General features: G+C 29.3%; 44 protein-coding genes, 2 tRNA genes and 1 pseudogene. 36 read left to right on the top strand and 11 right to left on the bottom strand.

Features of this window, described 5'->3' with window-relative positions; genetic code table 11:
• Positions 1-258: 258 nt before the first annotated feature.
• Both H2280_RS05365 and H2280_RS05360 read right to left on the bottom strand, forming a co-directional pair.
• Positions 259-1,008, bottom strand: a complete 750-nt coding sequence (locus H2280_RS05365) for an ADP-ribosyltransferase (protein ID WP_337215906.1) — start codon at positions 1,006-1,008, stop codon at positions 259-261.
• A 183-nt stretch (positions 1,009-1,191) separates the two neighbouring features.
• Positions 1,192-1,278 (bottom strand) — tRNA-Leu (locus tag H2280_RS05360).
• 172 nt (positions 1,279-1,450) lie between these two features.
• Here H2280_RS05360 and flgL point away from each other — a divergent pair.
• Positions 1,451-3,700: a flagellar hook-associated protein FlgL gene (flgL, locus tag H2280_RS05355; protein ID WP_337215905.1), complete on the top strand. Its 2,250-nt coding sequence runs from the start codon at positions 1,451-1,453 to the stop codon at positions 3,698-3,700.
• Positions 3,701-3,808: 108 nt separating this feature from the next.
• Complete coding sequence (locus H2280_RS05350) at positions 3,809-6,772, top strand: DNA translocase FtsK (protein WP_337215904.1); 2,964 nt, start codon at positions 3,809-3,811, stop codon at positions 6,770-6,772.
• A gap of 29 nt (positions 6,773-6,801) precedes the next feature.
• On the opposite strand, the gene rpsO is transcribed toward H2280_RS05350, so the two are convergent.
• Complete coding sequence (gene rpsO / locus H2280_RS05345) at positions 6,802-7,074, bottom strand: 30S ribosomal protein S15 (RefSeq protein WP_137623624.1); 273 nt, start codon at positions 7,072-7,074, stop codon at positions 6,802-6,804.
• A gap of 149 nt (positions 7,075-7,223) precedes the next feature.
• Here rpsO and H2280_RS05340 point away from each other — a divergent pair.
• The 5 genes and pseudogenes from H2280_RS05340 to H2280_RS05320 all read left to right on the top strand — a co-directional run bounded on the left by H2280_RS05340 (position 7,224) and on the right by H2280_RS05320 (position 11,704).
• A pseudogene (locus tag H2280_RS05340) lies at positions 7,224-7,639 on the top strand (Rrf2 family transcriptional regulator).
• Positions 7,623-9,797, top strand: coding sequence for a flagellar biosynthesis protein FlhA (flhA, locus tag H2280_RS05335; protein WP_137623626.1), 2,175 nt, complete (start codon positions 7,623-7,625; stop codon positions 9,795-9,797). Before H2280_RS05340 ends, flhA begins: the two are co-directional and overlap by 17 nt.
• An 8-nt stretch (positions 9,798-9,805) precedes the next feature.
• Complete coding sequence (locus tag H2280_RS05330) at positions 9,806-10,864, top strand: DHH family phosphoesterase (RefSeq protein ID WP_337215903.1); 1,059 nt, start codon at positions 9,806-9,808, stop codon at positions 10,862-10,864.
• A complete protein-coding gene (locus tag H2280_RS05325) occupies positions 10,839-11,075 on the top strand; it encodes a hypothetical protein (protein ID WP_137623628.1) in 237 nt (78 codons plus the stop codon). Before H2280_RS05330 ends, H2280_RS05325 begins: the two co-directional genes overlap by 26 nt.
• The gene (locus H2280_RS05320) at positions 11,072-11,704 is read left to right on the top strand and encodes a hypothetical protein (RefSeq protein WP_337215902.1); all 633 of its coding nucleotides are present in this window, start codon (positions 11,072-11,074) and stop codon (positions 11,702-11,704) included. Before H2280_RS05325 ends, H2280_RS05320 begins: the two co-directional genes overlap by 4 nt.
• Here the strand turns inward: H2280_RS05320 and H2280_RS05315 are convergent.
• Positions 11,692-11,832, bottom strand: coding sequence for a hypothetical protein (locus H2280_RS05315; RefSeq protein ID WP_337215901.1), 141 nt, complete (start codon positions 11,830-11,832; stop codon positions 11,692-11,694). The two genes, H2280_RS05320 and H2280_RS05315, sit on opposite strands and share 13 nt — an antisense overlap.
• A 169-nt stretch (positions 11,833-12,001) precedes the next feature.
• Here H2280_RS05315 and H2280_RS05310 point away from each other — a divergent pair, with 169 nt between their 5' ends.
• The 9 genes from H2280_RS05310 (at position 12,002) to H2280_RS05270 (ending at position 20,872) form a co-directional block, all read left to right on the top strand.
• Complete coding sequence (locus H2280_RS05310; RefSeq protein ID WP_337215900.1) at positions 12,002-12,991, top strand: c-type cytochrome; 990 nt, start codon at positions 12,002-12,004, stop codon at positions 12,989-12,991.
• A gap of 476 nt (positions 12,992-13,467) precedes the next feature.
• Positions 13,468-14,532, top strand: a complete 1,065-nt coding sequence (locus H2280_RS05305) for a tyrosine-type recombinase/integrase (protein ID WP_337195790.1) — start codon at positions 13,468-13,470, stop codon at positions 14,530-14,532.
• Entirely contained in the window at positions 14,522-16,297 is a 1,776-nt protein-coding gene (locus tag H2280_RS05300) for a bifunctional chorismate-binding protein/class IV aminotransferase (protein ID WP_337215899.1), read from the top strand. Before H2280_RS05305 ends, H2280_RS05300 begins: the two co-directional genes overlap by 11 nt.
• On the top strand, positions 16,294-16,863 hold the full coding sequence (locus H2280_RS05295; RefSeq protein ID WP_337215898.1) for an anthranilate synthase component II: 570 nt from the start codon (positions 16,294-16,296) through the stop codon (positions 16,861-16,863). Before H2280_RS05300 ends, H2280_RS05295 begins: the two co-directional genes overlap by 4 nt.
• Positions 16,864-16,929: 66 nt before the next feature.
• Entirely contained in the window at positions 16,930-17,325 is a 396-nt protein-coding gene (gene fspA, locus H2280_RS05290) for a flagellum-secreted nonflagellar protein FspA (protein ID WP_337215897.1), read from the top strand.
• Between the two features lie 56 nt (positions 17,326-17,381).
• Positions 17,382-18,638: a UDP-N-acetylglucosamine 1-carboxyvinyltransferase gene (gene murA, locus H2280_RS05285; RefSeq protein WP_337215896.1), complete on the top strand. Its 1,257-nt coding sequence runs from the start codon at positions 17,382-17,384 to the stop codon at positions 18,636-18,638.
• Positions 18,635-19,801, top strand: coding sequence for a molybdopterin molybdotransferase MoeA (locus H2280_RS05280; RefSeq protein ID WP_337215895.1), 1,167 nt, complete (start codon positions 18,635-18,637; stop codon positions 19,799-19,801). The genes murA and H2280_RS05280 overlap by 4 nt, the downstream gene beginning before the upstream one ends.
• Before the next feature lie 45 nt (positions 19,802-19,846).
• Positions 19,847-19,921: transfer RNA gene (locus H2280_RS05275), tRNA-Gly, on the top strand.
• A 735-nt stretch (positions 19,922-20,656) separates the two neighbouring features.
• Positions 20,657-20,872 (top strand): hypothetical protein, encoded by a 216-nt coding sequence (locus tag H2280_RS05270; RefSeq protein ID WP_337215894.1) that lies wholly within the window; start codon positions 20,657-20,659, stop codon positions 20,870-20,872.
• A 91-nt stretch (positions 20,873-20,963) separates the two neighbouring features.
• Here the strand turns inward: H2280_RS05270 and lepB are convergent, their stop codons facing one another.
• Together lepB and folD are read right to left on the bottom strand one after the other, a co-directional pair.
• Positions 20,964-21,815 carry a signal peptidase I gene (lepB, locus tag H2280_RS05265; protein WP_337215893.1) on the bottom strand — a complete coding sequence of 284 codons (852 nt, stop codon included), beginning with the start codon at positions 21,813-21,815 and terminating at the stop codon, positions 20,964-20,966.
• 8 nt (positions 21,816-21,823) lie between these two features.
• On the bottom strand, positions 21,824-22,672 hold the full coding sequence (folD, locus tag H2280_RS05260) for a bifunctional methylenetetrahydrofolate dehydrogenase/methenyltetrahydrofolate cyclohydrolase FolD (protein WP_337215892.1): 849 nt from the start codon (positions 22,670-22,672) through the stop codon (positions 21,824-21,826).
• Positions 22,673-22,751: 79 nt separating this feature from the next.
• Between folD and H2280_RS05255 the strand changes: the two genes are divergently transcribed.
• The 7 genes from H2280_RS05255 to H2280_RS05225 are packed head-to-tail and all read left to right on the top strand — an operon-like array spanning position 22,752 to position 28,682.
• Complete coding sequence (locus H2280_RS05255; protein WP_137623640.1) at positions 22,752-23,138, top strand: c-type cytochrome; 387 nt, start codon at positions 22,752-22,754, stop codon at positions 23,136-23,138.
• Positions 23,128-24,402, top strand: a complete 1,275-nt coding sequence (hemL, locus tag H2280_RS05250) for a glutamate-1-semialdehyde 2,1-aminomutase (protein WP_337215891.1) — start codon at positions 23,128-23,130, stop codon at positions 24,400-24,402. The genes H2280_RS05255 and hemL overlap by 11 nt, the downstream gene beginning before the upstream one ends.
• On the top strand, positions 24,399-24,680 hold the full coding sequence (locus H2280_RS05245) for an AtpZ/AtpI family protein (protein WP_337215890.1): 282 nt from the start codon (positions 24,399-24,401) through the stop codon (positions 24,678-24,680). The genes hemL and H2280_RS05245 overlap by 4 nt, the downstream gene beginning before the upstream one ends.
• Entirely contained in the window at positions 24,680-25,177 is a 498-nt protein-coding gene (locus H2280_RS05240; protein ID WP_337215889.1) for a hypothetical protein, read from the top strand. The genes H2280_RS05245 and H2280_RS05240 overlap by 1 nt, the downstream gene beginning before the upstream one ends.
• Complete coding sequence (locus tag H2280_RS05235; protein WP_337215888.1) at positions 25,155-26,342, top strand: MFS transporter; 1,188 nt, start codon at positions 25,155-25,157, stop codon at positions 26,340-26,342. Before H2280_RS05240 ends, H2280_RS05235 begins: the two co-directional genes overlap by 23 nt.
• Positions 26,335-28,404, top strand: a complete 2,070-nt coding sequence (locus tag H2280_RS05230; protein WP_337215887.1) for a flagellar hook-length control protein FliK — start codon at positions 26,335-26,337, stop codon at positions 28,402-28,404. The genes H2280_RS05235 and H2280_RS05230 overlap by 8 nt, the downstream gene beginning before the upstream one ends.
• Entirely contained in the window at positions 28,401-28,682 is a 282-nt protein-coding gene (locus H2280_RS05225) for a FlhB-like flagellar biosynthesis protein (RefSeq protein WP_038837253.1), read from the top strand. The genes H2280_RS05230 and H2280_RS05225 overlap by 4 nt, the downstream gene beginning before the upstream one ends.
• Here H2280_RS05225 and H2280_RS05220 read toward each other — a convergent pair.
• Both H2280_RS05220 and H2280_RS05215 read right to left on the bottom strand, forming a co-directional pair.
• The gene (locus tag H2280_RS05220) at positions 28,679-29,479 is read right to left on the bottom strand and encodes a phosphatidylserine decarboxylase (protein WP_337215886.1); all 801 of its coding nucleotides are present in this window, start codon (positions 29,477-29,479) and stop codon (positions 28,679-28,681) included. The genes H2280_RS05225 and H2280_RS05220 overlap by 4 nt on opposite strands.
• Complete coding sequence (locus H2280_RS05215; protein WP_137623646.1) at positions 29,479-30,603, bottom strand: metallophosphoesterase; 1,125 nt, start codon at positions 30,601-30,603, stop codon at positions 29,479-29,481. The genes H2280_RS05220 and H2280_RS05215 overlap by 1 nt, the downstream gene beginning before the upstream one ends.
• 91 nt (positions 30,604-30,694) lie before the next feature.
• On the opposite strand from H2280_RS05215, the gene gltX reads away from it, so the two are divergent.
• From gltX to H2280_RS05200, 3 genes are read left to right on the top strand one after another with little or no spacing between them, the layout of a single operon-like run.
• The gene (gene gltX, locus H2280_RS05210; protein WP_337215885.1) at positions 30,695-31,990 is read left to right on the top strand and encodes a glutamate--tRNA ligase; all 1,296 of its coding nucleotides are present in this window, start codon (positions 30,695-30,697) and stop codon (positions 31,988-31,990) included.
• Between the two features lie 3 nt (positions 31,991-31,993).
• Complete coding sequence (locus tag H2280_RS05205) at positions 31,994-32,275, top strand: YggT family protein (RefSeq protein WP_337215884.1); 282 nt, start codon at positions 31,994-31,996, stop codon at positions 32,273-32,275.
• Positions 32,272-33,900, top strand: a complete 1,629-nt coding sequence (locus tag H2280_RS05200) for a lytic transglycosylase domain-containing protein (protein WP_337215883.1) — start codon at positions 32,272-32,274, stop codon at positions 33,898-33,900. Before H2280_RS05205 ends, H2280_RS05200 begins: the two co-directional genes overlap by 4 nt.
• Here H2280_RS05200 and H2280_RS05195 read toward each other — a convergent pair.
• A complete protein-coding gene (locus H2280_RS05195; protein WP_137623650.1) occupies positions 33,797-34,282 on the bottom strand; it encodes a hypothetical protein in 486 nt (161 codons plus the stop codon). The two genes, H2280_RS05200 and H2280_RS05195, sit on opposite strands and share 104 nt — an antisense overlap.
• Positions 34,283-34,388: 106 nt before the next feature.
• Between H2280_RS05195 and mobB the strand changes: the two genes are divergently transcribed.
• From mobB to H2280_RS05170, 5 genes are read left to right on the top strand one after another with little or no spacing between them, the layout of a single operon-like run.
• Positions 34,389-34,868 (top strand): molybdopterin-guanine dinucleotide biosynthesis protein B, encoded by a 480-nt coding sequence (gene mobB, locus H2280_RS05190; protein ID WP_137623651.1) that lies wholly within the window; start codon positions 34,389-34,391, stop codon positions 34,866-34,868.
• Between the two features lie 14 nt (positions 34,869-34,882).
• Positions 34,883-35,725 (top strand): class 1 fructose-bisphosphatase, encoded by an 843-nt coding sequence (locus H2280_RS05185; protein ID WP_137623652.1) that lies wholly within the window; start codon positions 34,883-34,885, stop codon positions 35,723-35,725.
• The gene (locus H2280_RS05180) at positions 35,718-35,915 is read left to right on the top strand and encodes a hypothetical protein (protein ID WP_137622163.1); all 198 of its coding nucleotides are present in this window, start codon (positions 35,718-35,720) and stop codon (positions 35,913-35,915) included. Before H2280_RS05185 ends, H2280_RS05180 begins: the two co-directional genes overlap by 8 nt.
• Before the next feature lie 20 nt (positions 35,916-35,935).
• On the top strand, positions 35,936-37,801 hold the full coding sequence (gene metG, locus H2280_RS05175; protein ID WP_337215882.1) for a methionine--tRNA ligase: 1,866 nt from the start codon (positions 35,936-35,938) through the stop codon (positions 37,799-37,801).
• Positions 37,801-38,742, top strand: coding sequence for a hypothetical protein (locus H2280_RS05170; protein WP_337215907.1), 942 nt, complete (start codon positions 37,801-37,803; stop codon positions 38,740-38,742). Before metG ends, H2280_RS05170 begins: the two co-directional genes overlap by 1 nt.
• Here the strand turns inward: H2280_RS05170 and H2280_RS05165 are convergent.
• Positions 38,739-39,191 carry a methylated-DNA--[protein]-cysteine S-methyltransferase gene (locus H2280_RS05165; RefSeq protein WP_337195771.1) on the bottom strand — a complete coding sequence of 151 codons (453 nt, stop codon included), beginning with the start codon at positions 39,189-39,191 and terminating at the stop codon, positions 38,739-38,741. The genes H2280_RS05170 and H2280_RS05165 overlap by 4 nt on opposite strands.
• Before the next feature lie 93 nt (positions 39,192-39,284).
• Here H2280_RS05165 and H2280_RS05160 point away from each other — a divergent pair, with 93 nt between their 5' ends.
• Genes H2280_RS05160 through trmA form a run of 4 tightly spaced genes read left to right on the top strand, consistent with a single transcriptional unit; the run spans position 39,285 to position 44,060 of the window.
• The gene (locus H2280_RS05160) at positions 39,285-40,526 is read left to right on the top strand and encodes an ankyrin repeat domain-containing protein (RefSeq protein ID WP_337195770.1); all 1,242 of its coding nucleotides are present in this window, start codon (positions 39,285-39,287) and stop codon (positions 40,524-40,526) included.
• Positions 40,523-41,272 (top strand): SDR family NAD(P)-dependent oxidoreductase, encoded by a 750-nt coding sequence (locus H2280_RS05155; protein WP_337215881.1) that lies wholly within the window; start codon positions 40,523-40,525, stop codon positions 41,270-41,272. The genes H2280_RS05160 and H2280_RS05155 overlap by 4 nt, the downstream gene beginning before the upstream one ends.
• Entirely contained in the window at positions 41,269-42,990 is a 1,722-nt protein-coding gene (locus H2280_RS05150) for a Na+/H+ antiporter NhaC family protein (RefSeq protein WP_337215880.1), read from the top strand. The genes H2280_RS05155 and H2280_RS05150 overlap by 4 nt, the downstream gene beginning before the upstream one ends.
• Positions 42,987-44,060 carry a tRNA (uridine(54)-C5)-methyltransferase TrmA gene (trmA, locus tag H2280_RS05145; RefSeq protein WP_337215879.1) on the top strand — a complete coding sequence of 358 codons (1,074 nt, stop codon included), beginning with the start codon at positions 42,987-42,989 and terminating at the stop codon, positions 44,058-44,060. The genes H2280_RS05150 and trmA overlap by 4 nt, the downstream gene beginning before the upstream one ends.
• On the opposite strand, the gene H2280_RS05140 is transcribed toward trmA, so the two are convergent.
• Complete coding sequence (locus H2280_RS05140) at positions 44,047-44,457, bottom strand: copper resistance protein CopD (RefSeq protein ID WP_337195768.1); 411 nt, start codon at positions 44,455-44,457, stop codon at positions 44,047-44,049. The genes trmA and H2280_RS05140 overlap by 14 nt on opposite strands.
• A 102-nt stretch (positions 44,458-44,559) precedes the next feature.
• Between H2280_RS05140 and H2280_RS05135 the strand changes: the two genes are divergently transcribed.
• Positions 44,560-44,958 carry a CoA-binding protein gene (locus H2280_RS05135; RefSeq protein ID WP_337195767.1) on the top strand — a complete coding sequence of 133 codons (399 nt, stop codon included), beginning with the start codon at positions 44,560-44,562 and terminating at the stop codon, positions 44,956-44,958.
• Positions 44,959-45,048 lie beyond the last annotated feature (90 nt).

Below are 45,048 nucleotides of genomic sequence, written 5' to 3'. Positions count from 1 at the left end.
AAAAATTTTTATGGATATGATTGTATTTTATCTAAAAATATTTAAAGATATAAATTTGTAAAAATAATTTTAATCCAGCTAAGATAAAAAGTAATAATTTTAAAAAGAGGGCAATAAATAAACATAAATAATTGCTATTTGAAGATAAAGAATTTGCTTATTTTATATTAAATTAAGAGAAATAAAACAATATAAAAGCGATTCAAATTTTCAAAAAATCAGATATCATCAAGTTAAATGAGAATTTATCTCATTTAACTAAAATTCTGATGGTTGTTTTAAATTATCTACTTTTTCAATCTCACAAGGTTGATTTATATAACAAGGACCTGTCATTTTAACATAAATTGTCAGTCTTTTTTTATCCGGAGATATTTCATAACTTTCTATGGTTAAAACTCTATTTCTTGGAAAAAGTAATTCATATTGAGTTTCAAATGCAGCAAGTCCTTTTAAAGAGACAAAAAGTGTATCTGAAAATTTTGGAACTTTTATAACAAGTTCAACCGGCCTTGACTGAAATACACTATTTCTAATTGCTGTAGTAGACATAAAACCATAGTCTCTATATTTTTTATGACTGATTAACTCCAGATAAGTTTTGGCCCGATCTGTAAATTTTCCATTTTTATAAATTTTTGAAAAATAACCTTGATCTAAAAGTCTAAATATAAAACTTAAATTTTCATAGCGATAAACAATTAAATTTTCAAATATGATTGTTTTTCTTAAAGCTTTGTCAAGTTTTTTCACCATATCCTTTTGTTTTTCATTTAAAGAATAAAGTCCTTCTCCATTTCTTAATTTTTCATTGATCACTACAAAATCACCATAAGTATATTGATAAACTATATCTCTTTCTTCTTTGGATAAAATATTATTTCCATATAATTGTATCCACCAATTTACAGCTTCTCTACCAGTTTTAAATTTTTTATAGCTTTCTTCATCAGCCATTAAAGATAATTGAAAACCTAAAAATAAAAGTAAAAAAATAATATTTTTCATTAAATACTCCTTTTAATAAATATTTCCTTATAAATATCGGAAAATTATTCAATATTATAAAGCTCTTAATATGATAACTTTTATTTTTGAAATAGAAATGACTGATATCGAATCTAGATTAAACAAGATAGAAAATTTCATTTTTTATTATTGTAAGTATGAAATTAAGAAGTTATGATAGAATGGTGCCCGAGGTCGGACTCGAACCGACACAAGGTTGCCCTTACCAGATTTTGAGTCTGGCGCGTCTACCAGTTTCACCACTCGGGCTTAATTAAAACTATAATTATATTTCTTTTAGCTAAAAAACAATTTAAAATAAAGGTTTTGATAAAAAATATTTTAAAAAAATATAAGAATTGATTTTTTGGAACACTTATTGCTTATAAATTGTAGCAATATTGACAAAAGATTCTAGTTTATTAATTTTTTAAGGAAAAAAATGAGAATTACAAATAAATTAAATTTCACCAATTCTGTTAGCACTTCAATGGGTGGGCAAAGTGCCTTATATAAGATCTCTCAACAACTTGCTTCAGGATTGAAAATTCAAAATTCTTACGAAGATGCAAGCACCTATATAGACAATACTCGTTTAGAATATGAGTTAAAAACGCTAGAGCAGGTTAAGCAAGCAACGAGTTCTGCTAAAGAATTAACCGAAAATAGCATGAAAGCCTTGCAAGATATGGTTAAGCTTTTAGAAGATTTTAAAGTTAAAGTTACTCAAGCAGCTAGTGATAGTAATTCTCAAACATCAAGAGAAGCGATAGCAAAAGAATTGCAACGTATCAAAGAAAGCATTCTGCAACTTGCAAATACTAGCGTCAATGGTCAATATCTTTTTGCCGGTTCTCAAGTTGCGAACAAACCTTTTGATTCTAATGGTAATTATTATGGTGATAAAAATAATATCAACGTTGTAACTGGCTCAGGAACTGAAAGTCCTTACAATATCCCTGGTTGGGATCTCTTTTTCAAAGCCGATGGAGACTATAAAAAGCAAATTACCACCAATATCAGCTTTAAGGATAATCGTTACGCTGAAGCAGACAAACAAGAGTATTTAAATGGAGATTCTGCTTGGAAACAGCTTATCGGACAAAATTATGTAAAAGATGGAAAATTAGATCCATATGATGATTTTGAAGATAAAGATAAAAAGCTTGATTTTCCACCTTCGACACTTTATGTTCAAGGAACTAAACCAGATGGCACAAGCTTTAAAAGTGCAGTTTTGGTAAAACCAGATGATAAAATAGAAGATGTGCTAGAACAAATCGGCGCACTTTATGGCAACACTCCTAACAATAAAGTTGTAGAAGTAAGCATCAACAATAGCGGTCAAATTCAAATCACAGATTTAAAACAAGGCAATAATAAATTAGACTTTCATGCCGTAGCCTATACTCCGCAAATGGAAAAAACTGAAGATTTTAAAGGTATGCTGGAATTTGCCAAAGAAAATGATCTTAAAATGGAAGATATTACCAACGAAGTCATGAAGGCTGCTATACAAAATGGTGATATCACTAATCCAAAAACTCCAGTTGAAATTGAATTAACGAAAAAGGATGGAACTAAACAAAAATTTAGCTTTAGTCTAGCCCAAACCGATTTCATTAAAAGCAATATGACTGATTCAGATGGTAATAAAGCCAACGGTGCAGATTATGATAATGTTTATTTTGAAAAAGATGGCAACACTGTTTATGGCAATGTTTCTCAAGTTATCAAGGGAAGTAATGCCTATGCAACAGATTCAACCAAACTTAGCGAGGTGATGGCAGGAGATAGTCTAAATGGTACCACCTTAAATTTAAAAGTCAATTCCAAGGGTGGAAAAACTTATGATGTAACGATAGATTTGGGAAAATCCACCGTAAGCTATCCCGATCCTAATAATCCTGGACAAACTATAAGTTTTCCTATCATGCATACCGATCCTACGACAGGAAATAGCGGGGTAGTAACTCCTTCAGATGAAATAACTTATGGGCAAATTAATAATATCATCGGTATGTTTGCCTCTGATAAAGTGCCTACTCAAAGCATCACAGCTAACAATAACAAGGTTGATGCTACAGGTTATGACAATATCCAACAACTCATAAAAGATTCTCAAGCAACTGTAGATGTTAGTATGGATTATAAAGGACGTATTAGCGTTACAGATAAACTTTCTTCAGGAACGAACATAGGAATTTCTTTAAGCGATTCTCAAAGTGGTCATTTTCCAGTACCTCCTTATACTGAAACAGCACAAATTCAAAGTGGGCCAAATTTTAGCTTTAGTGCAAACAATGCTTTAACTATAGATGAACCAAATGTAGATCTTATAAAAGATCTTGATACTATGATCGATGCAGTTTTAAGTGGCAATATGAGAGCAGATGGAAATTCAGCCGATCCTAGAAATACAGGAATGCAAGGCGCTTTAGAAAGGCTTGATCACTTGGCTGATCATGTAAGCAAACTTAATACAACTATGGGTGCTTATCACAATATCATAGATGGGGTAAATACTCGAGTGAGTTTTTTAAGTGTGAATGTGCAAAGTATTAAAACAAATGTTATTGACGTTGATTATGGCGAAGCGATGATGAATTTAATGCAAACCCAACTTGCATACCAAGCTTCCCTTAAAGCAAGCACTACTATATCTCAACTTAGTTTATTAAATTATATGTAAAATTATGCTATAATGGCTTCTTTAAAAAATATTTTTTAAGGAAAAAACATCAAAAAAGAAGCCATTTTTACTATTTCTACTTTTGGTATTTTTTATTTATGTCTTTGTATGCTAACTCCTAGTATGGGGAGTTGGATTTATAAAATAAATTTATTTTTATTTGGGGAATTTGGATATTATTACCCTTTTTTCTTATTTATTTTAAATTATTTTTACTACAAAAGAAGCTATAAAATAGAAAATTTTTCACGTCAAGAACTTTTTGGTATAGGTTTTGCTTTCTTTTCATTACTTCTACTTTTTTCTGTGCTTTATAGAGGTTATGGCTATATTTTAGAATTCGTTTATACTGTTTTTTCCACTCTTTTAGGGCATGTTGGAAGTGGTATTTTTGCACTTTTACTTTTTGTTTTTTCTTTGATTTTACTCTTTCCAAAATTTGCAAAAGAACTTTTAAAAATAGAGTTAAATTTTACTATTTTACTTAAATTAGAACATGCTTTAAAAACACTTTTAATGAGAGTTTTCGGCGGAGATAGCGATAAGGATGATATAGGAAAATCAGAACCACAAGCTCCAATTATCGAGGTTAAGCAAAAACATCCAGTTAATACTTTAAGTGAAGTTGAAGAATTGGTAAAAATCAATAATATTAATGCAAGTAAAAATTCTATCACAACAGCTAAAGAAAATTTTGAAAAATTAAAAAATCAAATTTTAGATGAAAAAGTAGAAATTGATAAAGAAAGTTTAAAAGAGGCAAAAAGTTTTGTTTATGAAAATTCTCAACAGGTTAGAAATTTTGCACAAAAGGCTAGTAGAAGTAGTATAAGTCTTGATGAAGAATTTAATTTTATTTTAAAAGAAGAGGTAGATATGATCCCAGAACGTTTTTTAAAACCTAAAAAACTTGAAGAAATTAAGCAAATAGATACCACGGGTAGAAATTTGGATGAGCCAAGCTATAAAAGAAAAAATATAGAAATTTCACTACCAAAACAAGAAATAAAACCAAAAATTTTCACCAAAGAATTAGAACAAAGAGAAGATTTGATACAAAAAGCAAAATTAGAGCAAGAATACAAAGCTTATCAAAATGAAATACTTGAAAATAAAGTAAAAGAAGAAATTCAAGAATTAGAAAAAAATGATAAATTGGAACCAGATTTAAATAATATCATAGAAGGTAATAAATACAATTTTGAAGAAACAACTCAAGATCTTACAATAAAACAAGAAGTGATTAAGCCTAAAGAAATCTTTGAAGAGCCTGCAACAAAAGAAGAAATAATAGAAGCCGATCAACCAACTATGCAATATCATGCAAATTTTGAAGAACCTGAAATTTTAGATTTTAGTGAAGAGAACTTTAAACCTAAAGAAATAGAAAGCATGAATGAAAATACTGATGATTTTATGCCCGTAGTTGAAGAATTAGATCGTCCTTATATCGAGCCAATTCCTGTTATCAAACTCCAAGAAGAATCAAAAGAAGAAACTCAAAAAGCCTTTGAAGCAATTAGAGAACAAGATGACAATGAATTTAAAGAAGAAATTAAAAGTGAAAACAAAGAAGAGGAAATTATTAAACAAAGAGCTATTTTAGCAAAAGAAATTGAACTCAATAAAGCACTTTTAAAAGAAATAGAACAAGGAGAGATGGAAAAGCCAAAAGATTTTAAATTGCCACCGCTTGACTTTTTAGCTAATTTTTCGCAGCATAAATATGATGTTAATGAGCTTGAAATTGATAAAAAAATTTACAATTTACTTGAAAAATTACGCCGTTTTAAAATAGGGGGTGATGTTACTAGAACCTATGTTGGGCCTGTAGTAACTACCTTTGAATTTCGCCCAAGTGCTGATGTAAAAGTGAGTAGAATTTTAAATTTACAAGATGATTTAACCATGGCCTTAATGGCAAAATCTATACGCATCCAAGCTCCAATTCCTGGAAAAGATGTAGTGGGAATTGAAGTTCCAAATGAAGAAATTCAAACGATTTATTTGCGTGAAATTTTAGAAAGCGAAGTATTTAAAAACTCTAAAAGCCCTTTAACTATAGCTTTAGGAAAAGATATTGTAGGTAATGCTTTTGTGACTGATCTTAAAAAATTACCTCATTTGTTAATAGCAGGGACAACTGGAAGTGGAAAAAGCGTAGGGATTAATTCTATGCTTTTAAGCCTTTTATATCGCAATTCTCCAAAAACTTTACGTTTAATGATGATCGATCCAAAAATGCTTGAATTTAGTATTTACAATGACATCCCACATCTTTTAACCCCTGTCATTACAGATCCTAAAAAAGCAGTTAATGCTCTTTCTAATATGGTTGCGGAAATGGAAAGACGCTATAGATTAATGGCGGATGCAAAAACTAAAAATATAGAAAATTACAATGAAAAAATGAAAGAAATAGGCGGCGAGGAATTACCTTTTATCGTTGTTATTATCGATGAATTGGCTGATTTGATGATGACTGCAGGTAAAGATGTAGAATTTTACATAGGGCGTCTTGCACAAATGGCAAGAGCAAGCGGAATTCATCTAATTGTTGCTACTCAACGCCCTTCTGTAGATGTGGTAACTGGTCTTATCAAAGCAAATTTACCAAGTAGAATTTCTTATAAAGTAGGGCAGAAAATAGACTCTAAAGTTATTTTAGATGCTATGGGAGCTGAAAGCTTGCTAGGAAGAGGGGATTGTTTATTTACCCCTCCTGGAACAAGTTCTATTGTGAGATTACACGCCCCATTTGCAAGTGAATTTGAAATAGAAAAAATTGTAGATTTCTTAAAAGATCAAGAAGAAGTTTGCTATGATGAAAATTTCTTGCAAGATTCTAAAAATTCATCTTTAGTAAATGATACTTTTTCAGATGATAATGAAGTAGATGAGCTTTATGAAGATGCAAAAAGAATCATTCTAGAAGATCAAAAAACAAGTATTTCTTATATACAAAGAAGATTAAATATAGGCTATAATCGTTCTGCAAACATAATAGAAAGATTAACAAAAGAGGGATTTTTAAGTGAGCCTGATTCTAAAGGCAAAAGACAGATTTTATAATATCCTTTAAATAAAGGATATTATAAAAATTATTTATCTCTAAGATTTAATTCATTGATTAATTTAGAATAAGAATTATAATCTTTTCTTTTAAGATAACTTAAAAGCCTTTTTCTTTGTCCAACTAGTTTTAAAAGTCCTAATCTTGAAGAAAAATCTTTTTTGTAGATTTTTAAATGTTCTGTAAGCTCTGCAATTCTTGCAGTTAAAAGAGCTACTTGAACTTCTGTTGAGCCAGTATCACCTGGTTTTCTAGCGAATTTCGCAACAATTTCTGCTTTTTTAGCCGAATCTAAAGCCATATTGACCTCCTGATTGGTATAATTTAAAAACCGTGATTTTATCAAATAAAAACCAAAAATAAACTGAAATAACTTTTATTTAATTTTTTAAGCCATTTTCTAAGAAAATTTTATTATAATTAAAAACTATATATTCTAAGGAGAAATTTGTGCTATTTACCAAAGCAAGCGAATATGCTTTACTTTCTTTAATTTACATTGCTCAAAAAGAAAAACCTCAAGATGTAGATTTCCTATCCACTGAGCTTAATATTCCAAAAAGTTTTTTAGCTAAAATTTTGCAAACCTTAGCTAGGGATAATTTGCTTAATTCTTTCAAAGGTACAAAAGGGGGCTTTACTTTAGCAAAAGATCCTAAGGAATATAACATCAAAGAAATTATAAATAGCGTAGAAAAAAAAGAAGTCAATGTTTTTGAATGTAGTGGTGGGGTATGTCCTGACAATAAAGAGAAAAATTGCACTCTTATGCCCATGCTTATAGAACTACAAGATAGAATAGATGGATTTTTAAGCTCTATAACCTTAGCGGATATTATGAAAAAATAAATGGCAAAAAAAAATAAAATATTTGATCTTGTTTTTCCTTTTTTAGGACCTTTAATAGGACCGGTTTTAAAGGCTAAAAGTCTCACTATAGTTGGTTTTATAGTTTGTATTTTAGCTATTATTATCGTTCCTTTGCCAAGTCCTATTTTGGACTTTTTTTTAGCTTTGAGTATTGCCTTATCGGTTTTGATTATCCTTATTTCTATTTATATTCCAAAACCAACCGATTTAACCACCTTTCCGACTTTAATCTTAATCATAACGCTTTTTAGACTTTCATTAAATATCGCCACAACGCGTATGATCTTGAGCGAGGGACAAAATGGACCTGAAGTTGTAAGTGAGATCATCGCTTCTTTTGGTGAATTTGTGGTTGGTGGAAATATGGTTATTGGGGTAATCGTATTTTGCATCCTTGTTTTGATTAACTTTATGGTTGTAACCAAAGGTAGTACTAGGGTTTCTGAAGTGCAAGCAAGATTTACACTTGATGCGATGCCTGGTAAGCAAATGGCTATAGATGCAGATTTAAATGCCGGTCTTATTGATGAACAAACAGCACGTGCAAGACGTCAAGAAATAATCGCTGAAGCGAATTTTTATGGCGCGATGGATGGTTCGAGTAAATTTATCAAAGGTGATGCAGTTGCTGGTATTATTATCACAATTATCAATATTATCGGAGGCTTTTTAATCGGCTCTTTTCAACACGATATGCCATTATCCACAGCTGCTTCAACCTATACTATACTTACCATAGGTGATGGACTTGTATCTCAAATTCCTGGCCTCATAACTTCTACAGCTACGGCTATTATTATTACTCGCGCAAGTAAAGATGAGGATAATTTTGCAGAAGGAACTTTAAATCAGCTTTTAAGTGAATACAGAACCTTATTGATCGTAGGTTTTGTTTTGTTTATTTTTGCTTTAGTACCAGGTTTGCCTCACTTATCTTTAGGATTTATGTCTTTAGTCTTTTTAGGTTTAGGATTTTTAACCAAACAAGTAAAAGAGGGTAAAATTGAAATCATGGCAGCTAAAAAGACTAAGCCGAGTGCTGCAGCTAGCGGTGGAGCAGCTGCGCCAAATGCTGCAGTTCCTGCTAAGAAAAGCGAAGAAGAAATTTTAAAAGAAGAAGAGCATAAAATTAATGATATTCTTAAGGTTGAAATTTTAGAACTTGAACTTGGATATGGACTTATAAAATTAGCTGAAAGCGAATTGACTGAAAGAATTAGATCCATGAGAAGAAGTATCGCAGAAAGCTTAGGATTTTTAATGCCAAAAATAAGAATTCGTGACAATTTAAGACTTAAGCCTAATGAATACAGCTTTAAATTAAAAGGAGTTTCCATAGCGAGTGCTGAAATTTATCCGGATAAATATTTGGCTATGGATAGTGGATTTATCACCGAAGAAATTGAGGGTATAGCCACCAAAGAACCTGCTTTTAATTCCGATGCACTTTGGATTGATGCGAATTTAAAAGATGAAGCAACTCTTAATGGTTATATAGTGATCGATCCTGCTAGTGTGATTTCAACTCACATGAGTGAACTTATTAAATCACATGCAAGCGAGCTTTTAACACGTCAAGAAGTGCAAAACCTTTTAGATAAGGTTAAAAACGATTATCCTATTATAGTTGAAGGTGCTTTAAGTGTGGCACCTGTAAGTCTTATTCAAAAGATTTTAAAAGATTTACTCAAGTATCATATTCCAATTAAAGATATGCTTACTATTTTAGAGTCAGTTAGCGATATTGCCGAAGTGAGTAAAAGTTTTGACATGATTATAGAGCATGTAAGAGCGTCGTTGGCAAGAATGATTACAAATATGTATTTAGATGATAAAGGAAATTTAGATATTTTTATTTTAGATTCTGCTAGTTCGGCGATTTTAATGGAAAATGTCCAATTTAGAGACGGTAGTTATCATTTACCTTTAAGCGTAGCACAAACCGGCGTTTTAGTCGATACTTTAAGAGCCGAAGTGGCTGCGGTTTCTAATGGTCGTATCAAACCTTTCATACTTTGTGTTGAGCCGCAACTTAGAAAATTTATTGCCGATATTTGTTATAACTTTAATATTAACATTGTTGTGCTAAGCTTTGCTGAAATTGCTGAAAATACCAATTTCAATACAGAAGGTATTATTAAGATAGAACTTTAAGGAAAATAATGAAAATTTATCATCTTTCACATACAGATCTTGATGGTTATGCTTGTCAATTTATCACTCATTTTTATTTTAAGAATGTGAAATTTTACAATTCAAACTATGGAAAAGAAATCAATGATAATTTTAATGCTATTTTAAGCGATATTGAAAAAGATGAAAATTTTGAAAAAGCAATTATTTTAATCACGGATTTAAATTTAAGCCTTTCACAATGCGAAGAATTTGACAAAATATGTCAAGAAAAAAAGATTAAGATTTTTTTACTTGATCACCATCAAAGTGGGGAAGAGTGTGCAAAAAAATATCCTTGGTATTTGTTGGACTCAAAAAGATCAGCTACTAAAATCACTTATGATTTTTTCTCTAAAATTTGCCATACAAATTTAGAACTTTCACATTTTGTTGATGTAGTTAATGCTGTAGATATTTGGTTAAACGCGGATGAAAATTTTGAGCTTGGAAAAGTTTTTTTAGGCTTAGTTGCTAATGCTAAAGAAATCAATCGAGTGATGTTTAAAGAAATACAGGTTTATTATATATTTTTTCTTTTTGAAAGAGCTATTAAATTTATAGGAAAAGAAAATTCTCATATTTTGCTTGAAAATGCTATACACTTTATAAAAAAAGATTTTTTTATGAGAAATTATGATGATACACTTGCTAATTTAATTTCTAGTTTTGTTGTTGAAAAACTAGGGGAGTTAAAAGATGAATTTAGCATAGAATATGAAGGATATAAAGGAATTTTAACTGTTAATATAGGAAATACTTCCATCATTGGCAATGATTTTTTAATCAAAAATCCAGACTATGATTTTTTTATTGATGTAAGTTCAAGAAAAACGCTAAGTTTTAGAGCAAATGGTAAAATCGACGTTAGTCTAATGGCTAAAAAATTAGTTGGTGGAGGAGGGCATAAAAATGCAAGCGGTGGCTTATTTTCAGCTTATAAAGATAGCTCGAATTACCCTTATATCAAAGCTCAAATTCTTGATCTTATCAAAAGCAAAGAATTAAAAAAGGAAAACAAAGATGTCGAAACAAAAGAACTTAAATGAAGAGTTAGAAGATTTGCAATATGAATTAAGCATTGTTTTAGAGGCTATGCTTTTATATGCTGGAGTTAAAAGAGAGAAATTAGAATCAGCCATTGAGGCGTATATAGACAATATAGATTTAGTATTAAAAGATTCTCAAAAAGAGGGCGTTGATGAAATTTTAGAAGTTGTGGAATTTTTAAAAAATAAACATAAGGATTTATTTCTATGAAAAAAATAGCTACGATAGTTTTAAGCTTATATTCTTTAAGCTATGCCAATATTTATGAAAATTTGAGTGATTTTGCTTATAAAAAAACTTCTGATAAAAATGTTAAAGTTGAAAATGCAAAAATAGTCCATTTTTATAAAAACAATAAAGAATGTTTAGATCTTTTAATCAAATCTAATCAAGTGCAAATTTTAAAAACTTACAATTCTTGCAAAAATTTAGACAAAGATTCTAATTTTAATGATTTTTTAAATCACGATTTTCTAACTTTATATAAAAATGATGGGCAAATAATCCAACAAATAACATGGGATTTAAAAAATGCTATGCAAGATATTATGATTTATTATAAATTGCATTATAGTTTTAGTCAAAATAAAGATGACATGAGTAAAAATCCAAATTTGGATATTTTAAATATGGATCCAAAAGAGGGCGGAACCTTACTTTATAAAGTCAATAACCAAGCGTGTGTTGGTATAGAACTTTTAAAACATAATTCTAAAATGGCCATGAAAGTCTATGGTATAGAAAATTTAGATAAAAAATGTAAATTCTTTATAGAATCTCCAGATTTTAAAGATATTTCCTATACAGCAAAAGATTTTAATTGGTATTATTTAGAATAAAAAAATAGTTTAATTTTTAAAAATATTTTTTTAAAAAAACCGATTTTATCGGAAAAATTATTTTGTCCTAGAGTTTGAAAAACACAAGTATCTAAATCTCTTTTTTCTTGAATGCTTAAATTTTTCATTTGAAAATTAAACCTTATATAAAATATTGCAAATATGTATTTTATTTTAAATTACTTTAGTTTTTTATTAAAAATTTAACGATTAATCCTTTTTTAATTTTCATTGACTTTTATTAACCAAAATTATATAATTAATTGTGATTTAATTTTCTAAAAAGGAGAAAAGCTTATGAAAAAGAAAATTTCAGTAGCTTTGGCATTGATGTTATTTGGAAGTTGTGCATTTGCACTTGATCAAAAATTAGAAAAAACCAAAAGTGCTACAGGTATTGACTTGCCTAAAGCTAAATGGGTTTTACCTAAGGCATTAAATGAAGATGGTACGATCGATGAGAGCAAAATGCCAAAAGATTCTAAATACGCCCAAATGGTAATTTTTGGTAACAAAATTCTTAATGAAACTAGCAAATACACTGGACCTCAAGCAAAAGATCCAAAAAAAAGATTTGCCGGAAACAATCTATCTTGCTCTAGCTGTCACGCAGCGGCTGGAAGTGTTCCAAATCAAGCAGGTTTTGTAGGAATTTGGGGAAGATTTCCACAATATAATGCAAGAGCGGATAAAGTGATCACTCTAGCAGATAGAATCAATGGTTGTTACGAAAGATCTATGAATGGCAAACGTATGCCTGAAAATTCTCCAGAAATGAAAGCAATGCTTACTTATATGCAATGGCTGTCTCAAGGTGTTCCAGTGGGAGCTAAGATCGAAGGTCAAAGCCTTAAAAAAATAGATTATCTCACAAGAGCAGCTGATCCAAAAAAAGGTAAAAAAATCTATATGGATAAATGTGCAGTTTGCCACCAAGAAAATGGCCAAGGTTTAAAAAATGAAGATACCAAAGGAGCCTACTACATTTATCCGCCATTATGGGGAAAAGATAGTTATAATACAGGAGCAGGAATGTATCGCTTAATCAAAGCAGCTTCTTACATTAAAGAAAATATGCCTCAAGGTGATCCTAGCTTAACTCTTGAAGAATCTTATGATGTAGCTGCTTATATGAATTCTCAATCTCGTCCTGTAAAACCACATAGAGATCAAGATTTTCCTGATAGAAAAGTAAAACCTTTGGATATGGATGTTGGACCTTATGATGATAGTTTTTCTACAACACAACATCGTTACGGACCTTATAAACCAATGTTAAAAAAATAATTCTCTAAGGCAAGAAATTTTCTTGCCTTTAACTTTCTTAATTTTCTTTCTAAAATTTTATTACAATCTTTTTCTTTAAATTGTAAAAAATAATTTTCAAAAATTCGCAATAGGGTATTAAAACTAAAAAAATAATAAAGCTAAAATTTAGTTTTCAAAATACAAATAAAAATCAATAAATTTATACAATAAATTTTATGGATAAATTAGAAACCTACAAAAGGTAAAGTATTTAAAATATGAAATATCCATACTTTAAAGCATAAACAAACGCTTTATTTCCATAAAAATAAAAAAGTTTGAAAATTATAGTTTTCAATACAAAATTAGAATTTAATATGTATTTTTACCTTTTATCATACTTTTTTAAGTATTTTATATTTTTTAGTCTAAAAAGTTTTTTCGACTCATAAAAAGCTTTTTTTTACTAAGTTGATACTAAAATATTCTTTTAAAATAAAATTGGGAAAATAAAAATGAAATATCCTTTAGATTGTGAAGAAAGTTTTGAAAAATCTTTTTTATTTTGGTTGGCCAAATATGTAAAATTTAAACTCAATTCTCTTTCGAATAAAGAACTCAAAAATCCAGAAATTTTAGCTAAAATCAATTTTGCGCTTACCAAAGGCATTTCAAATATAGAAGAATTAGATGCTTTAGCAAAAAAAGCAAGAAATATAGGTTTAAGCGGAGTTAATACCTATTTTAATCCTTTAAAAAAGCTTTTTGAATATTTGAAATTTTACAAACTCCATTCCTTAAAACAAATCGATGAAGAGCTAATCGTTGAAATTTTAGCCAGTATTACGGGATCTTTATCTGATGCAAGTAAAAAAAATCACAGAATTGCTGTGATTAATTTTTTTGATTTTTTAGATAAACAAAATGAAGAAGATGGTAAATCTCATATCTTTGATATTAATCTTAAAAATTGGGCAGGAATTACAGGTTCTAAAGGTGTTAAACTGCCCGAATTTATGAGCGAAGAAGAAGTTAAAAAATTTCTTGATGCTATAGAAAATGCTGATTTTAAAAGCAATACTATACGCAATCAACTCATTATCAAAATCATCATTTTTACAGGAATTCGAGTCAGTGAAGCTATCAACATAAAAATGGGCGATATTAGCGAAGAAAACGATCTTTATCTTATAAGAATAAGATCAAAAGGTAATAAATACCGTATTGTTATGATTAAAAAAGAACTCATAGAGCATTTGCTTAAAAATGTCCAAATAAACTATATGAGCAAAGATACCTTGCTTTTTGTCAATAAAAAAGGCACTCCCCTAACCCAATCTTACGTTAGTCGCATCGTTGAGCAACTTTTATTTCGCGCAGGAATTCGCAAACAAAAAAATGGAGCACACATGCTGCGTCATACTTTTGCCACTTTGCTTTATAAAAAACAAAAAGATTTAGTTTTAGTGCAAGAAGCCTTAGGACATGCGAGCTTAAATACCTCAAGAATTTATACTCATTTTGATAACGACAAATTAAAACTTGCTGCACAAGTTGCAAAGGAGATCAGTGAGCGCTGAAAATTTTGCAGTTTTTGGAAAGTATTTGTATTATGATCTAAAATACATTTTAAGAGCTTGCAATCAAAAACAAAGCAAAAAATATTTCAATTTTGCTAAAAAACATAAAGAAAAATTTTATTTTATAATCCTTGCTGATTATGAATTTTATAAATATTTATATGATGATAATTTTAAAAGCAAAGAGGCTTATTTGGTGTTTTTTGCTTACAAAAAAAGGAGGGAATTTTCTGTTTTTTCTATTGAAGAGGATAGATTTTTACCCTCTTTTTATGATGGGCTTAATTTTCAAAACTATAAAGAAAATTTTTTAAAAGTTAAAGAAGCGATTGCCAAAGGTCAAAGCTATCAAGTCAATCTCACTCAAAATTTTCATTTTGACACTTTACTTGATGGCTTTGATTTATTTAATCTTTTATTAAAAAGACAAAATACACAATTTAAAGCTTATATTAAAGATGAAAATCGAGAAATTTTATCTTTTTCTCCGGAATTATTTTTCAAAACTAAAAATAATACAATCATCACAAAACCTATGAAAGGAACAATCAAACGAGATAAAGATCCAAAAAAAGATAAGGAAAATAAACTTTTTTTAAAAAATGATATTAAAAACTTAAGCGAAAATGTGATGATTGCTGATCTTTTAAGGAATGATCTTTCTAAGCTTATTAAAAAACAAAGTATGAAAGTAAAACTTTTTAAGATACAAAGTTACCCTACTTTGCACCAAATGACTTCTACAATCAAGGGCTCTTTAAAGAAAAATATTGATTTTTATAAAATTTTCAAAGCTCTTTTTCCTTGTGGATCAATCACCGGTGCTCCTAAAATTGAAACCATAAAACTCATCGAAAATCTTGAAAAAAGAGAACGTGGAATTTATTGTGGTTCGATAGGACTTATACATAAAAATAAAAGCAAATTTAGCGTTGCAATACGCACTTTAGAAAAAAGAGAAAATTATCAATACAGCGTAGGCGGTGGTTTGGTTTGGGATTCTAATTTAAATGATGAATTTGATGAGTTAAAATTAAAGGCTAAATTTTTAATGCCTAAAGATTTTTTTCTTTTTGAAACCATGTATTATAAAAATGGCAAAATTCTGTTTTTCAAACAACACCTACAAAGGCTTTTAAATTCGGCTATAAAATTTGATTTTAACACTCAAATTTTACTTAAAGAATTTAGTCAAATATTACAAGAAAAAGCCGATGCAAATGAGTTTTTAAACCTAAGTATCCACAAACTAAATAAAAAGCTTTTTTTGAAAGAGCATAATTTATTTTATACTAGCAAACTTGAAACTAAACACAAACAAGCCATTGTGAAACTTACTTTAGAAAAAAATGGAAATTATCATATTTCTTATCATCATATAAAAGATAACACAAACAATACCCTATTTTTAAGCAAGGAAAAATTAAATTCAAAAAGTGATTTTTTATATCATAAAAGTTCTATAAGAAAATTATACGAAGATAAGGCTTCATTGTGGAAAAATAATTCATGCTATGACATAGCGTTTTTCAATGAAAAAAATGAACTTTGCGAAGGATCAAGAAGTAATATACTTATAAATAAAAATGGCAAATTTTATACGCCACCTTTAAATAGCGGCTTATTAAATGGAATTTATCGCTCTTTTTTAGTGCAATTAGGCTATGTGCAAGAAAAAAATCTTTATGAAAAAGATTTGATAGAGGCGGATGAAATTTATTGCATTAATTCTGTTAGAGGCTTAAAAAAGGTTCATTTACAATGAAAAAAATTTTATTTATAGATAATTACGATTCTTTTAGCTATACCATTATTTTTTATTTAAAAGAATTAGGATATCAATGCAAAGTTATTAAAAATGACGAATTTAAAAAAGTAAAAGATTTAAGCCGATTTGATTTTACTCATCTAATCATCTCCCCAGGTCCAAATTCTCCCGAAGAATCAAAACTAAGCCTTAAAGCTATAAAATACTTTAAAAAAAGTAAAAAAATTTTAGGAATTTGCCTAGGGCATCAATGTATAGCCAAAGTCTTTAAGGGTGAAGTTAGCAAAATGGAAAATCCAACCCATGGTAAAACTTCAACCCTTATTTTTAAAAAAGATCCACTTTTTAAAGGCATAAAAAAAGATATTAAAATTTGTTTATATCATTCTTTGCACATAAGCAAAATGCCTAAAAAATGTAAAATTTTAGCCAAAAATTCTCAAGGTGTTATTATGGCGATTAAGCATAAAAAATACGATATTTACGGGGTTCAATTTCATCCTGAAGCCATTTTAAGCCAACAAGGTAAAAAAATACTCCGTAATTTTATGAAAATTCATTGATTTTAAATATAAAAAATATTAAAAAAATGACGATATTTAAGATGTAAAAATTTATTAGGAAAAATTATGCAAATCAATAATGCTTTAAGCGGCTTAAATCAATACGCTAAAATAAATTCGGATAAAGAAAATAGTCAAACAAAAGAAGAAGTAAAAGAAAATCAAAAATCAAATTCCGCTGTTGAAGTCACTATTTCCAAAGAAGCAAAAGAAAAATCAAATAAAGAAATAAATGCTAAAAATAATGAAAGCAATTCTCAAGGTGATAGCACTGATAAGCTTGCGCAATTAATGCAAAAATTAGCCCAAATACAAGCAAAAATAGCTGAACTTACAGGAAAAATGGCCAATGCTGATAAAAATCAACTTGCAAGTTTGCAAAGTCAAGTCTCAACTTTAATCAGTCAATCTTCAACTATCCAAGCACAAATTCAAGAGCTTCAAAATCAGCAAAATAAATAATTTTTCCAAAAGTTTAAGAATGCTATAATAAGGCATTTTAATTTTTAAGGAAAAATATGACTTTTTTAGAAATTGAAGGTGTTGATTCTTTACAAGGTGAAGTTCAAATCAGCGGTGCTAAAAATGCCGCCCTACCCTTAATCGCTTCCACTATACTTGCTAAAAATGAAGTTAAAATGTCCAATGTTCCTAATGTAGCAGATATTAAAACCTTAATATCCTTGCTTGAAAATTTAGGCGCAAAAACAAATTTTGAAAACAATACTGCAATTATAAACACAACCACACTTAATCAAACCATTGCCAAATATGATATCGTGCGTAAAATGCGCGCTTCTATACTCACACTAGGCCCACTGCTTTCACGTTTTGGGCATTGCGAGGTTTCATTGCCAGGAGGTTGCGCGATAGGTCAAAGACCTATTGATTTGCATTTAAGTGCTTTAGAAAAAATGGGAGCAAATATAGAGATCAAGCAAGGTTATGTGATCGCAAATGGCAAGCTTAAAGGGGCTAAAATTCTTTTTGATAAGATCACCGTTACAGGTAGTGAAAATATCATTATGGCTGCAGCTTTAGCCAAAGGAAAAACTAAGCTTTTAAATGTAGCTAAAGAGCCAGAAGTTGTGCAACTTTGTGAAATATTAGCCGATGCGGGACTTGATATTAAAGGTATAGGAAGCAATGAACTTGAAATTTATGGCACAGATGGCGAGCTTTTAAATTTTAAAGAATTTAGCGTAATTCCTGATAGAATCGAAGCGGGAACTTATCTTTGTGCAGGAGCCATCACCAATTCACAAATCAAACTTAAAAAAGTCAATGCAGAACACCTAGGAGCTGTTTTAGCAAAACTCGATCAAATGGGTTTTAAAACTCTAATAGAAAATGACAATATCACCCTATTTTCAGCTAAAAAAATAGAGCCTATAGAGATTTTAACCAGTGAATATCCAGGTTTTCCAACTGATATGCAAGCGCAATTTATGGCTTTAGCTTTAAAAGCAGAAGGAACAAGCATCATCGATGAAAGACTTTTTGAAAATCGTTTTATGCACGTAAGTGAGCTTTTAAGAATGGGAGCAGATATTAAACTTAACGGGCACATTGCAACCATAGTAGGTGGAAAAGAACTCAATGCAGCTGATGTTATGGCTACAGATTTACGTGCTTCCTCGGCTCTCATACTTGCTGCTCTTGCTGCTAAAGGCACAAGCAGAGTGCACCGAATTTATCACTTAGATAGAGGTTATGAAAATTTAGAAGATAAATTTAAAGCCTTAGGAGCTAAAATCACAAGGCTTGAGGAATGAAAAATCTTTTTGAAACCTTAAAAGATTTAGAAAAAGAAATCAAGCCTTTAGAAGAAATTGAAATCATTAGTCTGGAAAATGCAAAAAATCGCATCCTAGCAGAGGATCTTTATGCGCAAAAAAATTTACCCAGTTTTGATAATGCGGCATTAGATGGCTATGCTTTTAATTATGCGGATTTAAAAGAAGCTTTAAGCATAAAAGGCACTATCTTTGCAGGAGATAATCAAACTTATGAAATTGGCAAAAATGAATGCTATAAGATTATGACTGGAGCAAAAATGCCAAAAAATGCTGATACGATTTTAATGATCGAGGATGAGCATTTAGAAAATGGCAAGCTTATTATCAAAAAAATTCCTAAGCAGTTTAACGCAAGACGTTTAAAGGGTGAAGAATTAAAAAAAGGTGAATTTTTACTCAAAAAAGGCACGAAGTTAAATTCAAGACATATTGCCCTACTTGCCTCTCAAGGAATTTATAAAATTGAAGTTGTAAGAAAAATTCGCGTAGGCATTTTTTCAAGTGGCAATGAACTTAAAGAACCTTGGCAAATTTGCGACGAAGAAAGCATTTACAATGCCAATGCATTGCCACTAATGACTATGCTAGAGCATTGTGAAATTCAATATCTTGGAATCGTAAAAGATGATTTTAACATAGTTAAAGATACTCTTTTTAAAACAAATTTTGATCTTTTAATCACTTCCGGTGGTGCAAGTGTGGGTGAAGCTGATTTTTTAGAAAAAGCCTTTGATGAGTTAAACTATAAGGCTATTTTCAAAGGCGTAAAAGCGCGCCCTGCTCGTCCTAGCAAACTTTATAAAAAAGATAAACAATTAGCCTTAGTTTTACCAGGAAATCCTATGGCGGCTTATCTTTCTTGTTTTATTTTTGCTAAAAAAATTATTGATTTACTTTGCAATACTTCTCATAAATCTTTTAAGATTAGTGCTAAAATGGGAACTGATCTAAAAATTAAAAAAGGAAGAAATAATTTCATTTTAGGAAATTTAGAAGATGAATTTTTCATGCCTTTTAATAACAATCAATTTGGATCAGGCATGATACTGCCTTTAATTAGTAGCGAATTCTTACTCATAAGCGAAGAGGATGTAGAAATTTATCAAAAAGGAGATCAAATACAGCTTTTAAAGCTCTAATTCTTGACAAAGAATAAAAAATTTATTACAATTTCGCTTTTACTTGCGGGAATAGCTCAGGGGTAGAGCACAACCTTGCCAAGGTTGGGGTCGCGAGTTCGAATCTCGTTTCCCGCTCCACTTTGATTCTTTCTTAAAAATTTAATACAATTTATCCTATACCCTATTTTAAACAATTAAAAGAATATGATTTATTTTAAATAAAGAATTAGCAATATTGCTAAAAAACAATATTGCTAAAAAACCAAACTTTAATTTAGAATGATTAATCTAAAGCTAAAAGAGTGAAAGATGAAGTCAAGGAAACTAATTTAGCTTTAAACTTACTCTTTGAAAGATGTTCATATCTTTAAATATTTTATGTTATTTAAAGATAATTGAAATTATACTAAAAAAATAATTAAAATTATGAAATTAATTTTTTTTATAATTTAAATAAATAAATTTTATTAATTTTAAAGCAATATTTTTTTATTTTATATTGATAATGAGTGAAAATAACACAAAAAACTACTTTTAATATAATGCCAATCAAAAAAAGGATTTTTATACAATATAACACGATGGTATTTTCTTTTTTGGCGCTGGATTTTCAAAATCTTTAATTAACTCTTACCCTACCCTTTCTGAATTATCAAAATACTTTATAGATAATGATTTTATATAAAAATGAAGAATAATTTAGAGCAACTTTTAACTTATCTTACAACTCTATTACCTTTTAAAACAAGAGGGGATGTTTTAAGAGGTGAAACGTCTTATCTTGAAAAGACAAAATAAAATAAGCAAATTTTTTATAAAATTACAAGCAAATGAGAAAATTGATAAAAAATGCTAAAAGGATTTTCATTCCCTATGACTGATTTATCCATTGTTTATCTTTTTCAAAATGCCTTATATTCAAATAAAAATGATTATAAAATATACGTTATCAATACTAAAAGCGATATTGAAAACAAAATAAAAAGATACAATGAAATTTTTGGAGAAGGTAAGTGCGATTTTAGTTTCTGTTGTAGCGATAATTTAGAAAAATTATCTAAACATTTAAATATTTACACTCAAAACTAAAAACGTTTTAAAGATAAAAAATATTTTTGAATTTTTATTGTAGAGTATTGAAAGGTATTGAAAATTTCTAAAGAAATTTTCAATTACTGTTTTAGCCTAAAGTGTCATTTTCATCATAGTCATGAATATAAGCATCGTTATTTTCCAAAGTCTCAACACTTCTTCCTATTCTTTCCCATCTAACAATACCTTTATTATCATCCCAAGAAAAATACACAAACCAAGGCTCCCCTTCTATAAATTTATAAGGAACACTCCCCCAAAAACGACTATCATACGAATAATCTCTATTATCTCCCATCATGAAATATTCATCTTTAGGGACTTCAAAAACATAAGCATTTCCACCATTAAAACCTATCTGATCTCCAAGTTCTTTAAAATAAGTTGGCGACATAGCAAAATCACCTATATTAAAATGTGCCGATATATCACTTTCTATATCTTTTTTTGGATCATAATGAATCCCTTTTTCTTTATAAGGCTCTTTAACATAAATTTCCCCGCCAAGTTTAACCAAATCTTGAGGATAATGAGCGCGCATAAATTCATCGCCCTCATGCATTCTTACATAAAGGGTTTTATTTGCATAAACTATCTTATCTCCCCCTACTCCAACGCAACGTTTGACAAAATGCTGTTTTGTATCTCTAGGATATCTAAAAACCACTATATCTCCTCTTTTTGGCCCCGATCCTGCGATTAAATGACCATTTTTATTAAAATCTGGCAAAACAGGAATTTCTAACCAAGGAATATGCGGAGTCGGGATACCATAGCTGAATTTTTTCACAAATAAAAAATCATGTATCAATAAGGTATTTTTCATAGAACCGCTAGGAATTACAAAAGCTTGCATAAAGAAAAACATAACTAAAAGAACAATAACAACCGTCCCAGTCCAAGACTGACAAAATCTATAAAGTTTTTTAAAAAAAATCATGAATTTTCCTATTTTAATCTATTTTTAGCCGATCTTACCGTATTTTCTAAAAGCATAGCAATAGTCATTGGCCCAACTCCTCCAGGAACTGGGGTGATAAAACTTGCTTTTTTTGAAACATTTTCAAAATCAACATCACCTACTATTCTACCATCATCAAGGCGATTGATCCCAACATCTACAACAATCACTCCCTCTTTTACCATATCAGAACGTAACAAATTCACACACCCAGCCGCTACCACAATTAAATCAGCTTTTTGAGTGTATATTTTTAAATCTTTTGTTTTAATATGACAAATACTCACCGTCGCACCGGCATTTAAAAACATCGTAGCCATAGGGCGTCCGACTATATTTGATTCTCCTATGATGACAACATCTAAGCCTTCTAAATTGATTTCATAAGATTTTAAAAGCCTCATAACCCCAAGCGGAGTGCAAGGTAAAAATCCACTTTCTAAGCCTAAATTTAAATATCCTACATTGATAGGATGAAAACCATCTACATCTTTACTGCTTATGATACTTTCTAAAATTAAATTTTTATTAATATGACTTGGTAAAGGTAGCTGCACTAAAATTCCATGCACACTATCATCGTAATTTAAAGTATTAATGAGTGCTAAAAGTTCATTTTGGGTTGTATTTTCATCAAGATGATACACTAAAGATTTAATTCCACATGCTTCACAAGCTTTAGCTTTGGAATTAACATAAGTTTGACTTGCAGGATTGTTACCAACCAAAATCACAGCAAGACAAGTTTGCATACCCTGTTCCTTAAGCATTTGATTTTTTTCTTTAAGCTCTTCTTTGATTTTTAAACTTAAGGCTTTACCATCAAGTAAAATCATTACTTTCCTTTATAAAATTTTATTACTTTTTTAAAGTAAAAATTGTATCATATTAAAATTTCATTAGCAAGGTTAAATTTTGAAAATTCTTATAACATTTTTATTCACAACCCTCACTCTTTTTGGTTCTGATTTTATAACCCCAAGAGAATACGCTAAAATGCTTTATGAAAACCCTAGAGGAATCAGTTGCAAAAAATGTCATGGAAATGACGGAAGTGAGCAAATTTTAGGATACTATCTAAAAAAAGGGGTTAAAACGCCTTATAAAATCCCAAGCATTCAAAATCTTAGTTTTGAAAAATTTAAAAACTCACTCAATCAAATTAAAAACGCTAAATCCATTATGCCAAATTATTCATTAACCAATGAAGAAATTGTAAGCTTGTATAATTACATTAGCCAATTTAATAAAAATAAAAAACAACAACCCATAAACACCAAAGGAGTAAAAAATGACAAATAAAAAAGCTTTTGAACAAGCATGTAAAATCATAGCAGGTGGCGTAAATTCACCAGTTAGAGCCTTTAGTAATGTAGAAAGTGAGCCTAGATTTATCGATCATGGTAAGGGTGCTTATATTGTTGATATTGAAGGAAAATCTTATATTGACTATGTGCAAAGTTGGGGGCCTTTGCTTTTTGGTCATTGCGATAAAGATATTCAAAAGGCTTGTCAAAATGCTCTTAAAAAGGGATCAAGTTTTGGAGCCCCTACTTTATTAGAAACTGAACTTGCAAATTTGGTTTTATCAGATTTTCCACATTTAGATAAAATCCGTTTTGTCAATAGCGGAACAGAAGCAACAATGAGTGCGATTCGCCTTGCACGTGGATTTACAAAAAAAGATAAAATATTAAAATTTGAAGGGTGTTATCACGGACATTCAGATTCTTTACTAGTGAGTGCTGGAAGTGGTGCTGCTACCTTTAATACTCCAAGTTCTTTAGGGGTGTTAAATGAAATCGCACAATTTACTTTAGTTGCAAAATACAATGATATTCAAAGTGTCAAAGAATTTTTTAAACAACATCAAGATATCGCTTGTGTTATCATAGAACCTATAGCTGGAAATATGGGCTTAGTACCGGCTAAACAAGAATTTTTAGAAGAGTTGGTACAAATTTGCAAAGCAAATCAAACTTTACTTATTTTTGATGAAGTTATGAGTGGTTATAGAGCTTCATATCTTGGATCTTATGGAGTTAATCATATTAAAGCTGATATTGTCACTTTTGGAAAAGTTATTGGTGGCGGATTACCAGCAGCAGCTTTTGCGGCTAGAGCTGAAATTATGGATATTTTAAGTCCTTTAGGCGGGGTTTATCAAGCTGGAACTTTAAGCGGAAATCCTTTGGCTATGGCAGCAGGAATTGCTAGCATTTCTAAGGCAAAAAAGAAAAAGGATCTTTATGAAAAATTAGCTAAGTTGGCTAAAAAATTAACTCATGGTATGAAAAAATTAGCTTCTGAAAAAGGAATTCCTTTGCAAACTTGCTATGTTGGCTCTATGTTTGGTTATTTTTTCATAGAAAAGCCGGTTGAAAATTATCAAGATGCTTTAAAATCAGATCTTAAACTTTTTTCAAAATTCCACCAAAAAATGCTTAAAAATGGAATTTATCTTGCTCCTTCGCAATTTGAAACGGGTTTTATTTGCTCTAAAATGAATAATAAAATGATCGATGCCACTTTAGAAGCCGTAAAAGAAAGCTTTAAGCACCTATGAATAGAAAAAAAATCATCCACAAAACCATAGAAGCTGCCGATGGCTTAAGCCTTGGAATTTCTATGGTTGTTGCTGTTTTAATTGGTATTGGTATTGGATATTTACTCAAAAAATTTACTCCTTATCCTTGGCTATTTTGGCTTGGGGTTTTTTGGGGAATTTCTGGTGCAATACTCAACGTTTATAAAGCCTATAAAAAACAAGTGAAAACCTATGAAGAATTTGTAAAACGCGATGAATTGGTAAAAGAAATTATCCAAAAAGAGAAAAATAAATAATGCAATACAAAAAAGCATTTGCTGTGATTATATTTTTAATTCATATTGCATTTTTTTTATCTTTTTTATTTTTAGCCCCTTTCAGTCTAAATATATTTTTTAGCTTTGAAATGGCTTTTTTTAGTATTTTGCTAGTTATTACAGCCTCTTATCTTAGCTACAAAAAAATGATCTATTCTCAAGCAAGAAAATACAAAATCAATCAAAATTTATTTTTATTTTCTCTTAAAAAAGTGAAAAGTCTGCCTAAAAATATAAAATTTACAATCCTAAAAGACGATTTAGAATTTAGTATAAAAAATAAAATGTATTTTTTTGCAGCATTTTTTAATTTATTAAAAATTTTTGCTTATGTGGTTTTAGTTGCGGGTTTTTTATTTTTACACAGACAAGGAATACTTCACATTTTTGGCTATTTGTGTGGAATTTCAAGCTTGCTTATTTGTATTTTTATTTTTATTGTGTATGTAAGATATGAGTCCAAAAAGAATTATTAAATCAATGACAGCACTTTTTGCCAGCATGGCTTTTTTATTTGCTGGTAATGCTTTGATTGTCACTTCAATCGGCGTTGTTCTTAAAGAAAGAGGAGAAGGTCCTTTAGTCGTAGGGATTATTAGCTCTTGTTTTTTTATCGGCGGACTTATTGGAACTATAAGTGCGCATAAAATCATTTCAAAAATAGGTCATATACGATCTTTTGGCTTATTTGGCGCTATTTTTGGAATTTCAGCTATGTTGCATACTATCAGCAATAATCTCATTTTTTGGGCTGTTTTAAGATTTTTAATAGGCATTTGCTATTATGGCTTTTTAATGGTAATAGAATCTTGGCTCAATGAAAAAAGCAAAAACGCTATACGTTCGAGAATACTAGGATTTTATGAAATAGTATTTTATCTTTCTTTTGGCATAGGAACTTTAATCATCGCTCTTAATCTAAGCAGACATAATGTTTTTATTTTAAGTGCCGCTTTGATTTTATTTTCTTCTTTGCCGCTAAATTTGATCAAGATAAAAGAACCTCTTTTGCCCGCATCAAGCCCTATTTCCATACCAAAAGTTTTTGATATCGCACCTTTGGCCATCATCACTAGTTTTATAGCTGGAATGCTTATAAATGGCTTTTTTTCAATGGCTCCTTTATTTATACTTTTGCAAAAATTTGACAATCAAGCTGTGTCTTATTTTACTTTTTGTGGAATTTTAGGTGGCTTTTTTGCTCAAACTATCATGGGAACTATCTCAGATAAACTAGGTAGAAAATTTGCCATTATCACTTGTGCGAGTATAGGTTTTTTCACTATGCTTGTCTTTGTTTTTTTTAAACCTTGCTTGTATATTCAATATTGCTTGTCTTTCTTGCTAGGTATGGGAATTTTTTGCCTCTATGCTTTGGCACTTGCTAGAGCTAATGATGTTTTGGTGATCAAAAATAAAGGCGTAGAATTAGGACGCGGTGTTCTTTTTTGCTATTCTTTGGGATCTTTATTTGGACCTTTGATTTTGGGTTTTTTGATGCAATATTTTGATACAAAAGGTTTTACTTGGTTTTATATTTCCTTACTTGGATTTTTAATACTTTTTACCATCAATAGACCTAATATCCTAAGTAAAAAATTCAGCAAAAAGCCTGGAAATATGGTGATGCTAGATGATTAATACTCAGCTTACAAGTCAAATTGCTAACGCACAAAAAAATGATATCAAGCTAGATAATACTCCAACAAAAGATAAAGTAAATTCTAAAGAAAATCCAAAAGAAGCGCTTTCTAATGCCCTAAAACAAAATTTAGGCCTAGATAAAGATGCAAGCAATGAAGAGATTATTTCTAAGCTTATCCAAAATGAAACTGGTACAAAACTTAAAGAACTTGTTAATAAGCTTTTAGAACAAATCAATTCTCAAAAAAATCCTGATTCGCCCATACTCAAACAAAGTAAAAATTTAAACTTAGCTCCCAATTTTGCTAATGAATTAAAAACATTAAGCACTGAACTTGCTAAAGATGATGTTTTTTCTCAAGTTTTAAATAAACTAAACCAAATTTTAAAACCAGCAAGTGAAATTAAAAATAATAATCTAGCTCCATTATTTAAAAATTCGGGTGTATTTTTTGAAGCAAAATTAAAAGATGCTTTAAATGAAGAAAACCTGCCTAAAAGTTTTTATTCTCTTTTAAGCACGATTAAAGGCTTAAGCAATGAAAAACTTAGTGTCCAAATCGCTCAATTGGCTGCTGCAAATTTAAGCCCAAAAGAAACCCTAAAAGAACTTAAAAATATATTGCAAACCAACAAAAAGGAAAATACACAAATTTTAGATCAAAGCTCTTTTAAAGCTCTTCTTAAATTAGGCTCTAAAATAGAAAATTTTAAAAATTACATCACAAAAAATCCTAGCTTAGCTCAAAATAAAATCATCGATATCGCTTATAAAATTTCAAAAGAAATAAAAACCTTAAAAAATGATTTTTTCAAAGCCTTAAACAAACCAGAAAATATAATGATTCAAGATACAAATATATTAAAAAATACTGCCAAAGCCTTTGAAAAACTAGAAAATACCTTAAAAAATATTTTAGAAAAATCAAATTTAAAAATGCCCAATCATGATGAAGATGATATTTTAAAAAACCTTATTTCAGATAAAAATGAAACTAAAAATGAAAATTCTCACGAAGTAAAAAACCACGACAAACAAACACAAGATAACGAATTAGAACATAAAACAAAAGATCATGATCAAGAAAATGATCATTTAAGTGATCAAAAAACAAACAAAGAGGAAGAAATAGAAAATTTTCAAGATAAAAAAAATGAAAATACTAAAAATAATTCAAATCAAGAAAGTATAAAAAATACTCCTAAAGAAAATGCTAAATTTTTTGAAACCAAAAATGAAAACAATATGCAGAAAATACCTCAAAATAACACACAAAATCAAGAAAATCTTTTTAAAAATCAAGAAATTTTTAACAAGCAAAATAATGTCAAAAATTTAGCCTTTGTAGTAGAAAATTTAGATCTAGATCAAGTACAAAATCTAAGCAAGGATCTTGGCAATCTTTCAAGAAGACTCAATGAAAGCTTAAGAGAATTAGAACCTCATGTTCAACGCACAAAAACCAATCAAGCCGAAATAAAAAATTTAGAACGCAAACTTGATTTATCTATGAAGGATTTAGCCCAAATCAAGCCAAAAACAGATCAAGATATAGCAGAATCTTTACATCACGATATCAAATCCACTCTTTTACAAATTTCAAATTTAGCCAAAAACGAAGGCAATGAAGCTGTTTATAATCAAACCAATAGGCTTTTAGCCCAAATTGAAATCAATCAGCTTATTTCCTTAGCGAATGATTCTATTAATACTTATTTGCCTTTTTCTTGGGAAGATCTTAATGATTCTAAGATTATGTTTAGAAGAGGTAAAAAAGATAAATTCTTTGCCCAAATAAAACTCGAATTTGCTAAACTTGGTGATTTAGAAATTTTAATTTCTTTAAACCATGAAAAATATATAGATATAAACATCATGGCTGAAAATAAAGAATTTAGAAAAACGATTTATGAAAATGCACACGAACTTAAAAAAAATATCAACAAAGCAGGACTTTTAAGCGCTAATTTCTTTGTAGGTGATATCATAAGAAGCAAATTTGATAGCAGGGATATAAAGAATTTAGATCTTGAAATGGGTATGGATAAAACAGTATGAGTAAGATTAAAAAATCCATCAAAAAAGCTGTAGCCTTAGGCTATCAAAAAGAAAAACATTCTGCACCAAAAGTTCTTGCAAGTGGCAAAGGAGAAAGTGCTGCTAAAATCATTTCTTTAGCTAAAGAACATGGAGTACCCATAAAAGAAGATGAGGATCTAATTGAAATTTTAAGCAAACTCGATCTTGGAGATGAAATTCCGCCAAATATGTATAAAGCAGTGGCTGAAGTTTTTGCTTTTATCTATCAAATGGCAAATAAAACTCCTAAAAATTAATCAGAAATACTCTCTCCAAATTTAATTTTTTGCCCTATTTCTAATTTTTTATTCCATATACCTTTTTGGGCGATCAACACTATAGTAGAACCCAATTCAAAATACCCAAGTTCTTCAGCTTTTTTTACTCTTAAATTTTCATATTTTTTAGTAAAGCTATAAGAAAATTTAGCATTAGTTCTAATGCTATCATCAAAATTAAAACGCATTTTTCCAACATTTTGTGCGCCTATAAAAACAAGCCAAAAAACACCTTTTTCATTTTGACATTTTAAACTTACTCTTTCATTTTTAGTATAAAGATTGCTAATAGACTTTAAATGCTTTTCATTGACACTATAAAGTGTTCCTCTTGTATAAGTCGCACTTAAAATTTGCATATCACAAGGACTGTGATAGCGATGATAATCTCTTGGCGAAAGATAAATATTGATATAATCTAATCCTTTTTCTAATTCATAAGATTCAAAACTATCTTTTAAAAGTTCTTCAACACTGTAAGTATGCCCTTTAATAGAAAAAGCGAAATATTCTTCATCGGCTAAAAAAGTACTTCCGCATTGCAAAATTTTTCCATCACTAGGACTAATAAAACCTTCTCCTATAGTGCGTGGAATTTTTATAGTTCTTGTGAAAAGCTCATTTAAACTTCTATATTCTAAAACATCATCAAATTCACTCATATCGATTTTAAAATAATTCACATACCATTGATTGATTTTTTTTTGAATCATTTTTGGAAATTTAAATTGAGCTATAAGGCCAAAAAGTTTAGAACTTTCTCTTGAAAAATTCATTACAAATCTCCTTTAAGATTTAAAATAGCAATTTCACTCGGAGCAAAAACTCTAAGACTTGGACCCCAAAAACCTGCCCCGCTGCTAACATATAATTTTGTTTTTGCACTTAAATTATAAAGCCCATAAACAAAACCTTGCTGAAGTTTAACCAAAAACATAAAAGGGAAAATTTGTCCCCCGTGGGTATGTCCGCTTAAAATCAAATCAAAGGCACTCAAATCATAAAGCAAAGCTGCTTTTGGCTGATGTGTTAGCAAAATACTTGGTTTTGATGTATTTAAATCCGCTTTAATCCTTGCTAAATTAGGAGCATATAACCCCTTGCTTATTCCGGCTAGATCTGCTAAACCGGCAACATTGATAAAACCTAAATCTACATTTTGATTGAGTAAAATTTTCATTTTTGTATGAGTTTTAAGCAAGTTTAAAACTTGATTGATTCCATGATAATACTCGTGATTCCCCACAGTGTAAAAAGTTCCATAAGTGGATTTAAAATTATTTAATTTTGAAATATAAGGCGCTAAATCTTTAGGATTTGCATCTATTAAATCGCCGATGATAAAAATCATATCCGGTTTTTGCAAATTGACTTTATTGATCACTTGATCTAGAAATTTTTCATGTAAATTTTTACCCAAATGCATATCTGTTAAAACAGCTATTTTTAGATCTTTTTTTAAGCCATTGATTTTTAAATTTAAGGTATTGATTTCAGGAATTCTTAAAGCATTACAAATACTCATATAGATTAAAAATACAGAAATACAAATAACAATAATTTCAAAAATCAAACGAATAAAGATATTGATCTTTTTATAAGCTCTTCCTAAAAGAATTAAAAAAAGTCTAAAAAAATCAAGTATTAAAGTAACGAAAAAAAGACAATAACTTGGAGCATAAGTCATGGATAAAATTTCATACCATGTATCATTTAGATAATCGTCCCTTCTTAAGATCAAAAAAACAATTTGAGCTAAAAAAAGCACAAAAAAAGCTAATGCAAAAATTTTTTGAAAATACTTAAAAAGTAAAAATTTTTTAATCAAACGCTTATAAACATATAAATTAACTAAACCAAATATAACTAAAATAATAAAAGATAGAAACAAATACATCATAAAAGTAATTATATCAAGTAAATATTAAATATCTGTATAAAATTATTTGTTATAATTTGTTTTTTGAAAATCCAAAATATAAGGTTTTACAATGTATCGTTTTGCCCCTTCTCCAACAGGAGATATGCATATAGGAAATTTACGCGTGGCTTTGTTTAATTACATCTGCGCTAAACAAAAAAACACTCATTTTGTCTTACGCATAGAAGATACTGATAAAGCAAGAAATATAGAAGGAAAAGAGGAAGAAATAAAAGAAATTTTAAGTCTTTTTGGAATTTCTTGGCAAGAATACTATGTGCAAAGTGAGAATTTAAAATTTCATCGACAAATGGCTTTAAGGCTTGTTAGCGAAAAAAAAGCTTTTGCTTGTTTTTGCACAGAAAAAGAATTGGAAGAAAAAAAAGAATTAGCAAAACAGCAAGGAAAACCTTATCGATACGATGGAACTTGTGAAAAACTAGCAGATATCGATGTTTTAGAATGCGAAAAACCTTTTGTTGTCCGCCTTAAAAAACCTAATAAAACGATAGAATTTTCAGATCTTATTAAAGGTAAGCTTAGCTTTGAGCCTGATAATATTGATTCTTTTGTTATCATGAGAACAGATAAAACCCCTACTTATAATTTTGCTTGTGCTGTAGATGACATGCTTGAAAATATCACTTGTATTATACGCGGAGAGGATCATGTTTCAAATACACCTAAACAAGAGCATATCCGTCAAAGTTTAGGTTATGAACAAAAAATAAGTTATGCGCATTTGCCAATTATTCTTAACGAACAGGGTGTTAAAATGAGCAAAAGAGAAGCGCATTCTTCTGTAAAATGGCTACTTGAACAAGGGATATTGCCAAGTGCTATTGCTAATTATCTTCTTATCTTAGGAAATAAAACTCCTTGTGAAATTTTCACCATAGAAGAAGCTATTTCTTGGTTTGATATTAATAAAATTTCAAAATCTCCTGCAAGATTTGATCTAAAAAAACTTTTGCAAATCAATAGAGAACATATAAAATTACTAGAAAATTCAAAACTTAATGAAATTTTAAACTCAAAAAGAGATCTAGCGAATTTGGCAAAATTTTACACCCAAGAAGCAAGCACGATCAACGAGTTAAAAGAAAAAATTCATGCTATTTTTAGCCCCAAAGATTATCTTGAATTTGAAAAAGAATGTAAAATTTTAAAAGAAATTTTAAACGATATAGAACTTTTTGAAAATTATGATGATTTTAAAAACTATCTTTTACAAAAAAGCGGTCTAAAAGGTAAAAATTTCTTTATGCCTTTAAGGATAATTTTAACGGGAAATATCCATGGGCCAGAACTTAGCGATCTTTATCCGCATATAAAAAATTTCATACATGAATTAGCAAGGATGTAAATTATGATTATTGATTCTTTTATTTATGCTACTTTTCAAGTTTTGCACATTATTATTAATATTTACACTTGGATTATTGTTATCACTGCACTTTTAAGCTGGGTTAATCCTGACCCATATAACCCTATCGTCCAAATTTTATACAAGCTTAGTTATCCTGCTTATGCTTTGGTAAGAAAAATTCCAACACGCATAGGAAATATCGACCTAGCTCCTTTAATTATACTTCTAGCATTACAATTTCTCAACTTTTTCCTTGATAGTATTTTAAGGAGTCTTTTGTGAAAAAAATATGCTTATTGCTTTTAAGTTTTATATATCTTAATGCCTTAGAATACGACTTAGAAACCTTAAAAAAACAAGATAATTCTTTAGCTAAGGATTATTATATTTATAGACTTTTAGAGAAAAAAACTCTTCATAAAACAGAAATTGAAAATTTAAAATCGCATATTTTTCGCTACGCAGGTAAGATAAAAACAGAAATTGAAAAGATTATTCCTATTAAGCCTTATATCAATCCAAAATATATGCAATGCTACATTTATACAAAAAATACGATTTTGGATGCAAATTTAACTTGTCAAAGTGTGCGTTTGAATTCGATATCTTTTATCGCGAGTTTAAGCAATAAAGATAGAGATATATTGGCAAAAAAATTTGACTCCAAAAGACCTGATTTGACAAATTTACTCCTTGCTTTTAATTCTAGCAAACCTATGAAATACATGGAAGAAAAAGATGATGTAAATGGCTTTTTTAAACTCTATAAATACTTCAAAGCTGATCATGGAGATTGTGATTTGAATGCAAGCTTTGTTAATCAAATTTCAAATTATAATAATTTTAATAACTTTGCTCAAACCATCGTCATCCAAAGACAATATCCAAAATTTAGATATTCTCTTTTGCAAACTAATCCAAAAAATACAAAAGAATATACGGCATTTTATTTAGGTATTAATGCTTTAACCTATGATAAAGATCATATAGCTTATGAGTTTTTCAAACAGGCTGCACAAACTTTTAAAAGCAGAAGTGGCAGAGATAATGCCATTTTTTGGATGTGGTTAATCAAAAAAGATGAAAAAGATTTGCAAATGCTTGCACAAAGCAATTCTTTAAATATCTATAGTCTGTATGCTAAAGAATTAACGCATTCTGCTTTTCCAAAAATCGAAACCATCAAAGTTCATAAAGAAAAAAATGATTTTAATATGCAAGATCCATTTGCATGGCAAAAACTTAACAAAACTATACTTGAAGCTAACGCTACAAAGTTAGATGAATTGGCTAAAAAATTTGATACAGAAGAAACTTTGCCTATTTATGCTTATATTTTAGAACGAAAATCTAAATTTAAAAAACATTATTTCATCACACCTTATTATCAATACATCAAAGATTATGATATTCCTAGACAAGCTTTAATTTTAGCTATTGCTAGACAAGAAAGCAGATTTATTCCTACAGCTATTTCAGTTTCTTATGCCTTAGGCATGATGCAATTTATGCCTTTTTTGGCGAATCATATTGGAGAGAAAGAACTAAAAATTCCGAATTTTGATCAAGATTTTATGTTTAAACCTGAAATTGCTTATCATTTTGGAAATTATCATTTAGATTATTTAGAAAAAAGATTGAAATCTCCTTTATTTATAGCTTATGCTTATAATGGCGGCATAGGCTTTGTTAAAAGATTATTGGCTAGAGATGATATGTTTAAAAATGGAAAATATGAGCCTTTTTTATCTATGGAATTAATCCCTTATCAAGAAAGCCGAATTTATGGAAAAAAAGTATTGGCTAATTATATTGTATATCGATATCTTCTGAACGATAGTATAAAGATTTCGGATATTTTTGAAAATTTAATTCAAAACAAGGCAAATGATTTAAACAAATCTTAGCCTTGACAAAATTTTCTGTTTTTACACTAGGAAGAGTTACCTCTAGATACTTCGTATATTTATTTTGCAATAAATATTTCATAAAAAATGGATCAAGTTCTTGCACCTTAGCTTTTTTATTATTTAAAAAGATCTCTAATTTATCTATCTTAAAAGAATCAGGTGTAAATGTAAAAGCAAAAATATCATCATCACTAGCATAATCTAAAACAGGATTTAAATAAGACATTGTAACAATAGCACTAAGATTATCTTGTGTTATTTTATATTTTTGAGAGAACATAAGAGTTTGAGTTTTTAAATTTGTATCCACAATAGCAGGATCTTTCATAGAACACGCACTAAAAAATAAAACACTTGATAATAAAAAAGAAATTCTCATACTCTAACCTATATCATAAATATTTTTTATAATTTTAACCTTTTAACTCTATTTTTTGGTTTAAAATATTATAATTTAATTTTAATTTTTAGGAAAATGAAAATTTATGGAAAAATTAATTATGGCTTTTAGCGGGCCTTCAAATTCTGGAAAAACAACTCTTATCACAAAAATTTCAAATGAACTTATGAATCAAGGATTAAAAGTTCTTATTATCAAGCACGATCCTGCAGATAAAGCACAGTTTGATTTTAATGGTAAAGATAGCTTTAAATTTTTTCAAACTGGTGCAGAAGTAATGGTTTTAAGTCCCACAAGAACAACCTTTTTTTCTCACAAGCAAAGAGATATTTTAAAAGCTTTACAATTATCTCAAGATTTTGATATATGTTTAGTTGAGGGCTTAAAGAGTTTAGATTTGCCACGTATTAGTGTTTTTTGCCAAGAAATTGATGAAAGTTATTTTTCATTTTCTCAAGCCATTGCAAGTTATGATAAAATTTCACATCCGAATTTAATTTGGCTTGATTTAAACAATATTAAAGAAATTTGTAGATATATATTAGAGAATGCAAAAAAAATCTAAAAAGGAGAGTTACAATGAAAGAATTAATTTCTTATATTCAAAAGGCCGTTTTAGAAATTTCAGACGCTTTGAAATTTCCAGATACAAGTTATAGTCAAAATCACAATTCCACAGGTGATACCCAGCTTAAATTTGATATCTTAAGCGATGAGATCATTACAAAAACTTTAAGCCAGTGCCCTACTCTTAAAGCTATTATCAGCGAAGAAAAAAATGAAATTTTAAAAGTCAATGATAATGCAAAATATATTGTAGCTTACGATCCACTTGATGGCTCTAGTCTTATGGATGTTAATTTTGCCATAGGTTCAATTTTTGGCATTTATGAAGAAAAAGCCAGTGCTAAAAATTTAAAAGCAGCGGTTTATAGTATGTATGGAGCAAGACTAGAAATGGTTATTTGTGAAGATACTCCTAAATTATATCGTCTTGATAAAAATAACGAATTTGTTTTTATCAAAGAATTAAAAATGAGTGAAAAAGGAAAAATCAACGCCACAGGTGGAACTCAAAAATTTTGGGATGAAAAACACGCCAAATTTATCAAAACTTTATTTGATGAAAATTATCGCTTAAGATATTCTGGAGCTATGGTTAGTGATATCAATCAAATTTTACTCAAAGGGGGCGGAATTTTTAGCTATCCAGCAACAAAAGATTCTCCTATGGGGAAATTAAGAGCTTTTTTTGAAGTTTTTCCTTTAGCTTTTATTGTAGAAAAAGCGGGTGGAAAAACCACAAATGGAAGCAATCAATCTCTACTCGATCTTGAATTTGATGCTATACATGCAACTACACCTTGTTTTTTTGGCTCTAAATACGAAATCGAAAAGCTTTTGGAAATCTATAATGGCTGAAATTAGAGATGAATTCGAACAAGAAATGGATAATAAAAAAGAAATTTTATTATCCTGCCAAAATTCAAAAAACTTAAATTCTTGCTATAATTGCGAAGAAATTTTTACCTGCCAAACACGAAAAGACTATGTTGATGCTGTTTATAATAGCATGTCTAAGGGTAAAACCGAAGGCGGATTTGATTTTTAAATTTTTTAAGGAAATTAAACATGCGTTATATTACAACTCCAATTTATTATGTAAATGATGTGCCTCATTTAGGACACGCTTATACAACTATTATTGCTGATACCATGGCTAGATTTTATCGCTTACAAGGCCATGAAACCAAATTTTTAACAGGAACCGATGAACACGGGCAAAAAATAGAACAAGCTGCAAAAGAAAGAAATTCAACACCTAAAGAATACACAGATAAAATCAGCGCTGAATTTAAAAAGCTATGGGATGAGTTAGAAATTAATTATGATATTTATGCTAGAACTACAGATCAAACACATATTGACTTTGTGCAAGCTATGTTTTTAAAAATGTGGAAAAAAGGTGATATCTATAAAGATCAATACGAAGGGCATTACTGCATTTCTTGCGAAAGTTTTTTTACTAAAAGCCAACTGACTAACGAAACTTGCTGTCCAGATTGTGGAAAAAATACCACACTTTTAAAAGAAGAAAGTTATTTTTTCAAGCTTTCAAAATATCAAGATCAAATCCTTAAATGGTATGAAGAAAAAGATCCTATTCTTCCTAAAAATAAAAAAAATGAACTTGTAAATTTTATACAAAATGGCTTAAAAGATCTTTCTATTACAAGAACCAGTTTTGATTGGGGGATTAAACTTCCAAAAGAAATCAATGATGATAAGCACATTATTTATGTTTGGCTTGATGCGCTTTTCATTTATATCAGCTCTTTAAAGACTCAAAAGGAAAAATTTTGGCCTGCACATATTCATCTAGTTGGTAAAGATATTTTGCGTTTTCATGCGATTTATTGGCCGGCTTTTTTAATGAGTGTGGATTTACCTTTACCTAAATTCATAGGTGCACATGGTTGGTGGACTAAAGAAGGTGAAAAAATGAGTAAATCTAAAGGCAATGTTATCAAACCTAAAGAAATTGCAGATACTTATGGCATAGAAGCTTTTAGATATTTTTTACTTAGAGAAGTGCCTTTTGGAAATGATGGCGATTTTAGTGAAAACATGCTTATTAACCGCATCAACGCTGAATTAAGTAACGAATTTGGCAATTTACTCAATCGCATCATAGGTATGAGTCAAAAATATAACAATGGAATAATTACCCAAAATAAAGTTTTAGATCTTTATAAAAATGAACTTGATGAAGCGATGCAATATCTAAAACTTGCCATAGACTATTTAGAAAATTTGCAGTGCAATCGTTATCTAGAAGAGATTTTCAAGGCTTTAAGTGTGGCAAATTTAGCTATCAGCAAATACGAACCTTGGAATTTGATCAAAGAAAACAAACGCGATGAAGCAAATGCACTTATTGGGCTTTGTGCAAATATTTTAGCTAAGGCTAGTATTTTATTAAGCTCTGCTCTACCAAATTCTTGTAAAAAAATCTCTCAAGCTTTAAATTTTGAAATTTCAACTATCAATTATGAAAAACTGATTATCCATAATGAATTATTTGATTTTAAAGCCACAGCTTGTGAAGTTTTATTTCCAAAAGTTGAAATCAAACAAGAGCTAAAGCAAGAAATTAAAAAAGAAGAAAAAGCAAAAATAAAAATCGAAGATTTTTCTAAAATAGAAATTAAAGTCGCTACAGTTTTGGATTGTCAAAATATAGAAGGTAGCGAAAAACTTTTGAAATTTCAACTCGAGCTTGAAAATAAAGAAATCCGTCAAGTAGTCTCTGGTATAGCCAAATACTACAAAGCTTCTGATTTAATAGGAAAACAAGTTTGCGTTTTAACCAATCTTAAAAAAGCAAAAATTTTTGGACATGAAAGTAACGGTATGATATTGAGTGCAAAGTACAACGATAAACTCGTTCTTATCACTCCTGAACAAATCATTGACAATGGAGCATTAATAGGTTGATGAATATAAGCAATCTAAGCGAACTCATCCACGCAAATATACTCAATGAAGGAAGTATTTTAAGCGTGGCTGGATTTGCCTTAAATCTCAATGAGCTAAAAAGCGAATTTGCCTTTTTTAGTAACGATGAACAAGAAATAGCCCAAGCGATCGATAAAGGCGCTTTTGCGATTATATCTGAATATGAATATTTTATCAAAGATAAAGAAATTTATTATCTTAAGGTAGAAAATTTAGAAATTGCCTTAATGAAACTTTTACGTTTTTTATGCGAAGAAAAAGAATGTAAATTTTTATCGCTTAAATCTTATGAATTAAGTATTTGCAAGGCATTTTCTTTAAATGTTTTAAAAGGCAATGTGTTTATAGATTTTGATACGCTTATTAAAGCAAAGAAAGGAGAAATTTTTTGCTTTAATGATGAAAATTATTTGCTTAAAATTTGTGCTAATATTGAAATTTTAAAAGAGGTTAATTTTACCCTTCTTTCAAGATCGAGTTTCTTTTTTACCACTTTGGTTTGTGATAATTTGTATTTTAAAAACCTAAATTTACCTTTTGTGTATGCGCAAATTTTTGCCAAAATTATGACTTATTTGAAAGAAAAAAATACAAAAATCAGCTTTGATTTTAACAAAATAGATGATTTTAAAATTTATTTTATTGATGAAAAATTTGAAATTTGCGAATTTGGCACAAGCGCAAAAGCTTTTATAGTCGTTAATAATCAAAATACCTTTGATTATTGGAATGAAAATTTTAAACACACTAAAGGTTTTAAAACAGCGGTAAAAAATTCTTTATTTTGCGATTTTTCATATGATAAGCTTTCAGATCTTAAGAATTTAAAAGATTTTAAATATTGTCTTATTTTAGAAAATCATGCAGATTTTGAGCAAGAATTTGAAAACCAATCAAACCAACTTCCAAGCCTATTTTAAATTTTCACACCTTCATTTTGAAGCAAAAATTTCTTGATATTAATTCCGCCATTGTATCCGCCTATACTATTTTTTGCAAGTACTCTATGACAAGGAATAAAAATAGGAATAATATTTTTAGAATTAGCATTTCCAACAGCCCTAAAAGCTTTGGGGTGGTTGATAATTTCTGCAAGTTCTTTATAAGTGACCGTTTGTCCATAAGGAATTTGCATTAAAGCTTTATAAACTTTGATTTCAAAACTAGTTCCTTGAATTTTTAAAGGAGTTTTAAAAACTTTTAATTTTTTAGAAAAATAATTTTTCAACTCCCAAGTAGCAAATTCTAATAATTCACAAGAATTTTCCTCAAAATTTTCTTCAAAACAAAAATCAACTTCGGTTAAAAATTCACCATCGCTTTTTAACAACAAAGAACATATAGGCAATTTATAAAAGACTTTAAACATAATAAATTATACTAAAATCTTTATATGATTAATTTAAATTTAAAGCTTATTTGAGTTAAAATATCGAATCAATTTCCAAAAAAAGGAAAAAAATTGAAAATATTTTTTATTTTACTTTGCGGCCTATTGAATTTAGTAGCGCAAGATATTATAGACTGCGATTATATAAAAAAAAATAGAGTGCAAGTTTTTGAAAAAGATATCAATTCTACGTATCTTGAAATAGCTTCAAAATGCCCTGATTCTTTAAAGAATCAAATTTTTACTCAAAAACTTTATAAATTAGCTAATGAAATTCGTGGGGAAAATAGTGCTTGTAATGGCATAGAATACCTACCTAAACTTCAAAAATTTGATTTTTTGCTTTTAAAAATCGCTCTTGATCCTAGTTTTTATCAAAAAAGCCTAGATACTCCTGAAAATTTAGAAAAAAAATACGATGTTTTAAAATCTTATTTTAGATATTGGGCATATCAAAGCATAGGTAATTTTAGACTTTATCGATCTTTTTGGAAAGAGTATAATCAAGCTATTGATCCTTTAGAAAAATATTTTCAAGATAATTTCAATTTTGATCAAGGAAGCAGTACTTATTATGCAACTAATGCCTTAAATGAGTTTTTAAATTGGGCTGTAGGTGAAACAAAAATTTATAAAGATATCAGCCCTTTAGCTAAGGTGCTTTCAAATAAAAATAATTCTATAGAATATATACAAGATTTTCTTTTTAGAAACAATCTTAGCAAAGATGAACTTACTATAGGTTTGCAAGCTGCACTTTTAAATCAAAGAAAACAACCCATACTTGATCTTTTGATTCACTACGGTGCTAGAATCGATGAAGGCTATGAAGATGCCTTGTTTTATGCCTTAGAAAACTACGATAATACTAAATTTTTATTAGACAAGGGTGCTGATGTAAATAGCAGTAATGCTTTTGGAAAAACTCCTTTGTTTTACGCTATCGAGTTTAACCGAAAAGATATCATTTCTTTACTTTTAAAATATGGAGCTGATGTCAATAAAAGATATATTAACAATAATGAAAAATTAGCCTTAAGTGCTAATAATTACGACAATACCCCTTATTTTATAACCTTTTGTGCTTTAGATCATACTTCAAAAAATGTTTTAATGCATGCTGCGGCTTATGGAGATGTTGAGATATTAAAAATGCTTATTGCAAAGGGTGCTAACATTCATGATGTTGATGATTTGGGCTTTAATGCACTTGATTTTGCTATAGCAGCAGGAAAACAAGAAAACGCAAACTATCTTAAAAGCTTAGGACTAAAAGCAAATGAAAATTTATTTTATGGAGGGAGTTTAGAATGAAAACCGCTTTGATTACTGGAGCTAGTTCTGGATTTGGCGAAGCTTGTGTAAAAGCTTTAATTAAAGAAGGATTTAAGGTTATAGCTATAGCTAGACGTGAAGAAAAACTTGAACTTTTAAAACAAGAATTTCAAGAAAAAATATATACCATTGCCTTAGATATACGCGAAAAAGAAAAGGTTTTTTCAAAAATACAAAATTTACCTAAAGAATTTCAAGAAATTGACATTTTAATCAATAATGCAGGACTTGCCCTAGGACAAGATGAATTCGATAGTTTAAGCCTAGAAGATATTGAAACCATGGTTGATACAAATGTTAAAGGTTTTTTGTATGTCGCTAGAGCTGTGATTCCTATACTTAGAAAGCAAAAAAATGCCTATATTTTTAATCTAGGATCAGTTGCGGCCACTAATCCTTATTTTGGGGGTAATGTGTATTGTGGAACTAAAGCTTTTGTTGGGCAATTTTCAAAGGCTTTAAGAAATGATTTACGCAGAAGTAATATTAAAGTTACCAATATCGCTCCTGGTTTATGTAAAACAGAATTTAGCGAGGTGAGATTTAAAGGAGATAAAGAAAAAGCTGATAAAGTCTATGAAAATACAAAATTTATCAGTGCTGAAGATATTGCGAAAGTTATTTTATCTATCATCAATCTTCCAGAACATATTAATATCAATGAAATAGAACTTATGCCAATCACTCAAACTTGGAACGGCTTTCATATAGAGAAGAGTCAATGAAAATATTTTCATTTATCTGTTTGCCGCTGCTTTGCTTAGCTTCTTCTGAAGCTAATGCCAATTTATTTGGAATTTTTACATTAATACCGCCTTTTGTTGCTATTGCCTTAGCCTTTATCACTAAAGATGTGATTTTATCTCTTTTTATGGGTGTTTTAAGCGGAACTTTTCTTTTGAGTCTTTCTACTCACATCTTAAAAGAACACTCGCTTTCACTGCTTAATTTTTACAATACAGCCGTAGAATCTTTTTCTAAAATCATCACTTTTATTTTAAATTCTGCTTCAGATCCAGCTAATGCGGGTATTATTTTACAAATTCTTTGTATAGGTGGGCTTGTAGCACTTGTAACCAAAATGGGCGGCGCAAAAGCTTTGGCTTTAAAATTTGCAAAAAGAGCAAAATCCGCTGTAAGTGCTCAAGTTAATACTTGGTTTTTGGGACTTTTAATATTTTTTGATGATTATGCTAATTTATTAATAGTTGGCCCTATTATGCGTCCTTTAGCGGATAAATTTAAAATTTCGCGTGAAAAATTCGCTTTTATCATCGATTCTACCGCTGCACCTGTAGCTGGAATTGCCATCATTTCAACTTGGATAGGTGTGGAAATTTCCCTTATTAAAACTGCTTATAAGGATATAGGTTATGAAAATATCAACGCCTTTAGCGTTTTTTTAGAAACCATACCTTATCGTTTTTACAATATTTTTATGCTCTTTTTTGTTTTAATGACAGCTGTGATGAAAAGAGAATTTGGCCCTATGTATCAAGCACAAATACGCGCTATAACTACTGGAAAAATCGCACCTGTTGTGAAATCTAAAACTTTAGATACAGCAGAATTAGAAGATCAATTTTTAGCCCCTAAAGATGAAATAAAAATTTGTGCTTTTAATGCCATCATTCCTATTTTAACCCTTATGATCCTTGCTTTGCTTGGTTTTTATTTTAATGGTTTTAGTGCTTTATCGGGAGAGGATTTAGAAAAGGCTAATGCCTTTCCTCTTTCATTTGAAACCTTAAGAATGGTTTTTGGAAAGGCTGATTCTTCAGTCGTTCTTTTTCAAGCGGCTTTGTTTTCAAGCATTGTAGCGATATTTATCGGGGTTTATCGTAAAATTTTCAATATCAAAGAAGCTATTGAAACATGGATTTATGGCTGGAAAACAATGATTTTTACCATTATACTTCTTTTACTTGCTTGGTCGCTTTCAAGCATAGTAAAAGAGCTTGGAACTTCACTTTTTATCACGAGTTTGTTAGCGGATAAAATGCCTGATTACATTTTACCTGCAACTATTTTTGCCTTTGCTTCAGGTATTTCTTTTGCCATAGGTACAAGCTATGGAACTATGGGAATTTTAATGCCTTTAGCTGTTCCACTAGCTTATAAAATCGCACAGCTTAGTGGAATGGATGCTAACACTATGCATCATTATATAGTCATTAATATCAGCTGTGTTTTAACAGGAGCTATTTTTGGAAATCATTGTTCGCCGATCGCTGATAATGTTATCTTATCTTCAATGAGTGCAAAATGTGATCATATGGAGCATGTTAAAACTCAAATTCCTTACGCTTTATTTATTTGTGCTATTTCTTTAGTGACAGGATATATTCCAGTATCTTTGGGCTTTAGCATTTGGATTGTTTTACCACTTAATTTGATTCTTATCGCTTTATTGCTTAAGATAATAGGAAAAAAATTACCATGAGTCTTAAAGAATTTGGCAATATAGTTGATTTTCAAGAAAAAATTTCCTTTATAAAAGATTTTTTTCTTGAATTTTATAAAGGAGAAATTGAATTTTTTAATTCTTTGGAGAAACACTTTAGAACTAGAGCTGAATTTTCTTTTTATCATGAAAATAATAAGCTTTATTATGCGATGTTTGATCCTCAAACTAAGAAAAAAATCATCATAGAAAATATAGATTTTCCCGATGAAAAAATTTGTAATTTTATGCCGATTTTGCTTGAAAAAATCAAAGTTAATCCTAATTTAAAAGAAAAACTTTTTGGCGTGGAATTTCTAGCAACCAAGCATGATTTAAGCACTACCCTGCTTTATCACAAAAATATAGAAACTATTGATCAAGACTTAGCCAAACTAAGCTTTGAGTTAAACTGCAATTTAATCGCAAGAAGTAAAAATAAAAAATTAGTTTTTAATAATGAAAATTTAAAACAAAGTCTTTTAATCGGCAATAAAGAAATTTTTTATGAATTTAATAATGATTGTTTCATTCAGCCTAATACTTTCATCAATGAAAAAATGATCTCTTGGGTTAAAGAAAACCTTACTACTCAAGCTAAAAAAGATTTACTTGAGCTTTATTGTGGTTATGGCAATTTTACCCTTGCTTTGGCTGATGATTTTTCTAAGATTTTAGCGACTGAAATTTCAAAAAACAATATCAATTTTGCTCTTAAAAATTGCAAATTAAACAATGTTTCAAATATTTATTTTACTCGACTTTCAAGCGAAGAATTAAGCCAAGCTTTAAAAAAAGAAAGGGAATTTTTTCGCTTAAAAAATATCAATTTAGATGATTTTTGCTTTTCTCATGTTTTAGTCGATCCACCTCGTGTAGGACTAGATAAAAGCGTGATGGATTTGATAAAACAATATGATAATATTATCTATATCTCGTGCAATCCTATAAGTTTGAAAGAAAATTTAAAAGTCTTAAGCCAAACACACAAAATTATAAAAATGGCCGCTTTTGATCAATTTGTAAATACCCCTCATCTAGAATGCGGCGTTTTGCTTACAAAGATATAAAAAAATAATTCATTAATTTTGCTAGTATAACAATTCCTAAGCAAAGGATAAAAACTAAAAGATGGATGAAATTTCCTAAAGGATTTTTCCTTTTTAGGATGAAATAATAAAACAAAGAAAATACCACCAAAAGTAAAATAATACCAACAAAAAATATCTTTATAAGAAAAAGTAAATTCAAAGGATTGGTATGAAAAGGCATCATCACTCCGCCACTTAAAAGCAAAATAATCACAATAAAAGGCATAATCTTAACACCGATGGTTTTAAAAAGTTCTTGTTCAAGGTTAGGATTTTTCTTTTTTAAAATTCCTAAAATAAAAATATCCACAAACAAATAGCCTATAAAAAATATCGCACAAAGTAAGTGTATCAGTAAAATATAGGGATAAAACATTTATTCTCCTTTTTTATTTTATTATATCAATTTTGCTCTTTTTTGTTAATCTTTAAGGAAAATAAGATTAATATCATTTTAAAGTTTATTAAAAGAAAAAACATGGAAGAAAATATTAAAAAAATACTCGAGCAAACAAAAAGTATTGCTGTGGTTGGATTGAGCGTTGATAGCAGTAAAGCTTCTTATATCGTAGCACAATATTTACAAGACAATGGTTATAAAATTTATCCCATTTATCCTAAATTTGAAGAAGTTTTAGGTGAAAAAATATATAGAAATTTAGAAGATATTAACGAAAAAATTGATCTTGTTTTGATGTTTAGGAAAGGAAGTTTTGCTGCTAATTTATTGCCTATCATCATACAAAAAGGGATTAAAAATTTTTGGCTTCAACTTGGTATTTTTAATGATGAAGTGCAAGAAAAATGTCAAAAATTAGGGATTAATTTTGTTCAAGATAGATGCATTATGCGAGAATTACCACTTTATAAAAATTGATAATTTTAAAATAAAAATTTAAAAGCCAAACAAAAACAAGATTAAAAACTATACAAAAAATAAAAGATAATAAAAAAGAAGTAAAAAACC

The sequence above is a fragment of the Campylobacter sp. 2457A genome (genome assembly GCF_020135895.1).
GTDB classification, from domain to species: domain Bacteria; phylum Campylobacterota; class Campylobacteria; order Campylobacterales; family Campylobacteraceae; genus Campylobacter_D; species Campylobacter_D taeniopygiae.
The sequence above is the reverse complement of the archived record's forward strand: the minus strand, read 5'-3'. Positions and strand labels throughout refer to the sequence as shown.

Bases quoted from the DNA above. Each gene is read 5' to 3' on its own strand.
- H2280_RS05365 (WP_337215906.1), bottom strand. From the start codon at position 1,008: ATGAAAAATATTATTTTTTTACTTTTATTTTTAGGTTTTCAATTATCT.
- flgL (WP_337215905.1), top strand. From the start codon at position 1,451: ATGAGAATTACAAATAAATTAAATTTCACCAATTCTGTTAGCACTTCA.
- H2280_RS05350 (WP_337215904.1), top strand. From the start codon at position 3,809: ATGCTAACTCCTAGTATGGGGAGTTGGATTTATAAAATAAATTTATTT.
- rpsO (WP_137623624.1), bottom strand. From the start codon at position 7,074: ATGGCTTTAGATTCGGCTAAAAAAGCAGAAATTGTTGCGAAATTCGCT.
- flhA (WP_137623626.1), top strand. From the start codon at position 7,623: ATGGCAAAAAAAAATAAAATATTTGATCTTGTTTTTCCTTTTTTAGGA.
- H2280_RS05330 (WP_337215903.1), top strand. From the start codon at position 9,806: ATGAAAATTTATCATCTTTCACATACAGATCTTGATGGTTATGCTTGT.
- H2280_RS05325 (WP_137623628.1), top strand. From the start codon at position 10,839: ATGTCGAAACAAAAGAACTTAAATGAAGAGTTAGAAGATTTGCAATAT.
- H2280_RS05320 (WP_337215902.1), top strand. From the start codon at position 11,072: ATGAAAAAAATAGCTACGATAGTTTTAAGCTTATATTCTTTAAGCTAT.
- H2280_RS05315 (WP_337215901.1), bottom strand. From the start codon at position 11,832: ATGAAAAATTTAAGCATTCAAGAAAAAAGAGATTTAGATACTTGTGTT.
- H2280_RS05310 (WP_337215900.1), top strand. From the start codon at position 12,002: ATGAAAAAGAAAATTTCAGTAGCTTTGGCATTGATGTTATTTGGAAGT.
- H2280_RS05305 (WP_337195790.1), top strand. From the start codon at position 13,468: ATGAAATATCCTTTAGATTGTGAAGAAAGTTTTGAAAAATCTTTTTTA.
- H2280_RS05295 (WP_337215898.1), top strand. From the start codon at position 16,294: ATGAAAAAAATTTTATTTATAGATAATTACGATTCTTTTAGCTATACC.
- fspA (WP_337215897.1), top strand. From the start codon at position 16,930: ATGCAAATCAATAATGCTTTAAGCGGCTTAAATCAATACGCTAAAATA.
- murA (WP_337215896.1), top strand. From the start codon at position 17,382: ATGACTTTTTTAGAAATTGAAGGTGTTGATTCTTTACAAGGTGAAGTT.
- H2280_RS05280 (WP_337215895.1), top strand. From the start codon at position 18,635: ATGAAAAATCTTTTTGAAACCTTAAAAGATTTAGAAAAAGAAATCAAG.
- H2280_RS05270 (WP_337215894.1), top strand. From the start codon at position 20,657: ATGACTGATTTATCCATTGTTTATCTTTTTCAAAATGCCTTATATTCA.
- lepB (WP_337215893.1), bottom strand. From the start codon at position 21,815: ATGATTTTTTTTAAAAAACTTTATAGATTTTGTCAGTCTTGGACTGGG.
- folD (WP_337215892.1), bottom strand. From the start codon at position 22,672: ATGATTTTACTTGATGGTAAAGCCTTAAGTTTAAAAATCAAAGAAGAG.
- hemL (WP_337215891.1), top strand. From the start codon at position 23,128: ATGACAAATAAAAAAGCTTTTGAACAAGCATGTAAAATCATAGCAGGT.
- H2280_RS05245 (WP_337215890.1), top strand. From the start codon at position 24,399: ATGAATAGAAAAAAAATCATCCACAAAACCATAGAAGCTGCCGATGGC.
- H2280_RS05240 (WP_337215889.1), top strand. From the start codon at position 24,680: ATGCAATACAAAAAAGCATTTGCTGTGATTATATTTTTAATTCATATT.
- H2280_RS05235 (WP_337215888.1), top strand. From the start codon at position 25,155: ATGAGTCCAAAAAGAATTATTAAATCAATGACAGCACTTTTTGCCAGC.
- H2280_RS05230 (WP_337215887.1), top strand. From the start codon at position 26,335: ATGATTAATACTCAGCTTACAAGTCAAATTGCTAACGCACAAAAAAAT.
- H2280_RS05225 (WP_038837253.1), top strand. From the start codon at position 28,401: ATGAGTAAGATTAAAAAATCCATCAAAAAAGCTGTAGCCTTAGGCTAT.
- H2280_RS05220 (WP_337215886.1), bottom strand. From the start codon at position 29,479: ATGAATTTTTCAAGAGAAAGTTCTAAACTTTTTGGCCTTATAGCTCAA.
- H2280_RS05215 (WP_137623646.1), bottom strand. From the start codon at position 30,603: ATGATGTATTTGTTTCTATCTTTTATTATTTTAGTTATATTTGGTTTA.
- gltX (WP_337215885.1), top strand. From the start codon at position 30,695: ATGTATCGTTTTGCCCCTTCTCCAACAGGAGATATGCATATAGGAAAT.
- H2280_RS05205 (WP_337215884.1), top strand. From the start codon at position 31,994: ATGATTATTGATTCTTTTATTTATGCTACTTTTCAAGTTTTGCACATT.
- H2280_RS05195 (WP_137623650.1), bottom strand. From the start codon at position 34,282: ATGAGAATTTCTTTTTTATTATCAAGTGTTTTATTTTTTAGTGCGTGT.
- mobB (WP_137623651.1), top strand. From the start codon at position 34,389: ATGGAAAAATTAATTATGGCTTTTAGCGGGCCTTCAAATTCTGGAAAA.
- H2280_RS05185 (WP_137623652.1), top strand. From the start codon at position 34,883: ATGAAAGAATTAATTTCTTATATTCAAAAGGCCGTTTTAGAAATTTCA.
- H2280_RS05180 (WP_137622163.1), top strand. From the start codon at position 35,718: ATGGCTGAAATTAGAGATGAATTCGAACAAGAAATGGATAATAAAAAA.
- metG (WP_337215882.1), top strand. From the start codon at position 35,936: ATGCGTTATATTACAACTCCAATTTATTATGTAAATGATGTGCCTCAT.
- H2280_RS05170 (WP_337215907.1), top strand. From the start codon at position 37,801: ATGAATATAAGCAATCTAAGCGAACTCATCCACGCAAATATACTCAAT.
- H2280_RS05165 (WP_337195771.1), bottom strand. From the start codon at position 39,191: ATGTTTAAAGTCTTTTATAAATTGCCTATATGTTCTTTGTTGTTAAAA.
- H2280_RS05155 (WP_337215881.1), top strand. From the start codon at position 40,523: ATGAAAACCGCTTTGATTACTGGAGCTAGTTCTGGATTTGGCGAAGCT.
- H2280_RS05150 (WP_337215880.1), top strand. From the start codon at position 41,269: ATGAAAATATTTTCATTTATCTGTTTGCCGCTGCTTTGCTTAGCTTCT.
- trmA (WP_337215879.1), top strand. From the start codon at position 42,987: ATGAGTCTTAAAGAATTTGGCAATATAGTTGATTTTCAAGAAAAAATT.
- H2280_RS05140 (WP_337195768.1), bottom strand. From the start codon at position 44,457: ATGTTTTATCCCTATATTTTACTGATACACTTACTTTGTGCGATATTT.
- H2280_RS05135 (WP_337195767.1), top strand. From the start codon at position 44,560: ATGGAAGAAAATATTAAAAAAATACTCGAGCAAACAAAAAGTATTGCT.